The following is a 54,318-nucleotide window of genomic DNA, read 5'->3' on the forward strand; positions in this document are numbered from 1 at the left end:
GCGCGCGCCTAACATGCTGACTTAATGACATATTCTCACAGGCGGTGTTTAAGTCGGGCTTGGCAAGACCCATCTGTCGGCGTTCCAATGCTCGCAGCGCGGTGGCCATTTGCTGTGCGAGCTTGCGGGTGACCGCGTGCTGATCAGCGGTCGCGCCAAAACCTTCATGAAGGCGGAAATCTATTTGCCTGAATGAGGTCTCACTGCCTCAACCAGCCTTTTCGGTGCGCACAAAGCTCCGGCGGGTGGCGATGCGTGAATACCAGTCCTGGATACCGGTGAACCGTGCCAACAGCTTTTGCCCCTCGCTGACCTTGACGAAATAGCCGATGACCGGCGCTGCGTGCAGGTCGGCCAGCGTCAACTGATCGCCGAGCAGCCAAGGTCCATCTGCCTTCAGTGAGGTCAGAACTTTCAGCACGGTCTCCGCCTGGCTCAGGCCGCCGGCGATCAGGGTCTCGTCCGGCTCCGCCTTTTCCAGCCGCTCAACGGCAACGTCCCACACCATGGCGCGGTAACCATAGGCGTCGAGCATGCCTGTCATCTGGCCCATCCTGGCGCGGCCGCGCGCATCGGCGGGCTGCAGCGCCGGGCCGTCGAAGGCCTCGTCGACATAGCGCGCGATCGCGTTTGTCTCGAACAGCCGGAAACCGTCATGCTCGAAGGCCGGGATGCGGCCGAAGGGGTGATGCTCCAGATACCAGGCCGGGATGCCGTCGGCGGCGAAGATGTCGAGCGGCACCAGCTCGTAGTCGACGCCCTTTTCCTCCAGCGCCATGCGCGCGATGCGCACATAGACGCTGTAGTCTGCGCCGTAGAGGATTGGCTTGGTCATGCTGTCAGCCCGTCGCTTTCGCTGGCCCAAAAAAGCGAAGGCTCCTTTCGGAGCCTTCGGCATGTAGGACTGTGGGTGCTTAGGCCATCGCCTTCTGCAGGTTCTCGTCGATCTTGTCGAGGAAGCCGGTGGTCGAGAGCCAGGGCTGGTCGGGGCCGATCAACAGCGACAGGTCCTTGGTCATGAAGCCGGATTCGACGGTCTGGATGCAGACCTTTTCCAGCGTCTCGGCAAAACGCTTCAACTCGGCGTTGTCGTCGAGCTTGGCGCGGTGGGCGAGGCCCCGCGTCCAGGCGAAGATCGAGGCGATCGAATTGGTCGAGGTTTCCTCGCCCTTCTGGTGCTGGCGGTAGTGGCGGGTGACGGTGCCGTGCGCGGCTTCGGCTTCCACCGTCTTGCCGTCCGGCGTCATCAGCACCGAGGTCATCAGGCCGAGCGAGCCAAAGCCCTGCGCCACCGTGTCGGACTGCACGTCGCCGTCGTAGTTCTTGCAGGCCCAGACATAGCCGCCCGACCATTTCAGGCTGGATGCCACCATGTCGTCGATCAGGCGGTGTTCGTACCACAGCTTCTTCGACTTAAACTCGGCCTCGAATTCAGCCTCGTAGACTTCCTGGAAAATGTCCTTGAAGCGGCCGTCATAGGCCTTGAGGATGGTGTTCTTGGTCGACAGATAGACCGGATAGTTGCGCAGCAGGCCGTAATTCAGCGAGGCGCGGGCAAACTCGCGGATCGACTCGTCGAGATTGTACATGGCCATGGCGACGCCGGCGCCGGGCGCGTCGAACACGTCATGCTCGATCACCTGTCCGTCCTCGCCGACGAACTTGATCGTCAGCTTGCCCTTGCCGGGGAAGCGGAAGTCGGTGGCGCGGTACTGGTCGCCGAAGGCGTGACGGCCGACGATGATCGGCTTGGTCCAGCCGGGCACAAGGCGCGGCACGTTCTTCATGATGATCGGCTCGCGGAAAATGGTGCCGCCGAGGATGTTGCGGATGGTGCCGTTCGGCGACTTCCACATCTTCTTCAGCTTGAATTCCTCGACGCGCTGTTCGTCGGGCGTGATCGTCGCGCATTTCACGCCGACGCCGTATTTCTTGATGGCATTGGCCGAATCGATCGTCACCTGGTCGTTGGTGGCGTCGCGATGCTCGATGCCGAGGTCGTAATATTCGAGCTTGAGGTCGAGATAAGGGTGGATCAGCTTGTCCTTGATGAACTGCCAGATGATGCGGGTCATCTCGTCGCCGTCGAGTTCGACGACAGGGTTCTCGACTTTGATTTTTGGCATTGGGGAAGCCTTTCGCTACTACGGGACGCAGGTGAGATACCGGCCTATAGCAAAGGCAATGGCCGGACGCCAAGGGTTCACCGAAGGCTCGTTCTCACCTGTCATCGACTACAGTTCTGTGACGCTTGTCTTGCTGTTCGTGAGCGGGCGCTCTTCGAATACCATGAACCGGCGTCAGCGCATTTACGACCTTTGGGAGCAGGGCCGAGATACTTGCACAGCGGCCGGCAATCACGGTGTTTGTAGCGAAGTTAAATATTCTCCTTCAAAAGCCAACGTATCCCGTCGACGCTCTGTCATCCGCCGAGCAGGGATCCCGGCATAGTTCGTCCAAGCTTTCATCGGCCTGCTGATTCGCGACATGGCTCCCAGTATCGACCCTTCATCGAATCGAGCTCCGGGGAGGACGAGGCTCCCATGGCCAACGAGTGAATGACGGCCAAAGATGATCGACGCCGAACGGGCGCCTCCACCTGGGACGGTAGGATGGCTCAATGTCCTCCCGCTAGTGTCCTCGTTTGATGTGTATATGCCCACGTGGTGAGATATGTTGACGAAATCTCCCAGTCGTATCTCACCTGCGCCTGCCAACACCGAGTGGCTGCCTATGTGGATGTTGTTCCCGAACTCCACCCCGCCCCGATTAGAAATAACGACGAATGGATCGACCCTTACTCGTGAGCCAAGAGATATTCGAGAGCAATCAACAATAACAGCCGTTCTGTGGATCAGAACGTCATCGCCAATTTTTGAAAATCCTAAATTTTCTAATTGTTCTCGTGTGAGAAAATCGCTGTTTAGCCCAAAAGACATACCAAGCTCGATTTAGATGTTTCAGTTCAAATTCCGGTATTCGCGAACCAGGTCTTGCCAGACAATATTCGCAGGATTGACCAACTTGCGCGCAAGCATATCGTCAATGAGAGCAGGCTGCAGTTCGCGGCGGTCGATTTCGTCGTTCCGGAGGAAATGTAGAACACGAATTTTGTCCGCCGTTAGTTTGTTCGCGTTGAGATGCCTAAGGTCGTTGGCCGCGTTGTACTCCGCAGGCAGGACGTCAACGATACATCCTGTTTGATGTGCAGCGAGTGTAAGCGCAATCTGACATTTAAAGTAACTATCGCCGATGGCGTCTGTCAGACCACGCATCGTCGCCCATATCTCGGTTGCTAGAATGTCTAGGGCCTTCGGATTCATGGCCACAAACCCCATATTGAAATAGGGCGGCGAGATTGGAAGGCGGTGATCGGGGTCGATTGAATAACGATAAGTTTTGGCCGGCCAAGGCAAACTGAATATCCGGAACAGGGCTGGCCAAAACTCAGCACTATGCGGTTGAGGGACAATAGGGTTAGCGCCAAGACCCGGCGGAAAATGCGCCATATGTCCTTTTACTGTAGGCGCGTACGAAGTAAATTCGTCCACGAGGGGATCAATGTCACGAAGTAACACAGTGTCGGCATCGCAATGTACGACAACATCCGCAGTGGCTGGCGTACAAAAACGCCAGATAGCTGTTCCAGCCCAATTGAAATCTGCAAAAACGTCGTCGGGTGTTCGTTCCCAATTGATGTTGAAATTCTCGCTCCATCGGTTTTCGCGCCGCACCACATCGAGATCGCATCCGTCGCCCACCGTAATCGATAGGCGGGCATCGCGATACCTCCGATCGGAAAAGCGCCGGAGTGCGAAATTGAAGAACCGCACTTGCGAGAAGAAAATCTGTGTCGGCGAGATCGGTATTCTGAACTCTACAGTTTTTGCGGCCTTTGGCATGTCGACATGCAAGTTGCGGTCATGGCTACCGGCTGAGGGATCAATCAAGTGCGACATCGAGTGCCTCAAACACGATTTTCATGACTAGGTCTGCATCCGGTTCGGCGGAACGAATTGGAAGCGCGCACATCCTTTCGGCGAGATCTTCGGCAACTCTGCATGGGCTGAAGATTCGCGTTGAAGGCCAGTCGGAAAGACTGGGGCGATAGTAGCGGCGGATCTCGAGACCCTCGTTTGCCGCTGTCGCGACAAAGCGCTCCGCGATCTGCGGGGTTGGCATAAGGACGGGAAAGAGCTGCCAGGGCGCCGCCTTCGAATCCAAAGGATAGCGAAGGTTGGAATAAGTTGCGAGTCGAGCCAGATAGCGACGAACATAGGCTTGGCGGTGGCGAACAATTCTATCGAAACGCGCGAGTTGGGCGAGGCCGACAGCGGCATGTAACTCGGACATCTTTCCATTAAATCCCCAGAAGGGACCGTGAGCGTTTTGGTAAGATGCAAGGCCAAAATTAAGCGCGGCCCGCAGCGGCATATCTGATTTCAGACTCGCAAAGATCGCGCCGCCTTCCCCAATCGCGAAGGGTTTGGTCGCATGCATCGAGAAAACTTCGAAAATGTTCTCACCATTCCCATGAGGCGCGCGGGGGCCGCCAAGGCCGGCTGCGTTATCGATGATGACTGCGGCCCCGTGCTCTCTGCACGTGGCTATTTCCTTTGTCCAATCGTATGCAATTCCGAACGGCGCCACCAACATGGCGGCGCGAGCGCCTGTCTCGGTCAGCGCCTGATGGAGGAGATCGTTGTCTATCACCCAACTTTCAGGATCGACGTCAACGACGACGGGCGTCATCCCCGCTGCTCGTATTGCTCCCAACGATGCAGCAAACGTAAACGCCGGGACCAGAACTGCACCGGTTACATCAGCTGCCAACAACGCCGCCGACAAGCCAGTCGTTGCGCTTGAGCACGAAACACAGCACTCGGTTGGTCTGCCGAAAGCACCCAACAAGCCGAGTTCCAATCGACGTACAAGTGGGCCGAAATTGGAGTACCAGCCGTTCGCCGTGATCTCATCGAGCAACGCCGAATACTCGGACGGAGCCGGTAAATCTGGAACAACGGAGCGATGCCGGTAGGGCGACTTGAATTTGATCGTCATGTGGCGCGCAGGCGTCCGCCACCTTCAGTCGGCTGATCCAAAGCAGTTCCATCTGTAGGCCGACAATTGATCCATGAGCCGAGCGCCAAGGTCACTGGTTCACCCTTGGCCAGCGGTCCCATTCCAACGTTCACATCCCCTCGTGCCGGCCATCGAAGCGAAAAGCGCGTCGCGCTGAAACAGATTCAGGCGCCGCGCTCTAGGCTATTGCTTGATGCATGTCGTTGTCGCAAAACCGAGGTCAGTTTTACGCGACATGCATCGGTGGAACCTAGAGTTTGACATTTGCGCTGCGATTTATGTCGACTGAGATGCAAATGTCAAACTCGTTGCGGCGTCCCCACATTTTCCCGCCGGACAACGCTTGGCGCGTCAAGCTAAAAAAGGCCCGTGGAGCAGGCCGCCTCGAATCGTCTACTTAAATGGGTTTGTCGTTGTGAACGCGCCCGCGCCCGAAACAACATTGCTTGGGCCGAACGAAGTTGCAGTTGCGCCGCCGGTTAGAATTATTGCGCTAGGGCTTGCATTGAGCACGCTATTTATTACAGCCAGAACATTGCCGGCGTTGGTGGCCTGAAGTGCAAAAGTCGTGTTGCCGTCGACGAGAACTCTGTTTAGAGATGCAATGTTCCCGACGCCATTGCCCTGCACATTCACGCCTCCGCCATTCCGGTTGATGGTCGAGTCCTGGATAAAGACCCTCGCTCCCGATGTGCTGCTGACGGAATTGACACCATTTTGCGTGAAATTTCGGATGTCGCATCGAAGGATGTAGACGGCCTGCCCGCTGAGGATGTGCACGCCATTAAGGCCTGTTCCGAGGCCCTCAATGTCGAGCCCTTCCAACACCACTTTGCCGGTGGCTCCAGCATTGACAACAATCGCATTGGTCCCTGAGACGAGTACGCCTGCCTCGATATGATCGGATCGAATCGTGATGGACTTTGTAATCGTCACGCCGCCAAAACCGCCTGGATCGAGTACGTTGATCTCTCCACCTACCGCCGTCTTGGAAATCGCGCCGGCAAACGTCTTGCAAGGCGCCGTGCGGCTGCAGGGGTTGGCGTCGTCGCCAACACCGGAAACCCATGTCCTGGTCGCTTGCGCGGAAGCTGGCGCAATCAGGAAGCCCGACGCCAGAATCAATATTGCGAATGAAAAGAAGAACCGTAGCATCTTCATTTGCCCCTCCAAAAAAATTAGCCGGCAATCCTGCCGACCGGTGAACCTGCAACATGCTGGGGCATCCACATATTGCACGGACGCAGGGCGCGATCCGCCGCCAAATTACCATTAGCCAATACAGTTTGAACCCCAAGCAACGGAGATTTTATACCTTTCTAATTTGCTTTTCCAGCGATGCGACGCACGGTTGCAAAATAAAAGCGCCCGTGATGCGGATAATCTCCGGACCCGGAAACCCCAAGCGCCGGACTGATCGTCTGTTTCCAGCGGCAGCGCGTATGCGAGCGGTGCACCAGTGCTACGGCGGCCCGCATGCAGCCGGCCAACGGGCGGCGGTGACCTATTTACCAGCGGAGCTGGGACAGCTCTTCAAAAAGCCGTATCGATATGGCAGGACGCGGTGACCTCGTAGCGCAATCATCTGGAACACATGACCGGAACAGACTTTCAGCGTGGCCCCGGCGGTCCGGCGATCATCCTCGTCGAGCCGCAGCTCGGCGAGAACATCGGCATGGTCGCGCGCGCCATGGCCAATTTCGGCCTGTCGGAACTGCGCCTGGTCAATCCACGCGACGGCTGGCCGAGCGAGAAGGCGCGCGCCGCCGCCAGCCGTGCCGACCATGTCATCGATGCCGTGAAGGTGTTCGACGACCTGGGCTCGGCGCTGGCCGACCTGAATTTCGTTTTCGCCACCACCGCCAGGCAGCGCGACGGCTTCAAAGCCGTGCGCGGGCCGGTGGAGGCGGGCAGGGTGCTGCGCACCCGTCACACCATGGGGCAGCGCACCGGCATCCTGTTCGGCCGCGAACGCTTCGGTCTCTATAATGACGAAGTCGGTCTCGCCGACGAGATCGTCACCTTTCCCGTCGACCCCGATTTCTCTTCGCTCAACATCGCCCAGGCGGCGCTGCTGATGTCCTATGAATGGATGAAGTCCGGCCTCGAGGACGAGACCAAGACCAATTTCACCGGGCCGGAGATGAAGCCGGCCAGCAAGGAAGAACTGCACGGCCTTTTCGCCTATCTCGAAGGCGCATTGGAAGCGCGCGGCTATTTCCGGCCGGCGCCGAAGAAGCCGAAGATGGTCGACAATCTGCGCGCAGTGCTGACGCGCGCCGGTTTTGCCGAGCCGGAGCTGAAGGTGCTGCGCGGGATCATCTCCTCGCTCGACAGGTTTTCGCCAGCCATGCCGCGCGGCGACGGCTCGCCGGGCGATGATCCAAGGCGTCTTCCGGCCGCCGCCCGCGCCGGCAAGGCAGAGGCAGAACGCCAGGCGCACAAGCCTGTCGGTGACGACGAGGACGCGCCGCCGCTCGGCGGCAAGGGAACCGACAATGACTGACCAGCCGATCCTGATGTTCGATTCCGGCGTCGGCGGGCTGACCGTGCTGCGCGAGGCGCGCGTGCTGATGCCGGACCGGCGCTTCATCTATGTCGCGGACGACGCGGCCTTTCCTTTCGGCGCCTGGGAAGAACCGGCGCTGCGCACCCATATACTCGATCTCTTCGCCAAATTGCTCGACCGGTTTGCGCCGGCGATTTCCGTCATCGCCTGCAACACCGCCTCGACGCTGGTGATCGATGCGCTGCGCGACAGATTTCCCAGCCATCCCTTCGTCGGCACCGTGCCGGCGGTCAAGCCGGCGGCGGAGCGCACCCGCTCTGGCCTGGTCTCGGTGCTGGCGACGCCGGGCACGGTGAAGCGGCAATACACGCGCGACCTGATCAGCAAATGGGCGCAGAAATGCCATGTCCGCCTGGTTGGCAGCGACAGGCTGGCCGGCCTTGCCGAAGTCTATATGCGCGAGGGCTTCGTCGACGAGGAAGCCGTGCGCGCCGAGATCGCGCCCTGTTTCATGGAACATGAGGGGCTCAGGACCGACATCGTCGTGCTGGCCTGCACCCACTACCCGTTCCTGGTCAACCGCATGCGCAAGACCGCGCCCTGGCCGGTCGACTGGATCGACCCGGCCGAGGCGATCGCCCGGCGTGCCCTTTCGTTGCTGCCGCCCGTCGACGGGGCGCTGCCGCAAGGCGAGCCCGATATCGCCGTCTTCACGTCAGGCAAGGCGGACTTTGCCGTCAGCCGGCTGATGCAGGGGTTCGGGCTGGTCGTGAGGTAGACGGTAGCGGAACGCCAGCCGCTCAAACAGGTTCGAAGACGATGCTGCGTTGATCCGGATCGGCCAAGGCCAGCTTTAGCGTCACGCCGTCGCCCTGTCTGAGACCGGAGGCCTTTACGCTGGCAACGACAGGCATGTCGGCAAGCTGAACGCGCACGCCATGGTCGACGAAGTCGGTGACGACGGCCTTGAACGTTTCCCCCTCGCGTCCCCTGAGCATCACCGCCTCGGCGAGGTCGATGGCCGCATGGTTGATCTGCGAAGCGCGGGCATCCGCGCGTCCCATCACCTTCGGCAGTCCGGCGAACGCATCGCTGACGGGCTGCGGCACGGGCAGGCCGTTGGCGATCGCCAGCGCGCAGCGCACGACATAGCGATCGGCCAATCGCCTGAGTGGCGCCGTTGCATGGGCATAGGTCGCGGCCATCGCCTCATGCCAGGGAACGACGCCTTCCTGGTAGGGCTGGTAGGACGCGCCATTGCCAGCGCGGCGGATTTCCAGCATCAACGCCGCCTGTTTCGGATCAGCCGGATCGAGTGTGCGCTGGTAGTCGCGCAAGTTGGTCGAGGCCGGCCAGGACAGGCCGAGCGCCTGTGCGGCGTTGCGCAGTCTCTGCACCTTGGAAGCATCCGGCCCGGACATCACCCGGAACAGCCCGGTCTTGTGCGCCAGCATAGCATCGGCGATCGCCATGTTTGCAGCCAGTGAAAGCGCGGCGTTGTCCTGCTCGGATTGCAGGATCGGCCTGAACGAAAGCCGGAAGCTGCCATCGGAGAGCCTTTCCACCTCCTGCTCGGGCGGGTCGACGCGGGAAGCGCCGCGACGCTCTTCGTTTGCCGCCATGCGCCGCGCCAGTTCGGCGAAGCCGGCCGGAACGTCGGAGGCCGTCACGCTGTCATAGGCGAGCTTTGCGCGGCTATGGATGATTGCCCGCTCCGCGCCGTCCAACTTCACCGCACCATCCTCAGCGACCCGAACGGTGAAGACAACGGCTGGACGGGGTCCGTCCGGCAACAGGCTCGCCGAACCCTCGGCAATTGCCGGCGGATAGAGCCCGGCCTTGCCGTCCGGCAGGTACAGCGTCTCGCCGCGCGCCCAGGCCTCGCGGTCCAGCGCGTCGCCGTCGTCGACGAACCATGCCACGTCGGCGATGGCGTAATGCAGGAGAAGATCACTGCTGCTCGCTTCGATCGAGAACGCCTGGTCAAGATCGGTGGAGGCCGCCGGATCGAGCGTGACGAAGGGCATGCCGGTTCGATCGGCATGCTGGTTCGGCACACGCCTGGCCGCCAGCTCCGCCGCGGCCATCACCTCAGCCGGAAATCCTTCCGGCACGTGGAATTCGGTGCGGATTTTGGCCAGGCCGGTGGAGAGGGCTTGTGAGGGGTCTGTCAGAGACTTCATTCAGCCGTCCTACACCAGGGCTCCGGAGACGGGAAGGCTGCCGACGAATCGCCAAGGCCGGCCGCCTGATGGGCTGGCACAGTCGGTCGAGAAACTGGACCGCTGGCATCGGAACCGCCGCCGAAGCTTGGCGTTTCTCCTGACAGCAAAGGAGAAACCGCCATGCCAGCAACGTCGAAAGCTCAGCAGAAAGCTGCCGGCGCCGCGCTCTCCGCCAAGCGCGGCGAGACGAAAAAGAGCGAACTCAAGGGCGCTTCAAGAGGAATGTACGAATCCATGAGTGAAAAGCAGCTCGAGGAATTCGCCGAGACCAAGCGCAAGGGGCTGCCGGAAAAGAAGTCGAAAGACTGAGTGTCGTTCGCGAAATGCAGCCTAGGCAAACAAGGCCCGCAGCGGAACTGCGGGCCTTGTTTCTAAAGCAAAGTCTGTGGGCGAATGTTTTTGCCTTACCAGCGATGGCAGCGTCGTATCCGCTCGACGATCACCCTGCGATGACCGTGCCGCCACACCACTCTTTTCTTCACGATGATGCGGCAGACCTGTTTGTGGCCGTGCCAATGGCGCGCCATCGCCGGTTCCGGCGCCACCGCCATCGAACCTGCAAGCACCGCGGCGCCTGCCAAGGTAAGGAAGAACTTCTTCATGCTGATTGGACTCCTCTAGCTCCAGATCCCTTCCTGGTGCCGTTGGCGCAAACCTCCCGCCACATCCGGCATCGCATCAACGTCGCGAAGGCTATAGGGTTGCGTTGCGCCGCGCCACTCACAAGCTTGACACCGGTTAAATCTCGGTTTAACCAGCCGCCAACGCCGGGCAGCGATGTCCGGTGTTTGTTTTGTATGCGCAAGACCGGTTGCCTTGGTTTCTGGTTTTGTTTGAACTGACGTGTCCCGTGGGTTTTCCGCCGCGTTGCGTGGGAAAACCCTGTCAGGTCTCGAAAACGGAGGCCAGAGGAGGGCGCGTTTCCTTCACCCGGACCATGAGGTGCCGGGTGTGTTGTTTTGAAAAGGGAATGCGATGAGCAAGCGCGAATCCGCGAAATACAAGATCGACCGCCGTCTCGGCGAAAATATCTGGGGCCGCCCGAAGTCCCCGGTCAACAAGCGTGAATACGGCCCCGGCCAGCACGGCCAGCGCCGCAAGGGCAAGCTTTCCGATTTCGGCCTGCAGCTGCGCGCCAAGCAGAAGCTGAAGGGTCACTATGGCGACGTTTCGGAAAAGCAGTTCCGCAAGGTCTATGAAGAGGCCGACCGCCGCAAGGGCGACACCTCGGAGAACCTGATCGGCCTGCTCGAATCGCGTCTCGACGCGGTCGTGTACCGCGCCAAGTTCGTGCCGACCATTTTCGCGGCCCGTCAGTTCGTCAACCACGGCCACGTCAACGTCAACGGCAAGCGCGTCAACATCGGCTCGTATCGCTGCAAGCCGGGCGACGTCATCGAAGTGCGCGAAAAGTCGAAGCAGCTGGTCATCGTCCTGGAATCGGTCGGCCTCGCCGAGCGCGACGTGCCGGACTACATCGAAGCCGATCACAACAAGATGGTCGCGACCTTCTCGCGCATTCCCGGCCTGGCGGACGTTCCGTTCGCCGTGCAGATGGAGCCGAACCTGGTCGTCGAATTCTATTCGCGCTAAGCGAACGCTTTTCTGCGATACCGGAAAGGCCGCCCTCGAGGCGGCCTTTTTGTTTGGCGCATCCCGCTTTGCCGTTTCGATTTTCCGGCCGATGCGCTAATCCGGGCGGACACCACATCCCGGGGCCGCCGCGCCATGAACATGCAGCCAGACATCGAGACGCTTGAACCGGCCGCCGAAGGCGGCTCCCATCCGCTGTTCGCTGATGTGCCGTCCTCGGTCGAGTTCAACAAATTGCGCAAGCGGCTGCTGCGTCTGACCCGCCAGGCGATCGAGGATTTCTCGATGGTGGAGCCGGGCCAGCGCTGGCTGGTCGCGCTGTCGGGCGGCAAGGATTCCTACGGCCTGCTTGCCACGCTGCTGGACCTCAAATGGCGCGGGCTGCTGCCGGTCGAATTGCTGGCCTGCAATCTTGACCAGGGCCAGCCGAATTTCCCCAAGCACATCCTGCCCGACTATCTCGACGCCAACGGTATTGCCCACCGAATCGAGTATCAGGACACCTATTCGGTGGTCACCGACAAGCTGCCGCAAGGCAGCACCTATTGCTCGCTCTGCTCGCGGCTGCGGCGCGGCCATCTCTACCGCATCGCGCGCGAGGAGGGGTGCTCGGCGCTGGTGCTCGGCCATCATCGCGAGGACATTCTCGAGACCTTCTTCATGAACCTGTTCCATGGCGGCCGTCTCGCCGCCATGCCGCCAAAGCTGCTCAACGACGAAGGCGACGTCATGGTGCTGCGGCCGCTGAGCTACTGCGCCGAGATCGACCTCGAGAAATTCGCTGCGGCGATGCGGTTCCCGATCATCCCTTGCGACCTCTGCGGCAGCCAGGAAGGTCTCCAGCGCAACGCCATGAAGGCGATGCTGGAAGATATCGAAAGGCGCATGCCCGGCCGCAAGGACACCATGATCCGTGCCCTTACCAACACCAGGCCGTCGCACCTGCTCGACAGGAAACTGTTCGATTTCGCCGCCCTGAACCAGACCCTCATCACAGGACAAGACGCTTCAGATGACATTTGACGACAACGCGATCGACTGGCTGGCCAGCCTGCTGGCCGAGGCCGCCGACACTGAAATCATGCCCCGCTTTCGCCGGCTGGGCGACGGCGACATCAGGCAGAAGACCTCAGCCGCCGATCTGGTGACGGAAGCCGATGTCAATGCCGAGCGACTGATCACAGCCAAGCTGCGCCAGCATTATCCCGGCGCCATGGTCGTCGGCGAGGAAGCCTGTTCCGACGATCCGGCGCTGCTCGACGGACTGGGCGAGGCCGATCTGGCCTTCGTCATCGATCCGGTCGACGGCACCTTCAATTTCGCCTCCGGCGTGCCGCTGTTCGGCGTCATGCTTGGCGTCGTGGTCAAGGGCGAGACGGTCGCCGGCATCATCCACGATCCGGTCGGCAAGGACTGGCTGATCGGTGCCAAGGGCGCCGGCAGTCATATCCGCCATGCGCATGGCAGCCTTGAGAAGGTGCAGGTTGCCGCAAGCGCGCCGATCTCGCAGATGACCGGCGCGGTCTCCTGGCAGTACATGGCCGAGCCCGACCGCACGCGGCTGGCCTGCAACCAGACCAAGACGCTGTCGCAGTTCAATTACCGCTGCGCCGCCCACGAATACCGCTTGCTGGCGAGCGGCCATGGCCATTTCGTCGTCTACAACAAGCTGATGCCCTGGGATCATCTCGCCGGTGTGCTGATCCATGCCGAAGCCGGCGGCCATGCCGCGCGCTTCGACGGCACAGCCTATTTGCCGTCGCATGTCGGCGGCGGCCTGCTGGTCGCGCCCGACCGGGAAAGCTGGCAGGAGTTGCGCCGCGAACTGTGGGCTGGGTAGGATCGCGTCTTGCGGCCAGCGCTTGACCGTCGGGTTAACGCGGCCAACGAATTGGTGCTCTCGCGGGGTTCTCTTGAATGAAATCTCGGTTCGCAATTCTTGCGGCGGCTCTTGCTGCCGTCTTGTTTGCAAGCGCCAACGCGGCAATCGCGCAAGAGCGCCTCTGCCACAGCACCGATCCCGTGACCACCCTCAAGGAGATGTCGGAGGCAATCTATGCCTGCTGGAAGCCGCCGGCGGGAACCGCGGGCATGTCGCTGACGCTGCAGTTCTCGCTTCGCCGCAACGGCACTCTGATCGGTAAGCCTCGCGCCACCTATTCGGATCTGGGGACCGATCCGCAACTCAGCCGGGCCTTCGTGGCATCCATCCTCAAGGCGCTCGACGACGCTCTGCCATTGCCCTTTTCGGACAGTATGGGCGGAGCAATCGCCGGGCGTATGCTCGCGCCTCGCTTCACGGCGGCGCGTGAAGGTGCATCCTGACGCTCATCGTCTAATGCAGGTCGGTGACATGCCCTGAAATGGGTGGATTGTGCGGCTGGAACATCTTGCCGCGCTCGGCGATGAGGATCATCAGCAGCGCCGCGACCGAGACGCTGCAGAAGCCGGCGGCAAGCGGCGTCACCGTGCCGTTGAAGGCCTGGCCGATCAGCGTGCCGAGAATGCCGCCGAGAAACGTCTGCATGAAGCCCAGTATGGACGACGCCGTGCCGGCCAGTTGGCCGAGCGGCTCCATGGCCAACGCGTTGAAATTGGCGCCAAGCGCACCGAAGGGAAGCATGGCGCTGGCAAAGAAGGTTATGAACAGCCAGAGCGGCATCTTGATTTCCAGCGAAACCACCAGCCAGGCCAGGCTGATGACCAGAAACAGCAACAACGCACTTTGCGATAGCCGGCGCATGCCGATGCGGCCGACAAGGCGCGAGTTTAGAAAATTGGAGAAGGCGAGCACGCCGGCCACCCCGGCGAAGATCACCGGGAACATCTCGCCGACGTTGAAGATGTCGACATAGATCTGCTGCGCCGAGGCGATGAAGCCGAACATGGCGGCGAAGATGAAGGTGCTGGCAAAGGCATAGCAGAGCGCGATGCGGTTGGTGAGCACGATGCGGAATCCACCGACGACGGAGGAAACCGTCAGTTGGCGGCGATATTCGGGGCGCAGCGTTTCAGGCAGGCGCAGCAGCGACCACGCCGACACGATCAGCGCGCCGACGGCCATGGTGACGAAGATGTAGTGCCAGGTCGCGAACAGCATGATGAACTGGCCGATGCCCGGCGCAATGACCGGTATGGCCATGAACACCATGAAGATCAGCGACATCACCTCCGCCATGCGCCGGCCTTCGAACGTATCGCGCACGATCGAGACCGCGATGACGCGCGTGGCGGCCGCGCCGATGCCTTGCACGGCGCGGCATATCAGCAGCGTTTCAAAGCTTGGCGCGATGGCCGCGGCGGCGGCCGCCGCGACATAGATGATCAGCCCGGCGACGAGCGGCGAGCGGCGGCCGAACCGGTCGGAGATCGGCCCGAAGAACAGCTGGCCGCCACCAAAACCCAGAATGTAGGCGGTGACCACATATTGCCGGTGGTTTTCATTCTCGACGCCGAGCGAGGCGCCGATCTGCTGCAGCGCCGGCAGCATGATGTCGATGGCCAGCGAATTCAGCGCCATCAGCGCAGCGCACAGCGCAATGAACTCCCAGCGCGGAATAGGCAGTTTGCTTGCCGATTGCGGCGCTGTCGATTGCTGGTCCACGGCAAGTCCGATCTCTCAAACGAAAACGCGCCGGCGGGCCGGCGCATTGGCTCGTCTTGGTCCCGATACCGGGACATAAATTGCCGAGGTGGGGCTGCCCCCGGTGTTCTGTGCAGTCTTACGACATGCCCAGAACCGAAATCAGGCGGCGCCTTTGACGCTGACGCCCTTTTCGACCAGGAAGGTCTGCAACTCGCCGGCCTGGAACATCTCGCGGACAATGTCGCAGCCGCCGACGAATTCGCCCTTGACGTAGAGCTGCGGGATCGTCGGCCAGTTGGAATAGTCCTTGATGCCCTGGCGCAGTTCAGCCGAATCCAGGACATTCACGCCTTTGTAGTCGGCGCCGATATAGTCGAGGATCTGGACGACCTGGCCGGAAAAACCGCACTGCGGGAAACCGGGTGTGCCCTTCATGAAAAGCACGACGTCGTTGCCCTTCACTTCATTGTCGATGTAGTCGTTGATACCGCTCATGGAATATCCTTTCACGCCTGTGGGAGTCAGGCTCGAAGCATGTCTTTCAAATAAACCCATAGGTTGCCCGAAACAAGACATTAGCCGCGCCATGGCCGAAATGGCGCAAAGGATGGGCGGGTTTGGGCCAAGCGGGTGTTGGCCGGAACGGCCTCAGTCGGGAACGCTGGTCTGCAGCGCCAGTGCGTGCAGCACGCCGCCCATATTGCCCTTCAGCGCGTCATAGACCATCTGGTGCTGCTGGACGCGGCTTTTTCCCCGGAAGCTCTCGGCGACGACTTCAGCCGCATAGTGGTCGCCGTCGCCGGCGAGGTCGCGGATCGTCACCTTGGCGTCCGGAATGCCGTCCTTGATCAGTTTTTCGATGTCGTGGGCATCCATTGCCATTGCATAATTCCTGTTTCGGGCGGGCGGCAGCGTGGCCGCCCGTGCGATGAGAGTCGGGTTAAACTAAAGCCTTTCCGGCCGCGATTGAAGCCGTTCCGTCCAGCACCGGCGCGATTGTCGCTAGGACGCATTCCCATCCGGATCGACCGCATCAGCCGCAGGGTCGTCTTCGCGCATCGAGAAAGTGCGGCCAAGGCTGAAGACCAGAACATAGAGGGGGATGTTGACCGCAAGATTGGCGATCGGCAGGTAACTGGTCATTTGCCAGACGGGCGAGAAGAACGGCTGGCCGTAGCCATCGCAGACAAGTGAGGAGCCATACTCCCACAAGGCCCCCAGCACGGCCGCGACGGCGAAAAGCTTGATGCAGGTAACGACCCGGCTTGCCCGCACCGGCTCGGGCAGAAGCCGGTTCCAAAGCACCAGGCAGACGATGGGAACCACGTAGAAGAGGTTCTGCAGCACCAGCATCGGAAGCGCGCCGTTGGCGGCGTGAAGGAACTCGGCACGGGTTTCCAGCCTCGGGCAAACCTCGCTCGAGGTCGTCGACAACAGGAAGAAGACGAACGGCCCGAGGAACCAGAAGAAGAACAGCGACGGCCAGAAAACGACTGCAAGCAGCGCCCGGGCAGCCAGTGTGCTCAACTGGCCTGGTCCATGAAACGGGGGAACCAGCCTTCATGGGCGGCCTTCAGATCGCTGACCGGGATCGCCCTGGCATCGCCGAGTTTCAACGCATCGCCGCCGGTCGAGCCGATCCACGGCGCGAAGATGTCGAGTTCGCCCTGCTGCTTGCGGATGGCGTCCCATTCCTCGCCATGCGGGTCGATCGACAGTGTCAGCAGATAGCGGCCCTGATCCTCGCCGAACCAGACCGGGATCGGATCGGTGCCGACAAGGCCGGGAACGGTCGCGCCGATGCCTGACGCCATCGCCATTTCGGCGAGCGCCACGGCGATACCGCCATCGGAAACGTCATGCGCCGCGGTGACGATGCCGGACGCGATCAGCGAGCGCACATGGTCGCCGACACGCTTCTCATGCGCGAGGTCGACCGGCGGCGGCGGACCGTCGGTGCGGCCATGGATGTCCCTGAAATAGACGGACTGGCCAAGATGCGTGCCCCAGGAGGCGGGCGCGCCGACCAGCAGGATCATCTGACCCTCAGCGGCAAAGCCGGTGCGTACCATCTTCGACCAGTCGGCGATGAGGCCGACGCCGCCGATGGTCGGAGTCGGCAGGATGCCCTGGCCATTGGTCTCGTTGTAGAGCGAGACATTGCCCGACACGATCGGGAAGCCGAGCGCGCGGCAGGCATCGCCAATGCCCTTCACCGCGCCGACCAGCTGGCCCATGATCTCGGGCCGTTCCGGGTTGCCGAAATTGAGGTTGTCGGTGGCGGCCAACGGCAGTGCGCCCGTGGCGGTCAGGTTGCGCCAGCATTCGGCCACAGCCTGCTTGCCGCCTTCATAGGGATCGGCTTCGCAATAGCGCGGCGTCACATCCGACGAGAAGGCGAGCGCCTTGGTCGCATGGCCTTCCACCCGCACCACGCCGGCATCGCCGCCGGGAAGCTGCAGCGAATTGCCCTGGATCAGAGTGTCATACTGTTCCCACACCCAGCGGCGCGACGACAGGTCCGGTCCGCCGAGCAGCTTCAGCAGTGCATCGGCGACATCAGCCTGCGGCACGTCGTTGGCGGCAAGCGGCGCCGGCTTCTTCGGCTCGATCCAGGGGCGGTCATATTCCGGCGCCTTGTCGCCGAGATCCTTGATCGGCAGATCGGCGACCTGGTCGCCCTGGTGCAGCACGCGGAAGCGCAGATCGTCGGTGGTCTTGCCGACAATGGCGAAGTCGAGGCCCCATTTGTGGAAGATCGCCTCGGCTTCCTTTTCCTTCTCTGGGCGCAGCACCATCAGCATGCGCTCCTGGCTTTCCGACAGCATCATCTCATAGGCGCTCATGCGCTCTTCGCGCACCGGCACCTTGTCGAGATCGAGCTCGATGCCGAGGTCGCCCTTGGCGCCCATCTCGACCGCCGAACAGGTGAGGCCGGCCGCGCCCATGTCCTGGATGGCGATGACGGCGCCCGAGGCCATCAGTTCGAGGCAGGCCTCGAGCAGGCACTTCTCGGTGAAGGGGTCGCCGACCTGCACGGTCGGCCGCTTCTCGTCGATCTTGTCGTCGAACTCGGCCGACGCCATGGTGGCGCCGCCGACGCCGTCGCGGCCGGTCTTGGCGCCGAGATAGACGACCGGCAGGCCGACGCCCTTGGCTTCCGACAGGAAGATGGCATTGGTCTTGGCAAGGCCCGCGGCAAAAGCGTTGACCAGGATGTTGCCGTTGTAGCGGGCATCGAAATTGACCTCGCCGCCAACCGTCGGCACGCCGAAGGAATTGCCGTAGCCGCCAACGCCCGAAACCACGCCGGCGACGAGATGCCTGGTCTTGGGATGGTCGGGCGCGCCGAAGCGCAGCGCGTTCATCGCCGCGATCGGCCGTGCGCCCATGGTGAAGACGTCGCGCAAGATGCCGCCGACGCCGGTCGCCGCACCTTGATAGGGTTCGATGAAGGAGGGGTGGTTGTGGCTTTCCATCTTGAAGACGACGCAGTCGCCGTCACCGATGTCGACCACGCCGGCATTCTCGCCCGGCCCCTGGATGACCTGCGGTCCAGTGGTGGGCAGCGTGCGCAGCCATTTCTTGGAGGATTTGTAGGAGCAGTGCTCGTTCCACATCGCCGAGAAGATGCCGAGCTCGGTAAAGCTCGGTTCGCGCCCGACGAGTTCGAGGATTCGCTGATATTCGTCAGGCTTCAGCCCATGCGCGGCAATGAGCTCTGGGGTGATCGGCACGGAATTGGAAATGGTCATGGGCGGCGATTTATGTCCATGGAGCGGGGATTTTGAGTCCCCTCTTATCGCAAGCTTTGCGGCCGATACACCCGTCGATGAGCGAAAAAAGACAGAAAGCAACAAGGTGATGGCCGCGTTAGGCCCGCACCGGGAGCTTTCAGGCGCTCGTCGGGCCAGCGGTGATCCGTGAGGAATGCAAAGCCGAATGGGAACGCTATGGCTATCCCGGCCGTTGGGTTGTAACCCTTCAGGAGATCAGACCATGGCTACCAAGCAAGGCAAGAAAGACAATCGCCTCTCGGACAAGGAGGCTCTGGATATCGCGGAAACCACCGACGTTTCGCCCGGACAGGCCAAGGAACTGGCCGAAAAGCACGGCAAGGACAAGGCCAGGGAGGAAGCCAGAAACTTCAAGGCCGAGGGCTGATCCGTTCGGTTCTCTCAGGAGAAGCTGTCATAGCCGGCGCGGCCTTCGTCGAGCAGGCGCCGGATGACGGCGACGCCGTTGGCGACATCGCCGCGTTGTCTCGGCTGCGAGGTGCCGAAGCGGACGCCGTGAAAGACCTGTTCCGAGCGGCCGGCCTTGAATTCGTCCTCGTCGTCGATCAGCACGCCGTGTTCCAGGCAGGCATTCTTGAAGGTGCCGGAAAGCCATGGGTCGGGCAAAGTCAGCCAGACAAAGGGCACCTTGTCGTGTGACTTGAACGCGAAGCCGGCCAAGGTCTCGCGCACGATCGCGATGCGGGCGCTGATTTCGGCGATGCTGCGCTTGCGGATATCGCTGGCCTGACCGGAGAGCACCAGCCTTGTATTCACCTCCGCCAGCAGGAAGGGCATGCCGCCGGTTATCATCTTGTGGGCGATGCGGATCCGGTGGCGATAGGCGGGAGGGCAGGAGAGCCAGCCGCCGCGGATTCCGGCCGCCACCGATTTCGACAGGCCGCCGGCGACGATGGTTCTCTCCGGGGCATATTCAGCGAGCAAAGGTGTCGGATCGTCGGTCAGGTGGCCGTAAAGATCATCTTCGATCAGGATGACGTTGTATTCGCGCGCGACATGCGCGATCGCCTCGCGGCGCGCGGCGGACAGTGTCGTCAGCGTCGGATTTTGCGCCGTCGGCATCAGGAAGATCATCCTCGGATGCTTTTGCGCGCAAACGCGCTCGAAATCGGCCGGGTCGAGGCCTTGGTCATCCGACGCCACCAGTGCGGTGCGTCGGCCGATCAGCCCGGCACTGCGGGAGATCTGCGAATAGGTGAGGTGTTCGAAGGCGACATAGTCGCCAGGCGTGGTGAGTGCTGCGATCGCCGCCATCACCGCGGCATGGGTGCCGAGAGTCGGAACGATGCTGTCGGCGGCCGGACGAAACGCGTTTCGCGACAGCCAGCGAGCGCCGGCTTCGTACCAGCGGCCAGGAAAATCACGCGTGTAGCTTGAGATTTCATGGGGATGGTCCCGCGCGGTGCGCGACAGCACATCGGCGACATCGGTGCCCTGGCCGACATCGGGCGCCGCCGTGCTGTCGAAACGCAGCTTGTCCTGAGGCGCATCGACATAGCGCGTGCCTTCCACGCTGACATCGGGCGCCTCCGGTTTCACGCCCTCGGCGCGCCGGCCCAGCACATAGGTTCCACGCCCGACTTCGCCGCTCACCAGCCCACGCTCGCGCAGCAATTGGTAGGCCCGGCCGACCGTGCCGACCGTGGTGCCGATGTCGTAGGCAAGATCGCGCTGCGGCGGCAGTTTTGTCCCGGTGCCGATCACGCCCTGGTCGATGCCCGCTTCAACGGAGTCCGCAAGGCGTTGGTAGAGCGGTCCGGCGCCGCCGGTCAGATCTGGAAGCCAATTTGTCATGGTGACAATTTTCTATATTGCACCGAAACATGAGTCAATACATATCAATCGCGCACCAAAAAGGGTGCAATTGAGAGTCTTGGCAGAAAGAAAATGGATACAATCGCGACAATCCGTCATTCCAGAGCTACGTTTCCTGGCGAGGCGCTGCGCCCGTCCGGCCAGCGAGGCTTTGTCGGCCGTCTGGTGCGGGTGGTCGGGTCGCTGGCACGATGCATCGGCCATTTGCTGGAGCGCCGGCGCGGCCGGTTGGCATTGCTGGAGATGACCGACGATCAGCTCAAGGATATCGGCATCTCCCGTTGCGATGCCCATCGCGAGGGCATCAGGCGCTTTTGGGAATAAGGGCCAATCTTATCGGACGCGTTAGGCGCCGCGATGGCCGATGCCGCGATCGATAAAAACGGCAATGATGGAGATCGCCAGGAACAGCGCGGTGATCGCCAATGCCGCAAAGGCGACGCTGGCGGTACCGTTCTTGGCGACATCGAGGAAAGGGTAGGGTACCTCGCCCGCGATCGGTGCCCGTACCAGCGCATAGACAAGATAGGCGATGGGGTAGAGCACCCACCAGGAAATGTCGCTCCACCTCGTTCTGCCCTCGGCCCCTGCTACCAGCCACCACAGCACGAACAGCGCCGGCGTCACATAGTGCAGCAGCACATCGCAGAGCAGGAACAGGCCTTGCGGCTGCCAGAGCCTTGCCAGGACGGTGGCGTAGACAATGAGGACGAGGGTGATCGAAACCGCGACACCCGCACGCATCCGCGGCCCGGCGAAGGCCGGCAGCCAGGCATAACCGGTGGATGACAGTAGCGATGTGTACACCAGCACAGCGCCAATGTTGGTCAGGATGGTGAAGAAGCTGAAGTAGAACACGATCGAGCCGAGCAGGCTGCGGCCCGCCTCCATCGATGCCGGAACGGTGATGCAGAACTGCAGGATGAGGCCGGCCAGACCGATGGCCAGCCCCGCGATCTGCAGGAAACGGCCCATGGTCAGGCGGTCGCGGCGCAGGCGGGATTGCCCGTCTGCCAGCGGGCAATGTCGGAACCGATGCGTGCGCCGAGCGGGTCGTTCATCAGTGGTCCGAACACGTCGACACGGCTCGAATTGCCTTGAGCCTGCACGACCAGAAGCGGCTTGCCGCCATAATGCTTGGCCGGCACCAGAAGGAAACGCGGCGTGCCGCTGAACGAATTCAATTCATTGGCCATCTGATATTGCTTGAAGGCCGGATCCTTGCTGGCGATCCAGCATTTGTGGGCAGATATCGCCACCTGTTCCATGGCCAGCAGTGCCGCACTCTTGCCCGAAGGCACGGGCGTGCTCTTCGGGGTCGATTGGCATGACGTCAGGGCAAAGCCTGCCGCTGCGATGAGAACGATCGTCTTGCTCTTGATCAAGCGGCACCCATCTCGAGTTCGGACAGAAAGATCTTCAAGCCATCGGTCATTTCGCCCCAGACCCGCGACAAGGCCGGATGCTGCGAGGCGATCTGCTCGTAGGCATCGAATTTGGGATAGGCGTCGAGCAGGTCGTGGCGGCCTGTCATGGCGCGGAAATTGTTGAAGATGAACCGGGTCGGCGTCAGCCAGGCGTCGGCAAAGCTGATGTCGTTGCCGAGCGCGAAGGGGCCTTGCGCCATGCGCGCCTCGATCGCCGCCAGCCCGTGGTGCAGGCGGGCGAATTGGGCGTCGATCTCGGCATTGTCGCGCTTCGGCACGAAATGCAGCTCGAAAAGCTTCATCGTCGGCGTCAGCACGTCGAGATCGGTGATGCGGGCGAACATGCGCACCAGCGCGCGATCCTTGGAATCGGGCGGCAGCAGCGCCGGTTCCGGAAACCGTTCCTCGAGATATTCGGCAATGACCACCGATTCGACGATGGTTTCGCCCGAGCCGGTGATCAGCACCGGGATCCGGTTCATCGGCGAAATGGCGCGAAACGCTTCGGGGATCGGAAAACCCGGCGGCGGCGCGATGATCTTGAGCGGCACCTCCTTGATATAGGCCAGGGCCCGCACGATCGACGAGTAGGGCGACAACGGCCGCGAATAGAGTTTCATGACCGTCTCTCTCCCCAGAGCAATGGACGTGATGTCCTTGTAAAGCTTACCGCATTCGCGGCTGAGATCGTCAAGCGGCGATGCCGAGCGCGCCTTCGAACAGCGCACGGCCGTCGCTGCCGCCATGGGCGGCTTCGATCAGGTTTTCCGGATGCGGCATCAGGCCAAGCACGTTGCCTTGTTCGTTGATGATACCGGCAATGTCATTGATCGAGCCATTGGGGTTGGTGCCCTCGGCATAGCGGAACACCACCTGGCCTTCGCCTTCGAGGCGGGCAAGGGTTTCGGCATCGGCGAAGTAATTGCCGTCATGATGCGCCACCGGCGAGCGGATGATCTGGCCCGGCTGGTAGCGGCGGGTGAACATGGTGTTGGCGTTGGTGACCTCGAGCTTGATCTGCCGGCAGACGAACTTCAGCGAGGTGTTGCGCATGAGCGCCCCTGGCAGCAGGCCGGCCTCGACCAAAATCTGAAAGCCGTTGCAGACGCCGATCACCGCCACGCCCTTCGCGGCCTTTTCAGCGACGGCCCGCATCACCGGCATGCGCGCGGCGATCGCGCCGCAGCGCAGATAGTCGCCGAAGGAGAAGCCGCCTGGGATGGCGATCAGGTCGACGTCAGGGATTTCAGTGTCGGTCTGCCAGACGGTAACCGGCGGTTTTCCCGAAATCTTGGTCAGCGCCGCGATCATGTCGCGGTCGCGGTTGAGGCCAGGCAGGAGGACGACAGCGGACTTCACGTTAGGCTATCTCCACCGCGTAATTCTCGATCACCGTATTCGCCAGCAGCTTGTCGCACATGGCTTTCAGATCGGCCTCGGCCTTGGCCTTGTCGCTTTCCGCCAGTTCGACGTCAAACACCTTGCCCTGCCGCACCGCGCCGACGCCGCCGAAGCCCATACCGGACAGCGCGTGTTCGATCGCCTTGCCTTGCGGGTCGAGGACGCCGTTCTTGAGGGTGACGGTAATGCGGGCCTTGATCACGCTGGACATGCTCCTGTTCTAAGTATGGATCGCAAGCCGCTATCAGTGCGGCTTGCCTTTGACGACATCGGTCGAGGCGACAAGCACCGGACCGGTCGGGCGCGGCGGCTCATTCTCGTTCATGATGCCGAGGCGGCGGGCGACTTCCTGGTAGGCCTCGACGAGGCCGCCCATGTCGCGGCGGAAACGGTCCTTGTCGAGCTTGTCCTGCGTCGCCACGTCCCACAGGCGGCAGGAGTCCGGCGAAATCTCGTCGGCGACGACAATGCGCATCATGTCGCCCTCGAACAGGCGGCCGCATTCGATCTTGAAGTCGACGAGCTGGATGCCGACGCCCATGAACAGGCCGGAGAGGAAATCGTTGACACGGATGGCGAGCGCCATCACGTCGTCGATCTCCTGCGGGCTTGCCCAGCCGAAGGCGGTGATGTGCTCTTCCGACACCATCGGATCGTCGAGCGCGTCGGCCTTGTAGTAGAATTCGATGATCGAGCGCGGCAGGACGGTGCCTTCCTCGATGCCGAGGCGCTTGGACAGCGAGCCGGCGGCGACGTTGCGCACCACCACTTCGAGCGGGATGATCTCGACTTCCTTGATCAGCTGCTCGCGCATGTTGAGCCGGCGGATGAAGTGGGTCGGGATGCCCATGCGGTTCAAATGGTTGAAGATGTGCTCGGAAATGCGGTTGTTGAGCACGCCTTTGCCGTCGACGACCTCGTGTTTCTTTTTGTTGAAAGCAGTTGCGTCATCCTTGAAGAACTGGATGAGCGTACCCGGCTCTGGTCCCTCATAGAGGATCTTGGCCTTGCCTTCATAAATGCGGCGGCGATTTTTCATCTGATTTTTTCTCTGGATTTGCGGGCAGGCGGCAAGCGACCAGTTCCTGTCCGTCTGCCTATATTAGTGCGGCGACGGTTGGGTTCAATGCCGGGTCTATCCCAATCACACCGTTTGCTCAATCGGCAAATCCGTCCAATCAACCGCTTTCGGGACTGAAATGCCGCAGCGCAGCATATGACGAAGCGTATTGACCGGCTCGCGACCTTTTGGTTTGTGCTTTGGCAACACACATATCTCTTGCCAACGAATCGGATTTGACCCGGAGGGACGCCATGAGCAGCATGAAAGATCGCGAAGAAGGTTTCGAGCGCAAATTTGCATTCGACGAAGAGCTTCGGTTCAAGGCGTCGGCGCGCCGCAACAAGGCGCTCGGCCTGTGGGCCGCCGAAAAACTCGGAAAGTCGGGTGCCGACGCCGATGCCTATGCCAAGGAAGTCGTTGTTTCCGATATCGAGGAGGCCGGCGATCACGACGTGTTCCGCAAGATCCGCAAGGATTTCGATGCCGCCGGCGTCGAGCAGTCGGACCACCAGATCCGCCGCACCATGGACGAACTGATGGCGCAGGCGATCGAGCAGATCAAGAACACCTGATCCGGGCCGGCGCAGGTTTCGCAAAAGCGTCCCGGTTTTGCGACGGAACCTGCGGCAAAAGGAATGACTGGACCAATCGACCGCCCGGCCAAGCCGGGCGGTTTTTCTTTGCCTTTGCCGTGGTTTCCGGCTGAAACTGTATTAGAGCGACGTGCGTCCTTTTGGACGCACGAAGTACGCTCTGACGCTGTTAGCGTTTTCGCATCGGGCTTTCCGAAAATCGAAGCGATTTTCGGGTCGATGCGATGTCAACGAGGAAAGAGATTAGATGTCCCTGAAGTCCCGCCTTGCCGCCGATGAAACGCTGGTCACCGCCTGGTCCGGAGTGCCGGACGCCCTGACTGTCGAGATCCTCGCCAAACAGGGCTTCGATGCCATCACGCTCGACATGCAGCATGGCGGCCATCACGAGGACAGCGTGCTGCGCGGTCTCTTGCCAGTGCTTGCCGCAAACAAGCCGGCGCTGGTGCGCATCCCGGTCGGCCGTTTCGACATGGCAAGCAGGGCGCTCGATTTCGGCGCCGAGGCGGTGATCGCGCCGATGGTGAATTCGGTGGCCGATGCAAAGCTGTTCGCCGCGGCGATGAAATATCCGCCGCTCGGCGAGCGCTCGTGGGGCCCCACCTACGCCTTTCCGCGCCACGGCAAGGGCGACCATGCCGAGTGGCTGCGCGACACCAACCAGCGCACGATGGCTTTTGCGATGGTCGAGACGCGCGCCGCGCTCGACGCGCTCGACGGCATTCTCGACACGCCGGGCATCGATGGCATCTTCCTCGGGCCGTCGGATTTCTCGATCGCCTGGACCAATGGCGCCACGGTCAGTTCGACGCTGGAAAGCATGATGGAGACGGTGGCGTCGGTGGCCGAGCGCACCCGAAAGGCCGGAAAGCATGCCGCGATCTATGTCGTCGAACCGGCGATTGCCGGTCGTGTCGTCTCGATGGGTTATCGCCTGCTCGCCACCGGCTCCGAGCATGCGTTGATTTCGCTGGGGGCAAGGACTCTGCTGAAGGACATCAAGGATTCGATAGGGGCCTGAATCCGAACCGGACGAACTGCCGTCACCGCGCCGGGCGGTCAGACGCCCGCTGCAGCAGGCGCCGCGGCCATAGGACCGCCGCGCCTGAACCTGTTGAACAGGGCGCCGAGCGCCTGAACCCACCAGTTGTTGAAGGCCATCAGCGGCAACGCCACGAGGATCGAACCCAGTATGGCGGCGGCGGCACCGAGTGCGGTGGAGCCGCTTGCCAACAGCACCCATGACCCCAGCGAGCAGATAACGGGTACATGCACGAGGTAGAGCGGGAAAGACAGGTCGCCCAGGAAACGTGCCGCCTTGCCCGAGAGCCATGATGGCGGCTCATCCACACTCAGCACCGCGTAGACCAACATGATGCTTGCCGGGATGGCTACGCAGGCTTGCCGCAGGCCTTCATCATCGGAAACCGCGGTCTCGAGCAGCGCAAAGGGCCGGTAAATGCCGACGGCACTCCCCGCATAGCCCAGCAGTGCAAGGGAAGCGATCACCATGGCGCCTCTTACCCAGCGGTTCGGACGCAAACCCATGGCGAGAAGAGGATAGAGCATGAGGCTGGCCGGAAAGGCACAGAAAAAGAAACTGACTTGCAGCGCCAGGAACACGGCTGCTGCTGTGCAGACCCAGAAGAGCAACGTCCAGCGGCCCAGGAGAAAGAAGACGATTGGGGCGAGGGCGAAGGTCAGCATGCTCCCCCAGAACTCGACCGTCATGGTCCACAGGCTGCTGTCATAATATTTGTCGCCGTAGATGAACGTGCGCCAGGCCCCTTGCAGGAACGCGTCGGAGAAACTCGCTGTCTCCGGCGACAGCACCTTTGAGGCATTGCCGAATCTGCCCAGCCACTCGGATTGGGTGATCGCAGCCGCATCCTGGAAGAAATACAGATCGAGCTTGAAGATGACACAGGATGCCAGAACCGTGACAAGCACTGGTCCGGCCAGACGAGGCAAACGCTTCATCGCACCCAGCAGTAGATCTTGTGCCTCGCGGGTCTGAAAATAGCGCTTCACAAGCACATAGGAAGACAGGACCAAAAACAAGTAGACGGCAGAGCCGCCATTAAAGGCGATAAACGCCAGACTCGTCCGGAGCGATTGCGCGGCGTTGTCTGCGTCGCCGCCCGCCGCCGACGGCGCAAAGGCACGCAAAATATGCCCATTCAGAACGATAAGCGCCGCGGCGCCTCTCAAGAATTCGAGCGAAGCGTCCTTGCGCAAGCGCTTACCCTCGTTTGAGCGTGACGAATTGTTATTGAGCAACATCGCACTTACACGGCGAACGGAGTTCGCCGCGCGTAAGAAGTATCGCGAGCCGCCTTAAATTATTGTTTATTGGAGCTCGGCGGTTTCTCCAGGGACTCTCCGCGCCGACTTAGGCGGGATTCAGAGATCCGTCAGGAATTTGGCGAAGGTCATCGAGCCTTCGGGCCAGGGACCGAAGCCCGAATCCTGGTTGAGATGACCGGTCTCGCCGGCATCGATGAATAGCGAACCCCAGGCGCCGGCTATGTCCTCGGCGACATCGAAGGCACAGAACGGGTCATTGCGGCTGGCGATCACGATCGACGGAAAAGGCAGCGGCTCGCGCGGGTACGGGCCGAAGGTCATCAGGTGCTTCGGCTTGATCCTGGGGTTGGCGACATCGGGCGGCGCCACGAAGAAGGCGCCGGCGACCGGTCTGACGAATTGCGGGATGGCCTGCACGGCCGCAGCCACACCCAGCGAATGCGCGACGATGACGACAGGCTTCTCGGCCTCGTTGACCGCCTTGGCCACGCTGGCCGTCCAGTCCTCGCGCACCGGCTTTGACCATTCGGCCTGCTCGACGCGACGCGCAGTCGACAGTTTCGACTGCCAGCGGGTCTGCCAATGCTCTGGCCCGGAATTGGTGTAGCCCGGGACGATCAGGATATCTGTGTCTTTGACTTTCATGGTGCTGAGATAGCGAGCGCGATTGCCTCATGCAACCGTTGATGGGCACGCATTGGCTCATAATAGTGAACACCATGTTCGCTTTTCGCCATCTTGTGTGAACGATCGCGATGGACGATCTGTCATGACGAGAGAAACAGCCGTGGAAGACCGGGATTTTGGCGCTGACACGACGTACAATGATCGGCGGCGCCGGGCTCCTGGCATTGGGAGCTTCATCAAGCGTTGCCGCAACGGAGACAACGATGAGCGAATTGCCATTTGCCGCCACCACGCCGGTGAGCGTTGCTCGAGTCGGGCTGAAGGCGCGTGATGCCGAAAGCCTAGCCGCCTATTACCGCAGGGTCGTCGGCCTGCAGGAATTGAGCCGTGCCGACGGCGCGATCACGCTCGGCGCCGGCAGCCGTCCGCTGCTGGTCCTCGAGCCGGATGCCTCCGCCAAGCCTGACGATCCGCGCAGCGCCGGCCTGTTCCACACGGCCTTCCTGCTGCCCAGCCGCGCCGATCTCGGCCGCTGGATCAACCACGCCATATCGGACAAGATCGCCATCGAAGGGGCTTCGGACCATCTGGTCAGCGAAGCGCTCTACCTGACCGACCCTGAAGGCAACGGCATCGAGATCTATGCCGACCGCCGGCCGCAGGACTGGAAGTGGAGCGGTGACAAAATTGCCATGGCGACCGAGCGGCTGAACATTCCTGCCGTCGTCGGCGAAGTGCCGGCGGGTGATGCGGGCTGGCAAGGCGCGCCGGAAAACAGCATTGTAGGCCATGTCCATCTGCGCGTCGGCAGGCCGGAAGAGGCGGAAGCCTGGTGGAACCAGGAATTCGGCTTTGATACGGTGGCCAGGTATGGCGGCCAAGCGGTGTTCCTGTCGTCAGGCCACTACCACCACCACATCGGCGCCAATGCCTGGCAGAGCGCCGGCGCCGGCCGTCGCGATCCGTCGCGCTCGGGCCTCGCCTGGGTCGAGATGCGTTCGGACAATGTGACCGGCGAAACGACCCGTGAGGATCCCTGGGGCACGGTGATCAGGACTGTGCCTGGCAAGGCGTGATTTGACTTCGGTACAGCGTCTTTCTCCCCGTATAGTGACGGGGAGAAGGAAAGCTCGCCTCAAGCCTCCCCAAACACCCGCCTGAAAATCGTGTCGACGTGCTTGGTGTGGTAGCCGAGGTCGAATTTCTCGCGGATTTCCGCCTCGGGCAGCGCGGCGGTCACTTCCTTGTCGGCCAAAAGTTCCTCAAGAAAATCAGCGCCTTGCTCCCACACCTTCATGGCGTTGCGCTGCACCAGCCGGTAGGAGTCCTCGCGCGACAGGCCGGCCTGCGTCAGCGCCAGCATGACGCGCTGCGAATGCACCAGGCCGCGGAACTTGTTCATGTTCTTCAGCATGTTCTCGGGATAGACGACGAGCTTGTCGACGACGCCGGTCAGCCGTGACAGCGCAAAATCCAGCGTCACAGTGGCGTCCGGACCGATCATCCGCTCGACCGAGGAGTGCGAGATATCGCGCTCATGCCAGAGCGCTACATCCTCCATCGCTGGCAGCGCCATGGAGCGCACCATGCGGGCGAGGCCGGTGAGGTTTTCCGTCAGCACCGGATTGCGCTTGTGCGGCATTGCCGACGAGCCTTTCTGGCCGGGCGAAAAATACTCTTCCGCTTCCAGCACCTCAGTGCGCTGCAGATGCCGGATCTCGGTCGCCAGCCGCTCCATCGACGAGGCGATGACGCCGAGCGTGGCAAAGAACATGGCGTGGCGGTCGCGCGGGATCACTTGCGTCGACACCGGTTCCGGCTTCAGCCCGAGCTTTGCCGCGACATGCTCCTCGACATAGGGTTCGATGTTGGCGAAGGTGCCGACCGCCCCTGATATGGCGCAGGTGGCGATGTCTTCGCGTGCATGCACCAGCCGCTCGCGGCAGCGCGAGAATTCGGCATAGGCCTGCGCCAGCTTGATGCCGAAGGTTGTCGGCTCGGCGTGGATGCCGTGGCTGCGGCCGATGGTGACGGTGTCCTTGTGTTCGAACGCACGGCGCTTGAGCGCTGCAAGCAGGCCGTCAATGTCGGCGAGCAGGATGTCGCTGGCTCGGGTAAGCTGGACGGCAAAGCAGGTGTCCAGGACATCCGAAGAGGTCATGCCCTGGTGGATGAAACGCGCGTCCGGTCCGACGAATTCGGCGAGATGGGTCAAGAAGGCGATGACGTCATGCTTGGTGACGCGCTCGATCTCGTCGATCTTCTCGACGTCGAATTTCGCGGCGCCGCCCTTTTCCCAAATGGTTTTGGCCGCTTCCTTCGGGATGACGCCGAGTTCGGCCAGTGCATCGCAGGCATGGGCCTCGATCTCGAACCAGATGCGAAACCGGGTTTCGGGCGACCAGATGGCGACCATTTCCGGCCGGGAATAGCGAAGGATCATCGGTCAGTCCTGATGTGTCTGGAGCAATTCCGGGAAAAGTGTGCAGCGGTTTTCCCACGGGAATTGCGAAAAAAAGGAGTTAGAGCGGGTCGGCGGTTCTACAAAACGCCGACCCGCTCTGGGTTAGCCCGCCTCCTAACAGAGACAGACAAAATGCTCAACGCTGCTGCTGTGCAAACCAGAGGCTGGCGGCGAACAAGGCGATGAACCCAAGCGGAAAATAGAGCCTGATGCCCAACACCACGAACTGGTAGGACGCCACCGCCATCGTGAAGGCGAGCTGAAACCCCCAGGTGAGGGTGAAGACGGGTGCATGCCATTCGGCATAGTAGGACCGGTACTGCAAGGCATAGAGCCCGGTGGTCAGCCCGATCGTCGCGGCGGCAAGGCACACCATTGCCGCTGCGAAGGCGACCTCCCGGCCCCTTCCGAGCGAGACCAGCCGCGCGGCGAACAGGCTGATCGGAAAGGCCAGCGCGCCGCCGCCCGCAAACAGCAGCGACACGGTGCGGATTTTCTCCGGCGTCACCCAATTATCCAGCAACAGGTTGATGAGCGCGCTCATGCCCATCGTTGCTGCCCACAAGAACGAACCGAAAAATGTCGCGCCCCACCCTGGCAAGGCGCGGCGGACGAAGTTCAAATTGCGGCTGAGTATGGCGGCGTGCGGTGTCACAGGCGGCCGGTCACGGCGATCCAGCGGAAGTCAGGACCCTCGAAGCCATATTGGCGTACCGCGATCAGCACCGCATAGGCGCTGAGGCTATCCATGGAAAAAGTCTGGACCGCACCGATGCGGTAGCCGTTCGGGCAGCCGCGGCTCTTGGGGATCGACTTGTCCTCGTGCAGCAGTTTGGTGGTGCCGCCATCCTGCGCCGCGACGCGCAGCAGCCGGAAGCCATTGATCTCGCCCTGGCTGTCGCAGCCTTCGGTGTTGTTCATGCCGATCTCGTCCAGCCGGAACTCGAGCGGTTGGTCGACCGGAGAGAAGATTGGCCGCGGATTGACCACTATCCGGTGCGGATCGGCCGAAAGCTCGGTCACCGGTCCTCGTGCAGCAGTTTGGTGGTGCCGCCATCCTGCGCCGCGACGCGCAGCAGCCGGAAGCCATTGATCTCGCCCTGGCTGTCGCAGCCTTCGGTGTTGTTCATGCCGATCTCGTCCAGCCGGAACTCGAGCGGTTGGTCGACCGGAGAGAAGATTGGCCGCGGATTGACCACTATCCGGTGCGGATCGGCCGAAAGCTCGGTCACCGGATTGAAACCGGCGGTGATGCCGCGATTGGCACTCAACTCGGCCTGGCTGACAATGGCCTCGCCCTTTTGCCGGGCCTCAAGACGCGCCGCGTCCAGTTTGGCTTTCTCGTCGTCGAGCCGGATCCTGATCGGCGTGCCCTTGAGAAAGCTGTCATCGCTCGTGTCGATGTAATAGCGGTTGGCATAGGGAAAGCCCGACCCGTCCTGGACGCCGTATTCCTCGAAGGCGAACACGCCGCCATCCTTGCTGAAGCCAAGGATTTCAAGGTCGGCGACATCGCCGGCCTGGGCGGCGATCGACGCGCCAAGCTGTGCGGCCAGGGAAACGGCAAACAGGAAAAGCATTCGCATCTTTTTCACTCCGGCAGCCGGGATCGATGCAATCCCTAGCACGACGAAATCAAAACGTCGTGCGGGTCAAAAGCCTATGCATCCAATCGGCTCGTCATTTGTTATTGTCGGCAGTCCCAATGGAGAACCACCATGACCGACACCAGCAAAATTCGCGAGCATATGGAAGTCGTCGGCGCCGATGGCGTGCATGTCGGCACGGTCGACAAGGTCGACGGCCAGCGCATCAAGCTGACCAAGGCCGACAGCGGCGAGGGCGCTCACAAGGGGCATCACCACTACATTCCTCTGGCCCTGGTTGCGGAAGTTGATGGCAAGAAGGTGTGGCTGTCGGCGAATTCCGATGTGGCGGTGACGTTCGAGGAAGAAAAAACCGATCCGGTCTGATCGACAGCTTTAACGCGACGACCAGACGGGAAACAGATCGTTGTCGGCTGGCGTCGCGGCAAACACGCCGCGGCTGATGGCGCGGGCCATGGTGGCGCCGGCCGCGGCATAGAGGTCGATTGCCGCATCGGCTTCCAGCCGGATACCGCTCTTACCGGTGGCCAGCGCGAAGACAAGGTCGCCGTCGGCCGGCGTGTGCGTCGGCCAGATGGCGCGCACGAAGCCGTCATGCGCCGACATTGCCAGGCGTTTCGCCGCGGCCTTGGTGAGAACCGCATCCGTGGCAATGACGGCGATGGTGGTGTTGCCGCCGGTTTCCATCTGCATGCCCGCATGCTTGTCGCGGTATTTCAGCGAGATTCTCTTCGCGTCATCAGGCATTGGCAAGGGATAGCCGAGCCCGCCGAATTCGTCGCCGATTTCGAAGGGCGCCGCCCAGAAATGGCGGCTGCGGCTGACGGTCACCGATCCGGTCGGATTGACGGCGGCCAGCGCGCCGATGGTGACGCCGGTGTCCAGCAGCGTCGAAGCGGAGCCAAGGCCGCCCTTCAGCCCGGCGGTCAAGGCACCGGTGCCGGCACCCGCCGTGCCCAACTGGAAATCGGTGGCGGCGGATTGTGCTGCCTGATAGCCGAGGTCACGGTAGGGAGGATAACGGCCCCAGTCCTTGTCGCCGCCATTGCGCAGGTCGAACAGAATCGCCGCCGGCACGATCGGCACGCGAAATCCGCCCACCTCGAAGCCGATGCCGCGCTCGCGCAACGCCGCTTGCACGCCGGACGCGGCGTCGAGGCCGAAAGCCGAGCCGCCCGACAGCACCACGGCATGGATCGTCTCGATCGAATTGTGCGGTTCGAGAAGGTCCGTCTCGCGCGTGCCCGGCGCGCCGCCCAGGATCTGGACACCGGCCACCGCCGGTTCGTCGCAAAGGATAGTCGTCACGCCGGACTTCAGCCGGGCGTCGGCGGCGTTGCCGACGCGCAGGCCGGCAACGTCGGTGATCAGATTGCGAGGACCGGTGCGGAACATCAATGGCTTTCCAAGGGCACGAAGCGCGTGCCGTCGAAGCGGAAGACGCGGTAGGGGCTCTGGCTGAGGTCGCCCTTGGCATCGAAGCGGACCGGCCCTATCGCCGTGGTGAAATCATGCCCGCTCAGCGCCTCGATCAGCGGCTTGTCCGGGGACAAGGCCGATGCGGCCTTGGCGATCTCCACCGCCGCATAGGTCGGCAGCGTGTAGCCGTCCGGCACGATCTTTTGCGCGGAGAAGCTTTCCAGCACCTTTGCGTCGGCGACATCGGCCCATTCGGGCGGCGCGATCATCAGTGTGCCCGTCGCATAGGGCACGTCACCGGGCGGCGTGCGCAGATTTTCGCCGCCGGCAAAGACGATGCCGGCCTGTAGTTGCGCGGCGTCGCGGCCCATGATGGCGATGTCGTCACCGTCGCCGCCGGCAAAGACATGGGTGGCGCCAGCCTTCTTCAGTCGCCCGATCATCCCTATCTGGTTGTCGAGCTGCGGCCGGAACGTGTCCACGAACACCGGTTTCAACGCCGCTTGCTCGGCCGCCGCGCGAAAGGTCTCGGCCATCTCGCGCCCGTAGATGGTGCCGTCGTCGATGATGGCGAACAGCTCCTTCTGCCACAGGTGGGTGAGGGTGGAGGCGACGGCGTTGCGCTCGTCGTCGCCACGCGGCCCGAGGCGATAGACCGGCCAGCCGGTCTTGGCGCGACGGTCGGTGAGGCTTTCGGTCCGCACGCCGACGGTGATGACCGGGATGTTGGCGTCCTTGAGGATCGGCATCGCCGCCTCGATGGCTTCGGTGCAGAGGAAGCCGACCACGAGACTGACCTTGGCCGCGGCAAAAACCCTGGCCGCGGCTGCCCCCCCGTCGGCGGTGCAGGCATCATCCTCGGTCTTGAGTTCGACGCCGTTTGCTTGCGCCGCGAGCCTGGCACCGGCCTCAATCTGCTTGCCGAGGATGGCTGACGGTCCCGACAACGGAGCGGCAACGCCGATCGTCAGCGTCTGGGCGCTGGCGGCGCCGGCCAGGAACAGCCAGGCCAGTGCGGCGGATATCGTTGCCCCGGGTCGCATCCTGCCGAAGAGTTCCTCCCAAGCCCGCGACAACAGTGCGAGCGCCAATTCTCGCCAAGACCTAAAGGCTGCCCGGCCTTGGTGCAACACGCGAATTCGGGGATATGGGCCAAGCACTTCGCTTGTGGCATGTCATGTCTGGCCATATATAGCGGTAGGGTTCTGGCTATGGACGATTTCCGGTGCTGAAGAAGAATGACATTGGACCGCAGGCCTATCGCGACGCGATGAGCCATTTTGCCGGCCACGTCCATGTGGTGACCACCGACGGACCCGCCGGCAAGCGCGGCACGACAGTGATCGCTGCTTGTTCGGTGTCGGACACGCCGCCGACCATTCTGGTCTGTCTCAACCGCGAAAATGCCAAGAATGAGCTGTTCGTGAAAAACGGCCGGTTTGCCCTGAACACGCTGGCTTCGCATCAGGAACCGCTATCGGTCGGCTTTTCCGGCATCACCGGCCTGCCGGTCGATGAGCGTTTCGCGCTCGGCGAATGGGATGTGATCTCCACCGGCGCGCCGACGCTGAAGGGCGCGCTCGCCGTGTTCGACTGCGAACTGATCGACACCAAGGACCTGGCCACCCATCGTGTGCTTTTTGGCAAGGTGACAGGCCTTCGCATGGGCGATAATTTGCGGCCGCTGATCTACCACGCTCGCGGCTACCACGTCCTGGACAGCGGAGCGGCGGCGTTCACGGAGAAAGAATGACCGAACTGGAACCGCGCCCCGTACCGCGGACGATCGACGAGACGCTCGATCTCTTGACCGGTGCGGACTATGTGGCGGACCGGTCGCTGGCGACCGTGCTTTTCCTGTCGCTGCGCATGAACCGGCCATTGTTCCTCGAGGGCGAGGCCGGCGTCGGCAAGACCGAGATCGCCAAGGTGTTGGCGCAGGCGCTTGGCCGCCGGCTGATCCGGCTGCAGTGCTATGAAGGGCTCGACGTTTCGTCTGCCGTCTACGAGTGGAATTACGCCGCGCAGATGATCGAGATCCGCATGGAGGAGGCGGCCGGCAAGGTCGACCGCACCGCCATGGAGCGCAACGTCTTCTCGGAAAAATACCTGATCCGCCGCCCGGTGCTCGATGCGCTGACCGGCAAGACGGGAGCGGCCCCGGTCTTCCTGATCGACGAACTCGACCGCACCGACGAAGCCTTCGAAGCCTTCCTGCTCGAAATCCTCTCTGACTACCAGGTGACGGTGCCCGAACTCGGCACCATCAAGGCGGAAGAGCCGCCGATCGTCATCATCACCACCAACCGCACCCGCGAGATCCATGACGCACTGAAGCGGCGCTGCCTGTATCACTGGGTCGATTATCCCAACGCCGAGCGCGAATTGGAGATCGTGCGCCGCAAGGTGCCGCGGGCCAACCAGCGGCTTTCGGCGGAGGTGGTCTCCTTCATCCAGAAACTGCGCCAGATCGAATTGTTCAAGGTGCCGGGCGTCGCCGAGACCATAGACTGGGCCGGCGCGCTGACCGAACTCGACAAGGTGGCGCTCGACCCGGAAACTGTTTCCGACACGATCGGCGTGCTGTTGAAATACCAGGACGACATTGCCCGCATCGGCACGGGCGAGGGCCGGCGCATCCTCGACGAGGTCAAGGCCGAGCTCGCGGCGGCGGAGTAACGCGATGAAGGCGCCGGGTGCTTACCCCAAGGAGGCCGACCCCAAAGAGGCGACGGCGGACGGACGCATCGCCGACAACATCGTCTATTTCGCCCGAACCTTGCGCAAGGCAGGCATGCGGGTCGGGCCGGCCTCGGTCAAGGATGCCATCGAGGCGGTGCTGGCCGCCGGCATCGGCTCGCGCGACGATTTCTACTGGACGCTGCATGCGGTGCTGGTGTCCAGGCACGAGGATCACCCGGTCTTCGACGAGGCCTTCCGGCTGTTTTGGAAATCGCGCGAACTGATCGAGAAACTGCTGGCGATGTTCTCGCCGGTGGCGCCCGACGTCAAGGAGAAGCAGAAGCCGCGCGCAGCCGAAAACCGCGTCAGCCAGGCGATGTTCGAAGGTCATCAGAAAAACCAGCCGCCTCAGGAGGTCCCTGAGATCGAGGTCGATGCCCGTTTCACCTTTTCCGGCAACGAGGTGTTGCGGGGCAAGGACTTTGCCCAGATGAACGCCGCCGAAATGGCGGATGCCAAGAAGGCCATCGCCGAGTTGCGGCTGCCTTTCGACATGGTGCGGACCAGGCGTTTCAAGGCCGATGCGCATGGCCGCCGCATCGACCCGCGCGCCATGATGCGCTCGGCCGCGCGCACCGGCGGTGAATTGATCCTGCCGAAATTCCGCTCGGCCCGTGAAGTCCATCCGCCGCTGGTGGTGCTGGCCGACATTTCCGGTTCGATGAGCCAATACACGCGCATTTTCCTGCATTTCCTGCACGCGCTGACGGAAAAGCGCCGCCGCGTCCACACCTTCGTCTTCGGCACGCGGCTGACCAATCTCACCCGTCAGATGCGCCACCGCGACCCGGATGCTGCCCTTGCCGACTGTTCGGCGGCGGTCAAGGATTGGTCCGGCGGCACCCGCATCGGCGACACATTGGCCGAGTTCAACCTGATATGGTCGCGGCGCGTGCTGGGGCAGGGCGCGGTCGTGCTTTTGATCACCGACGGGCTGGAGCGCGACGATGTCGCCGGCCTTTCCGAGGAGATGGAGCGGCTGCACAAATCCTGCCGGCGTCTGATCTGGCTGAACCCGTTGCTGCGCTTCGACGGTTTTCAGGCGCGCGCCCGTGGCGTCAAGGCGATGCTGCCGCATGTCGATGAATTCCGCTCGGTCCACAATCTCGATGCGCTCGCCGACCTCTGCGCGTCGCTTGACAAGAAGTCGGCACAGTCCGTCGATCCGCGCCGATGGATGGAAGCTGGCGCGAGGCACGCTGCGTAGCCATATGTTTTCCCGGCTCCCTGGAAAAACAGACCCTGAGAGAAGCAACGATGAACGACAGTCTTTATCTCGATGAGGCCCGCGATCCGCTGATCATCGCGGAAGGTTGGATGAAGGATGGCAAGGATGTCGCCATTGCCACCGTGGTCGAGACCTGGGGCTCGGCGCCGAGGCCTGTCGGCAGCCATTTGGTCATCGACGCCGAAGGCAATTTCCACGGCTCGGTCTCGGGCGGCTGCGTCGAAGGGGCGGTGGTGAGCGAGGCGATCGACGTGATCGACTCAGGCAAAGCCAGAATGCTTGAATTCGGCGTCGCTGACGAAACCGCCTGGCAGGTCGGCCTGTCCTGCGGCGGCCGCATCAAGGTGTATGTCGAGCGGTTGGGCTGATCTCAGATGGATCCATACGCCCTGAAAACCTTGAATGCCGAGCGCCGCGCCCGCCGCGCGGCGATCCTCGTCACCGATCTCGGTGATGGCCGTGACCGCATCGTGCGCGAGGGCGACCAGGTCGCCGGCGATCTTGGTGCGGCGATCGCCAGGGCGTTTCGATCGGGCAATTCCGGTTCGGTCGAGGCAGAAGGGCGAACCTTCTTTCTCAACGCGCATCTGCCGCAACCGCGATTGTTGGTGATCGGCGCGGTCCATATCAGCCAGGCGCTGGCGCCGATGGCGAAAATCGCCGGCTATCCCGTCGAGATCATCGACCCGCGCACGGCTTTTGCCACCCCCGACCGCTTCCCCGATGTCACGTTGCATGCCGAGTGGCCGGAAGATGTGCTGAAGCGCCAGCCGCTCGATAGCTACACCGCACTTGCCGCCGTCACCCATGACCCGAAGATCGACGATTTCGCGCTGAAGGCGGCACTCGACGCCAACTGCTTCTATGTCGGTGCGCTTGGCAGCCGCAAGACGCACGCCAAGCGTGTCGAGCGCCTGTTGGCGCTGGGCGCGAGCGCCGACCAGATCGCCCGCATCCATGCGCCGATCGGGCTCGACATCGGTGCGGCCAGCCCCGCCGAGATCGCTGTTGCGGTTCTCGCGCAGACCATCCACGCCTTCCGCTCGCGCGGCCTCGATGCAAAGGGCGCAGTGGCGTGAAATTCGGTCCGATCGCGATTGAAGAGGCTGAAGGCGCGGTGCTGGCAAACGCCACCACCGCAGGCGAAAAGCGCTTTCGCAAGGCGCACCGGCTGAGCGCCGAAGACATTTCCACACTCAAGCAGGCAGGCATCGTGCAGGTCGTTGCGGCCGTGCTCTCCCCCGATGATCTCGGCGAGGACGCCGCGGCGCAAAGAATTGCCGAGGGCATGAGGTTCAGCGGCATCGAGGTGAGGCCGGCGGCCACCGGCCGGGTCAATCTCCATGCCAAGGCATCAGGCATCTTCACGGTCGATGCTGGGATGATCGACGCCATCAACGCCGTCGATCCCGCCATCACCATTGCCACGCTGGCGCAGCATGCTCCGGTCGAAAAAGGTCAGATGGTGGCGACGGTGAAGATCATCCCCTTCGCGGTCGCCTCCACCTTGGTCGACACCGTGATGGGAATCTGCGCCGGCGGCGAGATCTTTGCCGTCAATGCTTATCGGCCGGTGCGCGTTGGCGTCATCCAGACGGTCCTGCCGGGCATCAAGCCCAGTGTGCTCGACAAGACGCTGCGCGTCACCGAAGCGCGGCTGGCGCGTTCGGGCGGGAGGTTGACGGCGGAGCGCCGCACGCCGCATGAGATCGCGCCCTTGGCGGAGGCCGCCGCCTCGCTGGCGCGCGACAATGACCTGGTGGTGATCTTCGGCGCCTCGGCGATGAGCGATTTTGCCGATGTGGTGCCGGCAGCGATCGAGAGGGCCGGCGGAACAGTTGTCCGCGCGGGCATGCCTGTCGATCCCGGCAATCTGCTGGTGCTGGGTACACTCGGCGGCAAGCGCATCATCGGCGCGCCCGGCTGCGCCCGCAGTCCCAAGGAAAACGGTTTCGACTGGGTGCTCGACCGTCTGGTTGCCGGCCTCGACGTCACCGCGAAGGATATCGCCGGCATGGGGGTCGGCGGGCTGCTGATGGAAATCCCGACGCGACCGCAGCCGCGCGAACCGCTGCCGGCCAGGAGCCGGCTCAAGGTCGCGATCGTGCTTCTGGCGGCTGGCCGGTCGAGCCGCATGGGCGGACCGAACAAGCTCATGGCGCTGTTCGACGGCAAGCCGCTGGTGCGCCGCACGGCCGAGCGCGCGCTCGCCTCGAAGGCGTCGGGCACGATCGTCGTCACCGGCCATCAGCGCGAACGCGTGCGCGCGGCCCTGGCGGGGCTGGATGTCACCTTCGCTGACAATCCCGATTTTGCAGATGGCCTGTCGACCTCACTGAAGGCCGGCATTGCCTATCTGCCCGAAGACAGCGCCGGCGCGATGATCGTCCTGGGAGATATGCCGGGCGTTGTGTCAGGCGATCTCGACCGGCTGATCGATGCCTTCCGTAGGGCCGGAGGCAATTCCGTGGTCCGCGCCTCGCATCAGGGCAAGCGCGGCAACCCGGTGCTCCTGCCGCGCGCACTGTTCCCGGCCATCGCTCATCTCGAAGGCGATACCGGCGCACGCCATCTGGTCGAGGCCGAGGGGCTCGACGTCATCGATGTCGAGATCGGCGAGGGCGCGTCTGTCGATGTCGACACCCGCGAGGCGCTCGAAGGCGCCGGGGGCGTGCTGCAGGATTGACAAACCCGGGCCGAATTAAGCAAGCCTGCGGTATGGCTTTTCGTTTTCTTTCCCCACGTCGCGCCTTTCTGGCAGCATTATTTGTTCTTTGCCTTGCCGGCCGGGCCGATGCGCTCGAACTGAAACCCTTCAAGGACGATCTCTTCGCCTATCCGGCGACATTGTCGACCGGCGACGGCGGCGCTTATACCGTCATCGACTACCGCGAGATGCGCGATATCAACCAGCGCGACGAAGTGCCGGAAAAGCGCGTGCATCCGCAATACACCGACACCGGCGTGCGCAAGGCGCAGCAGGACCTGATGCTGAAGACGGACGCCGGCGATGTCAGGCACATCGCCGTCGGCAAGACGCAAGGTGCCGCCCTCATCGTGCTCTATCTGCACGGCCAGGGCGGCAGTCGCAAGCAGGGCATCGACGACTTCACTTTTGGCGGCAATTTCAACCGGCTCAAGAACCTGATGGCCGGCAATGGCGGGCTTTATCTCTCACCGGATTTCCCCGATTTCGGCGATAAGGGCGCCGCACAGGTCGCGGCCTTGATCGATCATTACGCCGAACAGTCGCCGGGCGCGAAAATCTTCGTCGCCTGCGGCTCGATGGGCGGCGCGCTGTGCTGGAAGCTTGCCGCCCGCAACGATACCGGCCGGCGCATCAACGGGCTGCTGCTGCTCGGGTCTTTGTGGGACGAGAGTTTTCTCGCCAGTCCCGCCTTCAGGCGTCATGTTCCGGTCTTCTTCGGCCAGGGCAGCCATGACGTGGTGTTTCCCGTGGCGAACCAGGAAGCCTTCTTCCGCTCCATCATCGCCAGGTCGAAGGCCTATCCCTATCCGACCCGGTTCGTGCGCTTCGAGACCGGCACGCATGGCACGCCGATCCGCATGGTCGACTGGCGCGGCACGCTGAACTGGATGCTGTCGAAGGCGCCTTGATCAACAAGACAAAAGCTGGAAGCGCATCGCGCTTCAAGGTGCGGTGTTGTAGTCGACAATCGTCTGCGGATTTTCTTCGCCATCATACGACGCGTCGACGTCATACTGGATCAGCGAAAAATCACCGTTTCGGAACAAATATGTGCCGGAGTCGGAGGCATCGCCGACGCCGCGCCATTTGTCGAAAGTGGTGATCGTATGGGCGTTCGGGTCATAATCGGAATTGGTGGCCCATCCCGTGGTCCGGAAGCCGATCACCGTCACGCTCAACAGTTTACCGTCACTATCGTTGTTCTGGTAGCGGATATCGGTCTCCGGTTCGGCGAACTGCAATTGCCGCACGCCGTCCACTTCATCCGTCACATAGTAGACCGAGTTTTCATTGTAGGCGGCGGCCACACAGGAGAAATGAAACAGCCGCGTTTCCTTGTCGGGATCGCCGGGCTGCGCATCCTTGTCCTTGTACTTGATCGAGAAGACCTCCGGCTCATTACCCAGGAACTGCTTGTCGCACTGGTCGCCATAGGTCGCCAGGAAGGCTTTCTTGGCTTGTTCCAGGGCCGTATCCTTCTTCGGCGGCGGCGGACCGTCGCCGCAGCTTGGCGGCAGCGCCGCCTCGAAATCCGCCGTTGAAGGTTTCAACGCGCCTTTTTCGATATGGATCGGATCGAAGGGCGGCGCGGCCTGGATCTGCGCATTCACCTGGCGCAGCGTGTAACAGCCGGCAAAGACCTTTTCGCCGCCGCTCTTGTCCGTCGCACGGATGGCCACCGGGACGTTGTAGAAGATGCTGCCGGCGGCGCCCTCGTCCGAAATGGCACCGGTCGCGACCTCGACCTTGTCGGTACCGTCATAGCCCTTGACGAAACTGTCGAAATCCTTAGCCGGCTTTGTGTCGCCGTAATACCCCCAGGCGCGGGCGAATTCGTGCCGGTTAATGGCGCTGTAGAGCGAGCGGATGACCGCCTCGGCGCTCGATCGGTCGTCGACATAGGGTGCTTCGGGTGTATCTTCTGCGGCCGGCACCGCTTGGCCGGACATGGCAAGGGAGAGAAGGGCAGTCGCTGCGAGAAGGGCGCGTCTCATCGGGAATCTCCGCTCGATAACGGAAATTCTACCACGGCGATTGCGGCGGCGTGGTGACGCGGAGCCCACGGCGCTTGAAGAATCGTGTGCGCAGGCGCTACCTCCCCTGCGCCGGCGTTCCGACCGGACAGGAGATCTGACGTGACGATATCGATGTATGAGGCATCCGTGCCGGTGTTTTCAGCCAGGCTGAAAGCACTTTCCAATGTGCTGGCGGCAGCCGAACAGAATGCGCTTGACCGCAAGATCGACCCGCAGGTGTTTTTGACGGCGCGGCTTGCACCCGACATGTTCGCTTTGACCCGGCAGGTGCAGATCGCCACCGACCACGCCAAGGGCGCGCCGTCGCGGCTAGCCGGTCGAGAGGTGCCGAGATACGAGGACAATGAAGCAAGCTTTGCCGAACTCGAGGCGCGGATCGCCAAGACGCTCGCGCTTCTGGCGACGTTCTCGGCAGCCGATATCGACGGCTCGGACGACAAGGTGATCGAACTGAAACTCGGCGGACGCGAACAGACGTTGGGCGGCATGCAGTATCTGCTGCATGTGGCCATGCCCAATTTCTATTTCCACCTCACCACCGCTTACGACATCCTTCGCCACAACGGCGTGCCGCTCGGCAAGGCGACATTCCTGGGATCGCGTTAAGAGCCAGGCATTGCGAGATGTCCCGGATCCGTCCGGGACATCTCGCGAGGCGCATCTAGCGAATGGACATTTCGCGGGCGACGCGCGGAAAATCGGCGGGCTTGATGCCGATATCGGCACGGTCGGCATTGCTCATCGAATGAAGCAGGGCGAGCGCTGCGCGGTATCGCAGATGTTCCTGCGGGCGCGGGCGGGCGAACATTTCCGTGAAGAAACCCATGAATCAGGCTCCTGGTTGGTCCTCCACGGCCGCCAATATAGGTGAATCGTGACAATTGTGCAGTGCAGCATTTGCATGCCTGCTATGTCCGGATAAATTTCCTAGAATTTTTTGGCTGCCCATTGAAACTTCCGCGCCGCACGAACCGTAGGCTTCGACGCTGGCTCATGGCCAGTTTTCCTCGCCACTCCTGGCGAATTTCCGGACTGCGTGAAAACGCAGTCCGGCTTTTTGCTTTGAGGACTGGTCACCATCCTCGGATGCCTAAATTCATTAAGATCGGTGGCATGTATTTTTAACGAGCCGGTTCTATGGTCTGGAGACCTGACGGACAGGCAAAGGGGGAGGCTGACATCGCTACCAGCGCCAAGCGTGATTTCGCTTCGCTGCTCGACGACCTCTTCGTTGCCTCCCACAAGGGCGACGGTATCGAGGGCGACGAGGCCGGCGCGCGTCCGTCCATTCCGTTCGATTATCTCTCGGTCGCCGATGAGCTCCATTCCGGCCGCATCAAGGTATCCGCAGCCGAATATCGCGAGGCCGGTGCCGATCTGGCGAGCGAATTCGCCGCCTTGCTCGAGCACGCCAAGCTGGCGCTGGCTGCCGAGGATCCGAAGCCTGAGGAAAAACTGCCGCCGATCGATCCGGAATCGATCGCGGCCGAACTGGGACTGAGCCAGCCCAAAAGCGTCGCCGATTTCGGGCGTATGCGCCGCAGCTTTGCTTTCAGCAACCATCCTGATCGCGTCGCCCCGCATCTGCGCCAGCGCGCCATGATCCGCATGCAGGTGGCCAACATGCTGATCGACGAGGCCAAGCGCCGCGCCGTGGCCGGTGCTCGCCGCTAGCCAAACGCCGCTGGTTCACGCAAAAGTCGGCCTGGCGAGGCTTGGAGAGCGCCATGGCTTTCCCTATACATGCAGGCTCCCTCCCGCGCAGACTTCCCCCGGAGCAGAATTCCATGCACAAACGCCGTCTTGGTCGGACCGATCTCCTTGTGACCCAGATCTGCCTTGGTTCCATGACCTGGGGCCAGCAGAACACCGAGGCCGAAGGCCACGCGCAGATGGATCTGGCTTTTTCGCGCGGCGTCAATTTCATCGACACCGCCGAGCTCTACTCGATCCCGCCAAAGGCGGAGACGCAGGGGCGGACGGAAAAGATCATCGGCAGCTGGATGAAGGCCAAGGGCAATCGCGACAAGGTGATCCTTGCCTCCAAGGTCGTCGGCCGAACCGCCAACACCTGGTTTCGCGGCGACAGGCCATCGCAATTGGTGCGCGCCGATATTTTTGACGCCGTCGACAAATCCCTGGCCAAGCTCGGCACGGACTATCTCGATCTCTACCAGATCCACTGGCCGGAACGGGATATCCCCTGGGGTGCCAACCCGACGCGTATCGGCGCCGTGGCGCGCCGGCCCGATGCCGATGGCGCACCGGCCAACGAAACGCCGATCGCCGAGACGCTTGGCGTCTTTGATGAGCTGGTGAAGGCGGGAAAGATCCGCCATTTCGGCCTCTCGAACGAAAGTTCCTGGGGCGTCATGCGGTTTCTCGCCGAGGCCGACAAAGGGATCGGCCCGCGCGTTGCGTCGATCCAGAACGCCTACAATCTCGTCAACCGCACCTTCGAGGTGAATCTTGCCGAGGTCTGCGAGCGCGAACAGGTGTCGTTGCTGCCCTATTCGCCGCTGGCGCAGGGATACCTGACCGGCAAATACGACCATGGCGCCCGACCGCAGGGCTCGCGTTCGCAATTGTTCAATCGCGGCCAGCGCTACGAGACGCCGAATGCAGCCGAAGTGCTGCTCGAATACAATGAACTGGCGCGCTCCTTCGGCATGGAGCCGGCGCTGTTTGCCAATGCCTATGTGTCGAGCCGGCCCTTCGTTACATCCAACATCATTGGCGCGACGACCATTCCGCAGCTCGAAATGGCATTGTCTTCGGTAGATGTGGTCTGGACCGAGGAGATGCAGAAGGCGGTGGACGCGATCCACCAGCGGGTCGGTAATCCCTGTCCCTGATCGGCGGGGATAGAATGATCATGGAATAACAAAGGGGTGGAGAGAATGGTGGGTTTTTCGATCGAGGCCGTGCGTGGACAATTTCCAGCGCTTTCCCTGACCGACAAGGGGCGCCGTCGCATCTATCTCGACAATCCCGCCGGCACGCAGGTGCCGCAGGCCGTCGCCGATGCCGTGTCGCGCTGCCTGCTCACCACCAACGCCAATCTCGGTGGCTTTTTCGAAACGACGATCGCCGCTCAATCTGTCGTCGACGAGGCGCATCATGCGATGGCCGATTTTCTCGGCGCGGCGAGCCCCGAGGAAATCATCATCGGCGCCAATATGACGACGCTGACGTATCACATGTCGCGCACGCTCGGCCGCACGCTGAAGCCCGGTGACGAGCTCATCCTCACCCGCATGGACCATGAGGGCAATGTGTCGCCCTGGCTGCAACTGGCCGAGGATCTTGGCCTCGTGGTGCGCTGGCTGCCATTCGATGAAATGAGCTGGCAGGTCGAAGAGGCGGCGCTGTCAGGCCTGCTGTCCGACAAGACACGGCTGGTCGCGTTGAATTATGCCTCGAACCTGACCGGCTCGATCAACCGGGTCAAAGCCCTGACCGCCATCGCAAAACAGGCCGGCGCCCTGGTCTATGTCGACGCCGTGCAGTTCGCGCCGCATGGCCTGATAGACGTGCAGGTGCTCGGCTGCGATTTCCTGATCTGCTCGGCCTATAAATTCTTCGGTCCGCATATGGGCATATTGTGGGGGCGGCGTGAAATCATCGATGGCCTGAAACCCTACAAATGCCGCTGTTCGTCCGATGGCCTGCCGGAGCGGTTCGAGCTTGGCACGCCGCAGATCGAGTTGATGGCCGGCCTCACGGCGGCGGTCGACTATTTTGCCCAGCTGGGTGCGGCAGGGGGCGAGAGTGGTTCGCGCAGGCAGAAGATCGCCAAGGCATTCGAAACCTGCATCGCCTATGAAAACCCGCTGGCGCAAAGGCTGATCGACGGCCTGTCCGACATTTCAGGCCTGACCATCCACGGCATCACCGATCCGAAACGGCTCGGCGATCGCGTGCCGACTGTCTCCTTCACCGTTGACGGCATCGTGCCGGAGACGATCGTGCGACAGATGAACGCCGAGAACATCTTCCTGTGGTCCGGTCACAACTATGCCTGGGAGATCGTCCACCAGCTCGGCATTCCGGCCGAGCAGGGCGTCGTGCGCATCGGCATCGCGCATTACAACACGGCGGCTGAGATCGACGAGACGCTCGAGAGCGTGCACCGGATCATCGCCATGCTCAGGCAGCAGCGGTCCTGACGCCAGGAGAAGCCGTCACCGCACCTTGCTGCCGAAGCCGGTGAGGAAGGCGGTTAGGTTGTCGCCAAGCGCATCGCAGAGATAGCCGCCCTCCTGGACGATGACGCTGGGCAGGCCGAGCCCGGCAATCGCCTCGCCAATGCGGGAGAAGCCGGGCGTCGTCACTGAAAGCCCGCCGAACGGATCGCCTTCGAAGGCGTCTAGGCCGAGCGCCACAACCAGCGCATCCGGCGAAAAGGCGCGGATACGCTGGAACGCCACCTCGAGCGCTTCCAGAAACGCCGCGTCGGCGGATTTGCGCGGCAGCGGCAGGTTGAAATTATAGCCAAGGCCCGGCCCTTCGCCGCGCTCGTCGGCATGGCCCCAGAAGAACGGGTAGAACCGCACCGGGTCGGCATGCAGCGAGACGGTGAGCACGTCGGGCCGGGCATAGAAGATGCCTTGCGTGCCGTTGCCGTGGTGCAGGTCGACATCAAGGATCGCCACCCGCGCCGCCTGCTTGCGCAGCACCTGCGCCGCAACCGCCGAATTGTTGATGAAGCAGAAGCCGCCGGCGACATCGGCAAAGGCATGGTGGCCGGGCGGGCGGCACAGTGTATAGGCGGCCGGCGCGCCTGCCATCACCGTTTCGGCGGCTTCGACGGCGCTCCACGCGCTCCACAGCGCGCTTTGCCAGGTTTCGCCCGAGATCGGGCAAGCGGTGTCGGCCATATGGTAGCCGGCCTGGCCAACGGCCGAGGCCGGATAGGAGCCGTTGCGCGCGATCGGATGGATGTTGGGGATCACTTCCGCCGAGGCGCCCTCGATGCGCTGCCAGCGCTCAAAAATATGTTCGAGGAAGTCGAGATATTCGGGCGTGTGCACCGCCGAGACCGGGCCGAGCCCGTGATTGCGCGGCCGTTCGATCGCGCAGCCGGCGGATTTCGCGCCGGCTAACAATCTTTCGACGCGCTCGGGCTTCTCCGGATTGGGCTGCGCCGCGCCACTGGAAAGAAAGGCCTTTGGGTCGTGGCGTTTCTGCTCTTCGGCATAAAAGGCCTTCATTCCTGCTCCTCCGGCGCGTCGGCGAAAGCAAAGAACGCCTCGCCGATGATCTTCTGCGTCTGTTCGTAACTCGACCAGGCGATGCCCAGCCTTTCGTAGAAGGCCTTGGCGCCCTCATTGTCGGTGTCGACCGACAGCCTGAGATAGACGCCGCCTTCCTTGCGGCATTCCGCAGCAACACGCCGCAACAGCCGCTCGCCGATCTTGCGGCCACGGAACCGGTCCTCGACATAGAGGTCCTGAACATAGACGCCGGGCCGCCCCATCCAGGTCGAGAAGATCGGGAAATGCAGGCACAGGCCAGCGAATTCGCCGCCCACTTCGGCGATCAGGGTGGAGAAGGCGGGCTTTTCACCAAAGCCGTAGCGGCGGAGATCTTCTGGTGTGGAGGTGATCTCCTGATGCGCGCCGATATGGGTGCCGAGTTTGAGAAGCGCGGCGTGGATGGTCTCGGCGTCCTCGATCCGCCCGGGACGGATGACGGTATCGCTGGTCGCGGTCTGGATCTCATTTGCCATGGATCAGGCCGTGGCCTCAGTTGAACCGGGCTTGTTCAGGAGATCATCAAGGTCGCCGATATTGTCTTCCGAGAAGACGCGAATGCCGTTGGCTTCCAATAGAGCGGCGGTCGTGCCGCGACCGGCTACGCGCTTGCCTGAAAAACTGCCGTCGAAGACGAAGCTGCTGCCGCAGGATGGACTTCCGTCGGTAAGAACCGCATAGCGACATCCTGTTTCCTGGGCGAGTTCGAGCGCAAGCTGCCCGGCTTCGAGATAAAGTGCGGTCACATCGCTCCCCGTCTGCTCGATCACTTGACCCTGGCCGTGAAGCACAGCGTCGGCTGTGCCGTGAATTTCTGCTGCAGGACGCGGCGTGGAGAAGCCTGCGGCGACCTCTGGACAGATTTGCACGACCCGTCCTTCCGCCTGCCAGCGTGTCAGCACGGGATGGCCGTTCAGCCGGTACGAGCCGTTGTAGCGGACATGGCTGCCGAGCAGGCAGGCGGAGACGAGAACCCTTTCCATATCGGCTCCTTCCTTGCTTCTAGAAAGCCACCCGGTCGCCGCCCTTCAGCGCCAGCATCTCACGCGCTTCGGCCGGCGTGGCAACTTCCAGCGACAGGCCGTCGAGAATGCCACGGATGCGGCGCACCTGGTCGGCATTGGATTTCGCCAGCTGGCGGCCGTCGTAGAGGCTGTCTTCCAGCCCGACACGAACATTGCCGCCCATAGCCGCGGCGATCGAGATCAGCGGCATCTGTTGGCGGCCGGCGGCCAGCACCGAGAACTGGTAGCTGTCGCCGAACAATTTGTCGGCGATGCGCTTCATATGGATGAGATTGTCCGGATCGGCGCCGATGCCGCCCAGAATGCCCAGCACGAACTGGATGAACAGCGGCCCCGACACCAGGCCGCGGTCGCGGAAATGCGCCAGCGAATAGAGATGGCCGACATCGTAGCATTCGAATTCGAAGCGCGTGCCGCAGCCCTTGCCCAACCTTTCAAGCACGCCTTCCATATCGGCGAAGGTGTTCTTGAAGATCGTGTCGCGGGTAGCTTCGAGCAGCTTCGGCTCCCATTCGTGCTGCCATTCGCGTGGCTTGTCGAGCATCGGGAACAGCGCAAAATTCATCGAGCCCATATTGAGCGAGCACATTTCGGGCTCCGCCCGCAATGGGGCTGCCAGCCGCTGGTCCAGCGTCATCAGCGACGACCCGCCAGTGGTGATGTTGATCACCGCATCGGTCGCCTGCTTGATGCGCGGCAAGAACTGCATGAAGACGTCAGGATCGGCGGTCGGCCGGCCGTCTTTGGGGTCGCGGGCGTGCAGATGCAGGATCGACGCGCCGGCTTCCGCGGCAGCGATGGCATCCGCCGCGATCTGGTCCGGCGTCACCGGCAGATAGGGCGACATGGACGGCGTGTGCACCGAGCCGGTGACGGCGCAGGTGATGATGACTTTTCGCGGCGCCATTCCCTTACCCCCGGCCTTCGACCGGCAGGTCGAGCTCTGATGCCAGGACCTCCAGCGAGTCACCAATGATGGAGATGATCTCGCCGAGCTGCTCGCTGGTGACGATCATCGGCGGCGCGACCATGAAATTGTCGCCGTCGACACCGCCCTTGACCTTCCGGCCATAGATGATCAGCCCACGCTCGTAGGTGAGGTCGAGCAGACGCTGCGTCGCCTTCTTGCTCTGGTCGATCGGCCGCAGCGTTTCTGGATCGGCAACCATTTCGGCGCCGGTCAGCAGGCCCTTGCCGCGCACGTCGGCGATGAACGGGAAGCGCTTTGCCAACTCCCTCAGTCCGTTCATCAGCACGTCGCCCATGGCCGCCGCGTTGGCGATCAGGTCGAGCCGGTCCATCTCGCCGAGCACGGCAAGGCCGGCGGCACAAGCGAGCGGATTGCCGGCATAGGTATGGCCATGCTGGAAGCCGCCGGAGGCGAGCAGCGGCTGTACCAGCCGCATTGGAGCCGCCAGTGCGCCGAGCGGGGCATAACCCGAACCCAGCCCCTTCGACAGCGCGACGATATCCGGCTTGCAGCTCCAGTGATCGCCGCCGAGGAATTTACCGGTGCGGCCGGCGCCGCACATCACTTCGTCATGGATGAGCAGGATGCCGTAGCGGTCGCAGATTTCGCGAATGCGCGGATAGTAGCTGTCCGGCGCCACCAGCGCGGCGGTCGCCGCACCACCGATAGGCTCCATGATGAAGGCGACGACGCTCTCCGGGCCCTCGGCCAGGATCTTCTCTTCCAGCATGTCGGCATAGCGGACGCCGCGCTGCTCCATCGAAAGATTGTCGCGGTCGCGCCAGGCGGTCGGTGCCGGCACGGTCGGCATCACCCGCATCATTGGCGTGAAGGTCTCGGCCAGAGCGTCGTCGCCGGTGATGGAGAGCGAACCCAGCGTACCGCCATGATAGGAGGGGAAGCGCGTGATCACCTTCCAACGGCTGGCCTGGCCGGTGGCGACAGCCCATTGCCGCGCCAGCTTGATGCAGGATTCCGTCGCTTCCGAGCCGCCCGAGACGAAGAAGATGCGATCCATGCCTTCCGGCAGCTTGGCCGCGAGTTCACGCGCCAGTTCTTCCGCTGGCTCATTCTCGAAATGCAGCCGATAGGCGAAGGTGGCGCGGTCCATCTGCCGCTTCATGGCGTCCAGCACATTGCGGTTGGAATGGCCGATATTGGCGACCATCGGCCCGCTCGATCCGTCGATGAACCGGCGGCCGTCCTGCGTCCACATATAGATGCCCTCGGCGCGATCGATCAGCGGCCGGCGCAGGCTGGAAAGGTAGAACAGATGCGATTGACGCCGGGCCTCGGTATCTGGAGCGGCGGTCTGGGTCTTCGACATGTCAGGACTTTCCAAGGTAGCGATCAAGGACATTTTGGGTGACGCGTTCGACCATCGGGTCTCGTCTTAGCAGGCCGGCGACCCATTCGCAGCTTCCAGCGTGGAACACCTCGCCTTTGCCGCGCGGGAAATTGACGATCATGCCGTTGCCGCGTTTGACTTTTTCAAGATTGGCGTCGCTCGCATCTCCGAACAAAGTCTCGGCGGTGAAGCGGCCATCCTCGTCGGTGAGGAACTGGTCCTCGATCGGGATATCGGCGCTTTCCTCGACCTGGCTCGCCATGCCGACCGCCAGCACTTGCAGCCCGTCCGGCGCGCCGCTGGCCGCTGTGGGATAGGGCAGGCCGCCACGGATCTCGAAGTCGAGCCCGTCGACCTCGTAGCCATAGACATGGCTGTCGGCACCGAGCAGATCGCCATAATAGATGCCGGTGCCCGCGAAGGCCCAGTGTTCCGGCCGGTAGACCGGAAAACCACGCACGCCACGCGGCGCGCAGCCGCCCCAGCCGGCATAGACGCCGCGCGTGGCGTTGAGCCCGAAGGTCGCAGAGCCCGGCCGGCCGATTTCCGGCGCCTCCCAGGAGTTGGTGGCGCGGGTCACGTCGCCACCGCGATAGGCCGGATCCTCGGCGCGGGCGCGGTACTTGTAGCAGACCTGCCGGCGACCCTCGTCTTCCAGCCGCGTTTGCCACATGAAATTGCCGGCAAAGCGCGCCGCATGGCCGCCGCGCTCGACGTAGCTGTCGACCGCATCGCGCATTTCCCAGGTCCAGTATTCGTCGTGGCCGACGAAGACGGCACAGTCGTAGCCGCTGAGAATGTCGGGCGAAAAATGCAGATCGTGCTGGCTCACGAGATCGACGGCATAGCCGGCCCGCTCCGCGAAGCGGAAGAAGTGGCTGTCGTAGCTCGCCCAGCCGGACGAGGCGTATTTCTTCGAATGACCGGTGGCCAGCGCCCACTCCATATGCGGATAACGCGGCACCGTCTTCGGTGGCACGGCGACCTCCAGCGGCACGCGCGGCGCATCCCTGGGCAGCATGACGAAGCCGCGGCACCAGGGGCGCTGCGTCGACACGATGGGTGAATATTGATCGCGGTCCGGCCCGGTGATGCCCTGATAATGGTTGGAGCCGCCCCATGTGTTGTAGGCAAGCCAGGTGCCAGTCGCCGCAACCTGCAGCACACGGCCGGGCTTCTTGCCTGGCTGCGGGGAGACAATGAAAAGATGGTGGCTGTGGATCGGCTTGCCATCCCGACCATCGGCAATCAGCGTTATCCGATAGGCGCCGGACGGCCAGTCGCTGCCGACACGGAATTCGAACGAAGCCTCCCAGCCGCAGCCTTCAGCCGAGCACTGGTCCGGACTGTCTTGCCAGCGCGATGCAACGCCCAATTTCTCGAACATTCTAGTCTCGCTGCCGCCGTCGCGGGCAATCGTCATGCTGAACGCCGACGCTGTGGAGCTGACATGCAGCGTCACCATCTCGCCGGCGCGGTAGGAAAAACGATCCGAGTAGCACCAGATTTCGCCGCGCTCGCCATCCATGCCTGGCCATTCATAGTAATGGCCGCGCACCGCGTGGCGACGCTGCTCCGGCGTCAGCCCGAAATCGGGGAATTCCGTAGGTAGTCTGCTCATCATCGTACTCAGGCGGAAAGATACTTCTTGAGGAAACTGCGGGTGCGCTCCTTCTGCGGCGCGCGGAACATGTCGCCTGGCGGACCTTCTTCCACCACCACGCCGCCATCCATGAACAGCACCCTGTCGGCGACTTCACCGGCAAAGCGCATCTCATGTGTTACGATGAGCATGGTCATGTGTTCGGCGGCAAGCTGTTTCATCACCGCGTTGACCTCGTCCACCCGTTCGGGATCGAGCGCCGAAGTGGCCTCATCGAACAGCATCACCTTAGGTTGCATGGCCAGCGCACGTGCAATCGCCACGCGCTGCTTCTGGCCGCCCGAAAGCCGGGAGGGATAGGTGTCGATCTTGTCGGCGAGCCCGACCTTGGACAACAGCCCACGCGCCAAGCCCCTGGCCTCGGCTTTCGCCATGCCTCTCAGGATCACCGGCCCCATCGTGATGTTCTGGATCACTGTCAGGTGCGGGAACAGATTGAAGTGCTGGAACACCATGCCCATCTGCTGGCGCACCTTGTTGATGTGCCGTTCGAAAGCTTGGCCGCGAAGCGGCTGGTTGACCTGCAGGCCATCGAGCCAGACTTCGCCACCGTTCAAGTTTTCAAGATGATTGATCGAGCGCAGCAGCGTGCTCTTGCCCGAGCCGCTCGGCCCGATGATCGCCACGATCTGCCCCCGCTCGACCGACAAATCTATGCCTTTCAGGACCTCGACGGCGCCAAAGGATTTGCGCGCGCCGCGAACCTCGACCATTGGCTGCCGCAAGCTCATCGGGAAACCTCCACATTGCGTTCGAACCGACGCAGACCTGCTTCGAGCACCAGGTTGAGAATGTAGTAGAGCGCCGCCGCCGTGATGTAGAACTCGAAAGGGCGGAAGGTTTCGCTGATCGCCAGCTGCGCCGAATGGACGAGTTCCGCGATGCCGATGACGGAGACAATCGAGGATTCCTTCAGTAGCGCGATCAGGTTGCTTCCGATTGGCGGAGCCGTGTTGCGGATTGCCTGCGGTATCACGACATAGCGCAGCGTCTGCAACTTGCCGAACCCGATGCTGCGTGCGCCTTCCGTCTGGCCGACATCGACCGCCACGATTCCGGCGCGGATGACGTCCGCATTGTAGACGGCGAAATGCAGGCCAAGCCCGATGATGCCGGCGGCGAGGGCAGGAATGTCGATGCCGATTTGTACCAGGCCGAAATAGATCAGGAACAGCTGCAGCAGCAGCGGCGTGCCCATGAACACCCACATGAAGGCGCGCACGGGATAGGCGACGACTACCGGCGCGTAGAGAACCGTGACCGCGAAGAGAATACCAAAGACGAAGCTGAGCGCGCCTGCAGAGACCGTGAGCAGCGCAGTCCACCAGGCGCCAGTCAACAAGAGATCCCAGTAGGGCACGACGACGCTGAAATCGAGACCTTGCATCGCGCTATCCGATCAGACGATTGCAAAGCGCTTGTCGAGAAAATCGACGGCGCTGGCGATGGCGTAGACGATGATCATGTAGAGCAGGGCAGCGACGCCAAAGATCTCGAACGGCTTGTAGGTCGAGCCGATGAAGCGCTGGGCGGTGTAGGTCAGTTCGACGACGGAGATGGTGGACACCAGCGCGGACCCCTTCAGCAGTGCAATCGTATTGACGCCGAGCGGCCGGATCATCAGCCGCGCGGCCTGCGGCATCACGACCTTTCGCAAGGTCTGGAAACGGCTGAAACCGATGGTGCGGGCAGCCTCGGTCTGGCCCCTGTCCACGGCGATCAGCGCGCCGCGGATCGATTCCGCCATATAGGCGCCGATATTGAGTCCTAGCCCGATCACACCAGCCGCGAACGGGTCCAGATTGATGCCGACCTGCGGCCCGCCG

General features: G+C 62.4%; 61 protein-coding genes and 1 pseudogene (1 of these 62 only partly in view). 24 read left to right on the plus strand and 38 right to left on the minus strand.

What is annotated here, in order from left to right; translation table 11 throughout:
* Positions 1 to 208: 208 nt before the first annotated feature.
* From QQK95_RS19455 to QQK95_RS19475, 5 genes are all read right to left on the minus strand, one after another.
* Entirely contained in the window at positions 209 to 835 is a 627-nt protein-coding gene (locus tag QQK95_RS19455; RefSeq protein WP_284275685.1) for a glutathione S-transferase family protein, read from the minus strand.
* A 79-nt stretch (positions 836 to 914) separates the two neighbouring features.
* Entirely contained in the window at positions 915 to 2,126 is a 1,212-nt protein-coding gene (locus tag QQK95_RS19460) for an NADP-dependent isocitrate dehydrogenase (protein WP_284275686.1), read from the minus strand.
* An 834-nt stretch (positions 2,127 to 2,960) separates the two neighbouring features.
* Positions 2,961 to 3,959 carry a hypothetical protein gene (locus QQK95_RS19465; RefSeq protein ID WP_284275687.1) on the minus strand — a complete coding sequence of 333 codons (999 nt, stop codon included), beginning with the start codon at positions 3,957 to 3,959 and terminating at the stop codon, positions 2,961 to 2,963.
* Complete coding sequence (locus QQK95_RS19470) at positions 3,943 to 5,061, minus strand: DegT/DnrJ/EryC1/StrS family aminotransferase (protein WP_284275688.1); 1,119 nt, start codon at positions 5,059 to 5,061, stop codon at positions 3,943 to 3,945. The genes QQK95_RS19465 and QQK95_RS19470 overlap by 17 nt, the downstream gene beginning before the upstream one ends.
* 414 nt (positions 5,062 to 5,475) lie before the next feature.
* Positions 5,476 to 6,243, minus strand: a complete 768-nt coding sequence (locus QQK95_RS19475; protein WP_284275689.1) for a right-handed parallel beta-helix repeat-containing protein — start codon at positions 6,241 to 6,243, stop codon at positions 5,476 to 5,478.
* Positions 6,244 to 6,676: 433 nt separating this feature from the next.
* On the opposite strand from QQK95_RS19475, the gene QQK95_RS19480 reads away from it, so the two are divergent.
* Positions 6,677 to 7,588, plus strand: coding sequence for an RNA methyltransferase (locus QQK95_RS19480; protein ID WP_284275690.1), 912 nt, complete (start codon positions 6,677 to 6,679; stop codon positions 7,586 to 7,588).
* On the plus strand, positions 7,581 to 8,369 hold the full coding sequence (gene murI, locus QQK95_RS19485; protein WP_284275691.1) for a glutamate racemase: 789 nt from the start codon (positions 7,581 to 7,583) through the stop codon (positions 8,367 to 8,369). The genes QQK95_RS19480 and murI overlap by 8 nt, the downstream gene beginning before the upstream one ends.
* Positions 8,370 to 8,391: 22 nt before the next feature.
* On the opposite strand, the gene QQK95_RS19490 is transcribed toward murI, so the two are convergent.
* Positions 8,392 to 9,774: an RNB domain-containing ribonuclease gene (locus QQK95_RS19490; protein ID WP_284275692.1), complete on the minus strand. Its 1,383-nt coding sequence runs from the start codon at positions 9,772 to 9,774 to the stop codon at positions 8,392 to 8,394.
* A 162-nt stretch (positions 9,775 to 9,936) separates the two neighbouring features.
* On the opposite strand from QQK95_RS19490, the gene QQK95_RS19495 reads away from it, so the two are divergent.
* Entirely contained in the window at positions 9,937 to 10,125 is a 189-nt protein-coding gene (locus tag QQK95_RS19495) for a DUF3008 family protein (RefSeq protein WP_126069321.1), read from the plus strand.
* Positions 10,126 to 10,220: 95 nt separating this feature from the next.
* On the opposite strand, the gene QQK95_RS19500 is transcribed toward QQK95_RS19495, so the two are convergent.
* Entirely contained in the window at positions 10,221 to 10,418 is a 198-nt protein-coding gene (locus QQK95_RS19500) for a hypothetical protein (RefSeq protein ID WP_027042433.1), read from the minus strand.
* 373 nt (positions 10,419 to 10,791) lie between these two features.
* Between QQK95_RS19500 and rpsD the strand changes: the two genes are divergently transcribed.
* The 4 genes from rpsD (at position 10,792) to QQK95_RS19520 (ending at position 13,734) form a co-directional block, all read left to right on the plus strand.
* The gene (gene rpsD, locus QQK95_RS19505; protein WP_010909086.1) at positions 10,792 to 11,409 is read left to right on the plus strand and encodes a 30S ribosomal protein S4; all 618 of its coding nucleotides are present in this window, start codon (positions 10,792 to 10,794) and stop codon (positions 11,407 to 11,409) included.
* Between the two features lie 135 nt (positions 11,410 to 11,544).
* Positions 11,545 to 12,432: a tRNA 2-thiocytidine(32) synthetase TtcA gene (gene ttcA / locus QQK95_RS19510; RefSeq protein WP_284275693.1), complete on the plus strand. Its 888-nt coding sequence runs from the start codon at positions 11,545 to 11,547 to the stop codon at positions 12,430 to 12,432.
* Positions 12,422 to 13,249 (plus strand): inositol monophosphatase family protein, encoded by an 828-nt coding sequence (locus QQK95_RS19515; protein ID WP_284275694.1) that lies wholly within the window; start codon positions 12,422 to 12,424, stop codon positions 13,247 to 13,249. Before ttcA ends, QQK95_RS19515 begins: the two co-directional genes overlap by 11 nt.
* A 77-nt stretch (positions 13,250 to 13,326) precedes the next feature.
* Positions 13,327 to 13,734 carry an energy transducer TonB gene (locus QQK95_RS19520; RefSeq protein WP_284275695.1) on the plus strand — a complete coding sequence of 136 codons (408 nt, stop codon included), beginning with the start codon at positions 13,327 to 13,329 and terminating at the stop codon, positions 13,732 to 13,734.
* Between the two features lie 10 nt (positions 13,735 to 13,744).
* Here QQK95_RS19520 and QQK95_RS19525 read toward each other — a convergent pair whose 3' ends face one another.
* From QQK95_RS19525 to purL, 5 genes are all read right to left on the minus strand, one after another.
* On the minus strand, positions 13,745 to 15,013 hold the full coding sequence (locus QQK95_RS19525) for a multidrug effflux MFS transporter (RefSeq protein WP_284275696.1): 1,269 nt from the start codon (positions 15,011 to 15,013) through the stop codon (positions 13,745 to 13,747).
* Between the two features lie 141 nt (positions 15,014 to 15,154).
* The gene (gene grxD / locus QQK95_RS19530) at positions 15,155 to 15,490 is read right to left on the minus strand and encodes a Grx4 family monothiol glutaredoxin (RefSeq protein ID WP_010909091.1); all 336 of its coding nucleotides are present in this window, start codon (positions 15,488 to 15,490) and stop codon (positions 15,155 to 15,157) included.
* A 153-nt stretch (positions 15,491 to 15,643) separates the two neighbouring features.
* On the minus strand, positions 15,644 to 15,877 hold the full coding sequence (locus QQK95_RS19535; protein ID WP_010909092.1) for a BolA/IbaG family iron-sulfur metabolism protein: 234 nt from the start codon (positions 15,875 to 15,877) through the stop codon (positions 15,644 to 15,646).
* A gap of 120 nt (positions 15,878 to 15,997) precedes the next feature.
* Positions 15,998 to 16,522, minus strand: coding sequence for a hypothetical protein (locus QQK95_RS19540; RefSeq protein WP_284275697.1), 525 nt, complete (start codon positions 16,520 to 16,522; stop codon positions 15,998 to 16,000).
* Complete coding sequence (purL, locus tag QQK95_RS19545) at positions 16,519 to 18,750, minus strand: phosphoribosylformylglycinamidine synthase subunit PurL (RefSeq protein WP_284275698.1); 2,232 nt, start codon at positions 18,748 to 18,750, stop codon at positions 16,519 to 16,521. The genes QQK95_RS19540 and purL overlap by 4 nt, the downstream gene beginning before the upstream one ends.
* 244 nt (positions 18,751 to 18,994) lie before the next feature.
* Between purL and QQK95_RS19550 the strand changes: the two genes are divergently transcribed.
* The gene (locus tag QQK95_RS19550) at positions 18,995 to 19,159 is read left to right on the plus strand and encodes a hypothetical protein (protein ID WP_284275699.1); all 165 of its coding nucleotides are present in this window, start codon (positions 18,995 to 18,997) and stop codon (positions 19,157 to 19,159) included.
* Between the two features lie 14 nt (positions 19,160 to 19,173).
* Here QQK95_RS19550 and QQK95_RS19555 read toward each other — a convergent pair whose 3' ends face one another.
* Positions 19,174 to 20,586, minus strand: a complete 1,413-nt coding sequence (locus tag QQK95_RS19555) for an aminotransferase-like domain-containing protein (protein ID WP_284275700.1) — start codon at positions 20,584 to 20,586, stop codon at positions 19,174 to 19,176.
* A gap of 93 nt (positions 20,587 to 20,679) precedes the next feature.
* Between QQK95_RS19555 and QQK95_RS19560 the strand changes: the two genes are divergently transcribed.
* Positions 20,680 to 20,931 (plus strand): DUF1127 domain-containing protein, encoded by a 252-nt coding sequence (locus QQK95_RS19560; protein ID WP_284275701.1) that lies wholly within the window; start codon positions 20,680 to 20,682, stop codon positions 20,929 to 20,931.
* Between the two features lie 21 nt (positions 20,932 to 20,952).
* Here QQK95_RS19560 and QQK95_RS19565 read toward each other — a convergent pair whose 3' ends face one another.
* The 6 genes from QQK95_RS19565 to purC all read right to left on the minus strand — a co-directional run bounded on the left by QQK95_RS19565 (position 20,953) and on the right by purC (position 24,474).
* Positions 20,953 to 21,582 carry a Pr6Pr family membrane protein gene (locus QQK95_RS19565; protein WP_284275702.1) on the minus strand — a complete coding sequence of 210 codons (630 nt, stop codon included), beginning with the start codon at positions 21,580 to 21,582 and terminating at the stop codon, positions 20,953 to 20,955.
* Between the two features lie 2 nt (positions 21,583 to 21,584).
* Positions 21,585 to 21,992, minus strand: a complete 408-nt coding sequence (locus QQK95_RS19570) for a hypothetical protein (protein ID WP_284275703.1) — start codon at positions 21,990 to 21,992, stop codon at positions 21,585 to 21,587.
* The gene (locus QQK95_RS19575) at positions 21,989 to 22,654 is read right to left on the minus strand and encodes a glutathione S-transferase family protein (RefSeq protein WP_284275994.1); all 666 of its coding nucleotides are present in this window, start codon (positions 22,652 to 22,654) and stop codon (positions 21,989 to 21,991) included. The genes QQK95_RS19570 and QQK95_RS19575 overlap by 4 nt, the downstream gene beginning before the upstream one ends.
* Positions 22,655 to 22,724: 70 nt before the next feature.
* Positions 22,725 to 23,393: a phosphoribosylformylglycinamidine synthase subunit PurQ gene (gene purQ, locus QQK95_RS19580; protein ID WP_284275704.1), complete on the minus strand. Its 669-nt coding sequence runs from the start codon at positions 23,391 to 23,393 to the stop codon at positions 22,725 to 22,727.
* A 1-nt stretch (position 23,394) separates the two neighbouring features.
* Positions 23,395 to 23,637, minus strand: coding sequence for a phosphoribosylformylglycinamidine synthase subunit PurS (gene purS, locus QQK95_RS19585; protein ID WP_284275996.1), 243 nt, complete (start codon positions 23,635 to 23,637; stop codon positions 23,395 to 23,397).
* Positions 23,638 to 23,679: 42 nt separating this feature from the next.
* Positions 23,680 to 24,474, minus strand: a complete 795-nt coding sequence (gene purC / locus QQK95_RS19590) for a phosphoribosylaminoimidazolesuccinocarboxamide synthase (RefSeq protein WP_010909103.1) — start codon at positions 24,472 to 24,474, stop codon at positions 23,680 to 23,682.
* A 275-nt stretch (positions 24,475 to 24,749) separates the two neighbouring features.
* Between purC and QQK95_RS19595 the strand changes: the two genes are divergently transcribed.
* Together QQK95_RS19595 and QQK95_RS19600 are read left to right on the plus strand one after the other, a co-directional pair.
* Complete coding sequence (locus QQK95_RS19595; protein ID WP_010909104.1) at positions 24,750 to 25,070, plus strand: DUF1476 domain-containing protein; 321 nt, start codon at positions 24,750 to 24,752, stop codon at positions 25,068 to 25,070.
* A 268-nt stretch (positions 25,071 to 25,338) separates the two neighbouring features.
* Positions 25,339 to 26,112, plus strand: coding sequence for an HpcH/HpaI aldolase family protein (locus QQK95_RS19600; RefSeq protein WP_284275705.1), 774 nt, complete (start codon positions 25,339 to 25,341; stop codon positions 26,110 to 26,112).
* A gap of 38 nt (positions 26,113 to 26,150) precedes the next feature.
* On the opposite strand, the gene QQK95_RS19605 is transcribed toward QQK95_RS19600, so the two are convergent.
* Both QQK95_RS19605 and QQK95_RS19610 read right to left on the minus strand, forming a co-directional pair.
* A complete protein-coding gene (locus QQK95_RS19605; protein ID WP_284275706.1) occupies positions 26,151 to 27,329 on the minus strand; it encodes an acyltransferase family protein in 1,179 nt (392 codons plus the stop codon).
* 165 nt (positions 27,330 to 27,494) lie between these two features.
* Complete coding sequence (locus QQK95_RS19610; protein WP_284275707.1) at positions 27,495 to 28,043, minus strand: RBBP9/YdeN family alpha/beta hydrolase; 549 nt, start codon at positions 28,041 to 28,043, stop codon at positions 27,495 to 27,497.
* 245 nt (positions 28,044 to 28,288) lie between these two features.
* Between QQK95_RS19610 and QQK95_RS19615 the strand changes: the two genes are divergently transcribed.
* Positions 28,289 to 29,101, plus strand: a complete 813-nt coding sequence (locus QQK95_RS19615) for a VOC family protein (RefSeq protein WP_284275708.1) — start codon at positions 28,289 to 28,291, stop codon at positions 29,099 to 29,101.
* 59 nt (positions 29,102 to 29,160) lie between these two features.
* On the opposite strand, the gene purB is transcribed toward QQK95_RS19615, so the two are convergent.
* From purB to QQK95_RS19635, 4 genes and pseudogenes are all read right to left on the minus strand, one after another.
* On the minus strand, positions 29,161 to 30,468 hold the full coding sequence (gene purB / locus QQK95_RS19620; RefSeq protein ID WP_284275709.1) for an adenylosuccinate lyase: 1,308 nt from the start codon (positions 30,466 to 30,468) through the stop codon (positions 29,161 to 29,163).
* Positions 30,469 to 30,625: 157 nt separating this feature from the next.
* A complete protein-coding gene (locus QQK95_RS19625; RefSeq protein ID WP_284275710.1) occupies positions 30,626 to 31,144 on the minus strand; it encodes a hypothetical protein in 519 nt (172 codons plus the stop codon).
* Positions 31,141 to 31,512, minus strand: a complete 372-nt coding sequence (locus QQK95_RS19630; RefSeq protein ID WP_457920539.1) for a DUF2259 domain-containing protein — start codon at positions 31,510 to 31,512, stop codon at positions 31,141 to 31,143. The genes QQK95_RS19625 and QQK95_RS19630 overlap by 4 nt, the downstream gene beginning before the upstream one ends.
* Positions 31,512 to 32,075: pseudogene (locus QQK95_RS19635) on the minus strand (DUF2259 domain-containing protein); the annotation flags it as partial. The gene QQK95_RS19630 and the pseudogene QQK95_RS19635, both read right to left, overlap by 1 nt.
* 132 nt (positions 32,076 to 32,207) lie before the next feature.
* Between QQK95_RS19635 and QQK95_RS19640 the strand changes: the two are divergent.
* The gene (locus tag QQK95_RS19640; RefSeq protein ID WP_284275711.1) at positions 32,208 to 32,462 is read left to right on the plus strand and encodes a DUF2171 domain-containing protein; all 255 of its coding nucleotides are present in this window, start codon (positions 32,208 to 32,210) and stop codon (positions 32,460 to 32,462) included.
* Positions 32,463 to 32,471: 9 nt separating this feature from the next.
* On the opposite strand, the gene QQK95_RS19645 is transcribed toward QQK95_RS19640, so the two are convergent.
* Together QQK95_RS19645 and QQK95_RS19650 are read right to left on the minus strand one after the other, a co-directional pair.
* A complete protein-coding gene (locus tag QQK95_RS19645) occupies positions 32,472 to 33,491 on the minus strand; it encodes a P1 family peptidase (protein WP_284275712.1) in 1,020 nt (339 codons plus the stop codon).
* Entirely contained in the window at positions 33,491 to 34,558 is a 1,068-nt protein-coding gene (locus QQK95_RS19650; protein WP_284275713.1) for a branched-chain amino acid ABC transporter substrate-binding protein, read from the minus strand. The genes QQK95_RS19645 and QQK95_RS19650 overlap by 1 nt, the downstream gene beginning before the upstream one ends.
* Positions 34,559 to 34,740: 182 nt before the next feature.
* Between QQK95_RS19650 and QQK95_RS19655 the strand changes: the two genes are divergently transcribed.
* The 7 genes from QQK95_RS19655 to QQK95_RS19685 are packed head-to-tail and all read left to right on the plus strand — an operon-like array spanning position 34,741 to position 41,103.
* Positions 34,741 to 35,268 carry a flavin reductase gene (locus QQK95_RS19655; protein ID WP_284275714.1) on the plus strand — a complete coding sequence of 176 codons (528 nt, stop codon included), beginning with the start codon at positions 34,741 to 34,743 and terminating at the stop codon, positions 35,266 to 35,268.
* Positions 35,265 to 36,194, plus strand: a complete 930-nt coding sequence (locus QQK95_RS19660; RefSeq protein WP_284275715.1) for an AAA family ATPase — start codon at positions 35,265 to 35,267, stop codon at positions 36,192 to 36,194. Before QQK95_RS19655 ends, QQK95_RS19660 begins: the two co-directional genes overlap by 4 nt.
* A 4-nt stretch (positions 36,195 to 36,198) precedes the next feature.
* On the plus strand, positions 36,199 to 37,464 hold the full coding sequence (locus QQK95_RS19665) for a vWA domain-containing protein (RefSeq protein WP_284275716.1): 1,266 nt from the start codon (positions 36,199 to 36,201) through the stop codon (positions 37,462 to 37,464).
* 50 nt (positions 37,465 to 37,514) lie between these two features.
* Positions 37,515 to 37,853, plus strand: a complete 339-nt coding sequence (locus QQK95_RS19670; protein WP_284275717.1) for an XdhC family protein — start codon at positions 37,515 to 37,517, stop codon at positions 37,851 to 37,853.
* Between the two features lie 6 nt (positions 37,854 to 37,859).
* Positions 37,860 to 38,564 carry an XdhC family protein gene (locus QQK95_RS19675; RefSeq protein WP_284275720.1) on the plus strand — a complete coding sequence of 235 codons (705 nt, stop codon included), beginning with the start codon at positions 37,860 to 37,862 and terminating at the stop codon, positions 38,562 to 38,564.
* Positions 38,561 to 40,171 (plus strand): molybdopterin-binding/glycosyltransferase family 2 protein, encoded by a 1,611-nt coding sequence (locus tag QQK95_RS19680; protein ID WP_284275723.1) that lies wholly within the window; start codon positions 38,561 to 38,563, stop codon positions 40,169 to 40,171. Before QQK95_RS19675 ends, QQK95_RS19680 begins: the two co-directional genes overlap by 4 nt.
* Positions 40,172 to 40,203: 32 nt before the next feature.
* Positions 40,204 to 41,103 carry an alpha/beta hydrolase family protein gene (locus QQK95_RS19685; RefSeq protein ID WP_284275725.1) on the plus strand — a complete coding sequence of 300 codons (900 nt, stop codon included), beginning with the start codon at positions 40,204 to 40,206 and terminating at the stop codon, positions 41,101 to 41,103.
* Between the two features lie 33 nt (positions 41,104 to 41,136).
* On the opposite strand, the gene QQK95_RS19690 is transcribed toward QQK95_RS19685, so the two are convergent.
* Positions 41,137 to 42,189 (minus strand): DUF1176 domain-containing protein, encoded by a 1,053-nt coding sequence (locus tag QQK95_RS19690; protein ID WP_284275727.1) that lies wholly within the window; start codon positions 42,187 to 42,189, stop codon positions 41,137 to 41,139.
* A gap of 141 nt (positions 42,190 to 42,330) precedes the next feature.
* Between QQK95_RS19690 and QQK95_RS19695 the strand changes: the two genes are divergently transcribed.
* Positions 42,331 to 42,837: a DUF1993 domain-containing protein gene (locus QQK95_RS19695; RefSeq protein WP_284275730.1), complete on the plus strand. Its 507-nt coding sequence runs from the start codon at positions 42,331 to 42,333 to the stop codon at positions 42,835 to 42,837.
* Between the two features lie 55 nt (positions 42,838 to 42,892).
* On the opposite strand, the gene QQK95_RS19700 is transcribed toward QQK95_RS19695, so the two are convergent.
* Entirely contained in the window at positions 42,893 to 43,057 is a 165-nt protein-coding gene (locus QQK95_RS19700) for a hypothetical protein (protein WP_080511763.1), read from the minus strand.
* Between the two features lie 311 nt (positions 43,058 to 43,368).
* On the opposite strand from QQK95_RS19700, the gene QQK95_RS19705 reads away from it, so the two are divergent.
* From QQK95_RS19705 to QQK95_RS19715, 3 genes are all read left to right on the plus strand, one after another.
* Complete coding sequence (locus QQK95_RS19705; RefSeq protein ID WP_284275734.1) at positions 43,369 to 43,905, plus strand: hypothetical protein; 537 nt, start codon at positions 43,369 to 43,371, stop codon at positions 43,903 to 43,905.
* Positions 43,906 to 44,018: 113 nt separating this feature from the next.
* Positions 44,019 to 45,086, plus strand: coding sequence for an aldo/keto reductase (locus QQK95_RS19710; RefSeq protein ID WP_284275735.1), 1,068 nt, complete (start codon positions 44,019 to 44,021; stop codon positions 45,084 to 45,086).
* Positions 45,087 to 45,131: 45 nt separating this feature from the next.
* On the plus strand, positions 45,132 to 46,400 hold the full coding sequence (locus QQK95_RS19715; protein WP_284275737.1) for a cysteine desulfurase-like protein: 1,269 nt from the start codon (positions 45,132 to 45,134) through the stop codon (positions 46,398 to 46,400).
* Between the two features lie 15 nt (positions 46,401 to 46,415).
* Here QQK95_RS19715 and QQK95_RS19720 read toward each other — a convergent pair whose 3' ends face one another.
* The 9 genes in view from QQK95_RS19720 to QQK95_RS19760 are tightly spaced (at most 19 nt apart) and all read right to left on the minus strand, a layout consistent with a single transcriptional unit that may run on beyond the window.
* Positions 46,416 to 47,444: a histone deacetylase family protein gene (locus tag QQK95_RS19720; protein ID WP_284275739.1), complete on the minus strand. Its 1,029-nt coding sequence runs from the start codon at positions 47,442 to 47,444 to the stop codon at positions 46,416 to 46,418.
* The gene (locus QQK95_RS19725; protein WP_284275741.1) at positions 47,441 to 47,962 is read right to left on the minus strand and encodes a GNAT family N-acetyltransferase; all 522 of its coding nucleotides are present in this window, start codon (positions 47,960 to 47,962) and stop codon (positions 47,441 to 47,443) included. The genes QQK95_RS19720 and QQK95_RS19725 overlap by 4 nt, the downstream gene beginning before the upstream one ends.
* A gap of 3 nt (positions 47,963 to 47,965) precedes the next feature.
* Entirely contained in the window at positions 47,966 to 48,469 is a 504-nt protein-coding gene (locus tag QQK95_RS19730; RefSeq protein ID WP_284275743.1) for a 2-thiouracil desulfurase family protein, read from the minus strand.
* A gap of 19 nt (positions 48,470 to 48,488) precedes the next feature.
* Positions 48,489 to 49,418, minus strand: coding sequence for a beta-keto acid cleavage family enzyme (locus QQK95_RS19735; protein WP_284275744.1), 930 nt, complete (start codon positions 49,416 to 49,418; stop codon positions 48,489 to 48,491).
* A 4-nt stretch (positions 49,419 to 49,422) separates the two neighbouring features.
* The gene (locus tag QQK95_RS19740) at positions 49,423 to 50,808 is read right to left on the minus strand and encodes an aminotransferase family protein (RefSeq protein ID WP_284275747.1); all 1,386 of its coding nucleotides are present in this window, start codon (positions 50,806 to 50,808) and stop codon (positions 49,423 to 49,425) included.
* A gap of 1 nt (position 50,809) precedes the next feature.
* On the minus strand, positions 50,810 to 52,450 hold the full coding sequence (locus tag QQK95_RS19745; RefSeq protein WP_284275749.1) for a N,N-dimethylformamidase beta subunit family domain-containing protein: 1,641 nt from the start codon (positions 52,448 to 52,450) through the stop codon (positions 50,810 to 50,812).
* Between the two features lie 8 nt (positions 52,451 to 52,458).
* The gene (locus QQK95_RS19750; protein ID WP_284275751.1) at positions 52,459 to 53,223 is read right to left on the minus strand and encodes an amino acid ABC transporter ATP-binding protein; all 765 of its coding nucleotides are present in this window, start codon (positions 53,221 to 53,223) and stop codon (positions 52,459 to 52,461) included.
* Positions 53,220 to 53,879 carry an amino acid ABC transporter permease gene (locus QQK95_RS19755; protein WP_284275753.1) on the minus strand — a complete coding sequence of 220 codons (660 nt, stop codon included), beginning with the start codon at positions 53,877 to 53,879 and terminating at the stop codon, positions 53,220 to 53,222. Before QQK95_RS19755 ends, QQK95_RS19750 begins: the two co-directional genes overlap by 4 nt.
* A 12-nt stretch (positions 53,880 to 53,891) precedes the next feature.
* Positions 53,892 to 54,318: the 3' portion of an amino acid ABC transporter permease gene (locus QQK95_RS19760; RefSeq protein ID WP_284275755.1), read on the minus strand. 221 nt of this gene lie beyond the right edge of the window; the window shows 427 of its 648 coding nt (coding positions 222–648); the start codon falls outside the window, past its right edge; the stop codon is at positions 53,892 to 53,894.

The sequence above is a fragment of the Mesorhizobium huakuii genome, assembly GCF_030160235.1.
Lineage (GTDB): Bacteria > Pseudomonadota > Alphaproteobacteria > Rhizobiales > Rhizobiaceae > Mesorhizobium > Mesorhizobium huakuii.

Excerpts from the sequence above, each read along its gene's own strand:
- QQK95_RS19455 (WP_284275685.1), bottom strand. The coding sequence starts at position 835 with ATGACCAAGCCAATCCTCTACGGCGCAGACTACAGCGTCTATGTGCGC.
- QQK95_RS19460 (WP_284275686.1), bottom strand. The coding sequence starts at position 2,126 with ATGCCAAAAATCAAAGTCGAGAACCCTGTCGTCGAACTCGACGGCGAC.
- QQK95_RS19465 (WP_284275687.1), bottom strand. The coding sequence starts at position 3,959 with ATGTCGCACTTGATTGATCCCTCAGCCGGTAGCCATGACCGCAACTTG.
- QQK95_RS19470 (WP_284275688.1), bottom strand. The coding sequence starts at position 5,061 with ATGACGATCAAATTCAAGTCGCCCTACCGGCATCGCTCCGTTGTTCCA.
- QQK95_RS19475 (WP_284275689.1), bottom strand. The coding sequence starts at position 6,243 with ATGAAGATGCTACGGTTCTTCTTTTCATTCGCAATATTGATTCTGGCG.
- QQK95_RS19480 (WP_284275690.1), top strand. The coding sequence starts at position 6,677 with ATGACCGGAACAGACTTTCAGCGTGGCCCCGGCGGTCCGGCGATCATC.
- murI (WP_284275691.1), top strand. The coding sequence starts at position 7,581 with ATGACTGACCAGCCGATCCTGATGTTCGATTCCGGCGTCGGCGGGCTG.
- QQK95_RS19490 (WP_284275692.1), bottom strand. The coding sequence starts at position 9,774 with ATGAAGTCTCTGACAGACCCCTCACAAGCCCTCTCCACCGGCCTGGCC.
- QQK95_RS19495 (WP_126069321.1), top strand. The coding sequence starts at position 9,937 with ATGCCAGCAACGTCGAAAGCTCAGCAGAAAGCTGCCGGCGCCGCGCTC.
- QQK95_RS19500 (WP_027042433.1), bottom strand. The coding sequence starts at position 10,418 with ATGAAGAAGTTCTTCCTTACCTTGGCAGGCGCCGCGGTGCTTGCAGGT.
- rpsD (WP_010909086.1), top strand. The coding sequence starts at position 10,792 with ATGAGCAAGCGCGAATCCGCGAAATACAAGATCGACCGCCGTCTCGGC.
- ttcA (WP_284275693.1), top strand. The coding sequence starts at position 11,545 with ATGAACATGCAGCCAGACATCGAGACGCTTGAACCGGCCGCCGAAGGC.
- QQK95_RS19515 (WP_284275694.1), top strand. The coding sequence starts at position 12,422 with ATGACATTTGACGACAACGCGATCGACTGGCTGGCCAGCCTGCTGGCC.
- QQK95_RS19520 (WP_284275695.1), top strand. The coding sequence starts at position 13,327 with ATGAAATCTCGGTTCGCAATTCTTGCGGCGGCTCTTGCTGCCGTCTTG.
- grxD (WP_010909091.1), bottom strand. The coding sequence starts at position 15,490 with ATGAGCGGTATCAACGACTACATCGACAATGAAGTGAAGGGCAACGAC.
- QQK95_RS19535 (WP_010909092.1), bottom strand. The coding sequence starts at position 15,877 with ATGGCAATGGATGCCCACGACATCGAAAAACTGATCAAGGACGGCATT.
- purL (WP_284275698.1), bottom strand. The coding sequence starts at position 18,750 with ATGACCATTTCCAATTCCGTGCCGATCACCCCAGAGCTCATTGCCGCG.
- QQK95_RS19550 (WP_284275699.1), top strand. The coding sequence starts at position 18,995 with ATGGCTACCAAGCAAGGCAAGAAAGACAATCGCCTCTCGGACAAGGAG.
- QQK95_RS19555 (WP_284275700.1), bottom strand. The coding sequence starts at position 20,586 with ATGACAAATTGGCTTCCAGATCTGACCGGCGGCGCCGGACCGCTCTAC.
- QQK95_RS19560 (WP_284275701.1), top strand. The coding sequence starts at position 20,680 with ATGGATACAATCGCGACAATCCGTCATTCCAGAGCTACGTTTCCTGGC.
- QQK95_RS19565 (WP_284275702.1), bottom strand. The coding sequence starts at position 21,582 with ATGGGCCGTTTCCTGCAGATCGCGGGGCTGGCCATCGGTCTGGCCGGC.
- QQK95_RS19575 (WP_284275994.1), bottom strand. The coding sequence starts at position 22,654 with ATGAAACTCTATTCGCGGCCGTTGTCGCCCTACTCGTCGATCGTGCGG.
- purC (WP_010909103.1), bottom strand. The coding sequence starts at position 24,474 with ATGAAAAATCGCCGCCGCATTTATGAAGGCAAGGCCAAGATCCTCTAT.
- QQK95_RS19595 (WP_010909104.1), top strand. The coding sequence starts at position 24,750 with ATGAGCAGCATGAAAGATCGCGAAGAAGGTTTCGAGCGCAAATTTGCA.
- QQK95_RS19600 (WP_284275705.1), top strand. The coding sequence starts at position 25,339 with ATGTCCCTGAAGTCCCGCCTTGCCGCCGATGAAACGCTGGTCACCGCC.
- QQK95_RS19610 (WP_284275707.1), bottom strand. The coding sequence starts at position 28,043 with ATGAAAGTCAAAGACACAGATATCCTGATCGTCCCGGGCTACACCAAT.
- QQK95_RS19615 (WP_284275708.1), top strand. The coding sequence starts at position 28,289 with ATGAGCGAATTGCCATTTGCCGCCACCACGCCGGTGAGCGTTGCTCGA.
- purB (WP_284275709.1), bottom strand. The coding sequence starts at position 30,468 with ATGATCCTTCGCTATTCCCGGCCGGAAATGGTCGCCATCTGGTCGCCC.
- QQK95_RS19640 (WP_284275711.1), top strand. The coding sequence starts at position 32,208 with ATGACCGACACCAGCAAAATTCGCGAGCATATGGAAGTCGTCGGCGCC.
- QQK95_RS19645 (WP_284275712.1), bottom strand. The coding sequence starts at position 33,491 with ATGTTCCGCACCGGTCCTCGCAATCTGATCACCGACGTTGCCGGCCTG.
- QQK95_RS19650 (WP_284275713.1), bottom strand. The coding sequence starts at position 34,558 with ATGCGACCCGGGGCAACGATATCCGCCGCACTGGCCTGGCTGTTCCTG.
- QQK95_RS19660 (WP_284275715.1), top strand. The coding sequence starts at position 35,265 with ATGACCGAACTGGAACCGCGCCCCGTACCGCGGACGATCGACGAGACG.
- QQK95_RS19665 (WP_284275716.1), top strand. The coding sequence starts at position 36,199 with ATGAAGGCGCCGGGTGCTTACCCCAAGGAGGCCGACCCCAAAGAGGCG.
- QQK95_RS19670 (WP_284275717.1), top strand. The coding sequence starts at position 37,515 with ATGAACGACAGTCTTTATCTCGATGAGGCCCGCGATCCGCTGATCATC.
- QQK95_RS19675 (WP_284275720.1), top strand. The coding sequence starts at position 37,860 with ATGGATCCATACGCCCTGAAAACCTTGAATGCCGAGCGCCGCGCCCGC.
- QQK95_RS19685 (WP_284275725.1), top strand. The coding sequence starts at position 40,204 with ATGGCTTTTCGTTTTCTTTCCCCACGTCGCGCCTTTCTGGCAGCATTA.
- QQK95_RS19690 (WP_284275727.1), bottom strand. The coding sequence starts at position 42,189 with ATGAGACGCGCCCTTCTCGCAGCGACTGCCCTTCTCTCCCTTGCCATG.
- QQK95_RS19700 (WP_080511763.1), bottom strand. The coding sequence starts at position 43,057 with ATGGGTTTCTTCACGGAAATGTTCGCCCGCCCGCGCCCGCAGGAACAT.
- QQK95_RS19705 (WP_284275734.1), top strand. The coding sequence starts at position 43,369 with ATGGTCTGGAGACCTGACGGACAGGCAAAGGGGGAGGCTGACATCGCT.
- QQK95_RS19710 (WP_284275735.1), top strand. The coding sequence starts at position 44,019 with ATGCACAAACGCCGTCTTGGTCGGACCGATCTCCTTGTGACCCAGATC.
- QQK95_RS19715 (WP_284275737.1), top strand. The coding sequence starts at position 45,132 with ATGGTGGGTTTTTCGATCGAGGCCGTGCGTGGACAATTTCCAGCGCTT.
- QQK95_RS19720 (WP_284275739.1), bottom strand. The coding sequence starts at position 47,444 with ATGAAGGCCTTTTATGCCGAAGAGCAGAAACGCCACGACCCAAAGGCC.
- QQK95_RS19725 (WP_284275741.1), bottom strand. The coding sequence starts at position 47,962 with ATGGCAAATGAGATCCAGACCGCGACCAGCGATACCGTCATCCGTCCC.
- QQK95_RS19730 (WP_284275743.1), bottom strand. The coding sequence starts at position 48,469 with ATGGAAAGGGTTCTCGTCTCCGCCTGCCTGCTCGGCAGCCATGTCCGC.
- QQK95_RS19735 (WP_284275744.1), bottom strand. The coding sequence starts at position 49,418 with ATGGCGCCGCGAAAAGTCATCATCACCTGCGCCGTCACCGGCTCGGTG.
- QQK95_RS19740 (WP_284275747.1), bottom strand. The coding sequence starts at position 50,808 with ATGTCGAAGACCCAGACCGCCGCTCCAGATACCGAGGCCCGGCGTCAA.
- QQK95_RS19745 (WP_284275749.1), bottom strand. The coding sequence starts at position 52,450 with ATGAGCAGACTACCTACGGAATTCCCCGATTTCGGGCTGACGCCGGAG.
- QQK95_RS19750 (WP_284275751.1), bottom strand. The coding sequence starts at position 53,223 with ATGAGCTTGCGGCAGCCAATGGTCGAGGTTCGCGGCGCGCGCAAATCC.
- QQK95_RS19755 (WP_284275753.1), bottom strand. The coding sequence starts at position 53,879 with ATGCAAGGTCTCGATTTCAGCGTCGTCGTGCCCTACTGGGATCTCTTG.